The organism is Rhodococcus sp. H29-C3, assembly GCF_030063405.1.
GTDB lineage: Bacteria > Actinomycetota > Actinomycetes > Mycobacteriales > Mycobacteriaceae > Rhodococcoides.
The window spans coordinates 55,823-111,563 of sequence record NZ_JASITC010000009.1 but is presented as its reverse complement, the minus strand read 5'-3'; the positions used below and the strand labels follow the sequence as shown (position 1 = coordinate 111,563).

Below are 55,741 nucleotides of genomic sequence, written 5' to 3'. Positions count from 1 at the left end.
GTCCGCGTTGACCGACCTGACCTACATTTTCGACGAGCCATCCGTCGGACTGCATCCGCATGATGTCGAACGAGTACTCGATCACCTCGTCAAATTGCGCGACCAAGGCAACACCGTTCTGGTTGTCGAGCACGACTATCGGGTACTGGAGGTGGCCGACAAAGTCGTCGACATGGGTCCACAAGCAGGCTCACGAGGTGGTGAAATCGTCTACCACGGTTCGCCAGCAGGTCTTCGCAAGAGTAATGGACCGACGGCGGAGGCATTGGAAATGACTTCCAGTCTGCGCGAGCCGCGAGCCGCAACGGATTGGATCAAGGTCAATAACGCCTCTGACAACAACCTACGTAACATCTCAGTGCAGATCCCGTGCGGGGTAATGACGGCGATCACCGGGGTTGCGGGCGCGGGTAAGAGATCGCTCGCTCGTTCAGCTCTGCTCCGTGACGTTCCAGACGCTGTTGTTGTCGACCAAGACCTGCCACGGAGTAGCCGACGCAGTTTTCCCGCGAGTTGGGTCGGTATCATGGACCCCATCCGGAGGCTGTTCGCCGGCGCCACCGGAGAATCCGCGAGTTCGTTCTCCCCGAACTCGACGGGCGGGTGCGAGAACTGTAACGGTGTAGGTGTGCTTCAGATCGAGCTTGGTCGCGGCGATACCATCGAAACGGTTTGCGAGCAATGCCGCGGCACCCGGTTTCGTTCGGGAGTTCTGGAACATACGCTGCGCGACAGGAACATCTCGCAAGTGCTGGATATGTCCATCGACGACGCCCAGAGCTTTTTCGCCGATGACCGGACCATCTCGCCAATCCTGAGTCGGTTGGCCGGTGCTGGTTTGGGCTACATATCTTTAGGACAGCCACTTTCGACGCTCTCGGGCGGTGAGCGGCAACGACTCAAACTCGCCGTTGAACTCTCGCAGCCAGCAGCCGTGTACGTCATCGACGAACCCACCGCCGGATTGCACCGCCAGGACGTGGCTAGGTTGATCGGCCTTCTGGACAAACTAGTCGAAACAGGAAGCTCGGTAATCGTAATCGAGCACGACCTAGACGTCGTCGCCGCCTCGGACTGGGTTATCGATCTTGGTCCTGGAGCGGGAGCCGACGGCGGCACCGTCGTTTTCAGCGGATCGCCAAACGATCTGATTCGGTGCGAAGAGTCGTTGACCGGGCACCACCTCGCGTTGGCGATCTCCTGAGGTATCACCCACTAATCGACTTGGCGAAGCGCTAGTCTTTGGCTTGGACGCGACTACTTTTGCAAGTACGCGTCCGAAGCTTTCGTCTGGTTAATACTCGGTCTCGACGGCGTACCAGCGCTTTTGTGTTTCCAGCGCGAGCATATTCGACAACCCCGGAAGTGTCTCCGGGTGACGCTACAAGCCGATGTCGGTGACCGCATTCCCTACCAGGGGCGCACGTTGGCGGCGGTACACCTCGACGGAGTCGAGACTGGCGTGTCCGGTTTGGCGGGCGATGGCGGATCCATCAGCGCCGTTGCGGGTTCCCTGCGTTACGAACCCGGCCCGGAGAGAGTGCCCGCCCAGTTTGGTCAGGGCGGCGGGATCGAATCCCGCGTGGACAGCGCGGCGACGGATGGTCTGGTGGATCGCCGCTCCGGACAGTGCCGCGCTACCAAGGTTGCCGTTCTTCGCGATCGCCCTCAGCAACGGTGCGCGGGCGGCGGTGCGCGGTACTCCCCCACGGCACACGTGGGCGTCGAACGCTTCCTGTTTACGTAGTAGCCGGATCACCGAGGGCCGGCGACCGGCGTCGTAGGCGGCGACGACCTGCACCCAGCGGACGTAGGCGCACGGCGGACAGGTCTCGTGAGACTCGGTGTACGGCAGGGCTTTCACCGCTCCCCTGCCCTCCTGGTCGGTCTTCGACTTGCGAAGCCGGATGTGCAATCCGTCGTGTCTGTGTACGGTGACGTCGCCACAGACGAGTTCAGAGAGTTCGCTGCGTCGGAAAGCGCCGGCGAACCCGAGTAGCAGGATGGCCGAATCGCGGCGTTCGAGCACCTCGTCGGCCCAGCCTCGGCGTCGTTCGCGCGCGGTCGAGACGAGCAATTTGATGTCGTCAACTAGTAGCGGGTCGCGCGGGGTGCGGGGCCGGTCCCCCGCGGCGGCATACTCCCGCCGAATCCCCGACAAGGTCGCGGTGACCAGTTCGTGCGCGGACGGAGACAGGTGGCCGGTGGTGCGATGCTGGTGGTTGATCGCCGCAATCCACGTCCCGAAGGTGGCGACGGCGTAGGCCCGCTCCCCCGTTTCGGTGCGGGTGTCGGCGGCGTCGACGAGATAGGCGGCGACCGTGATCGGGTGCGCCGGCAGCGTCACGTGACCATTCGTCTCGCACCAACTGGTGAACCGTCTCCACGCGGCCGCGTAGGTCTTGCGTGTTCCCTCGGAGCGGGAGGATTGCACCGCGCCGGCAATCCTAGCGGCGACTGCTGGTGGAATTTCGGGCTCCACCGCCACCGACACGCGCCCTGGATTGCTTACCGCAGGTATTCGGGCTGGTGGGAAGTCCATACCGGCAGCGTAACGCAGGTCACCGACACTCTTGCGAAGCAAAACTGTGCTGAACTGGCGTTTCGTCTTAGATGGTGCGGAAAATACAATTTACATAGCTGAAGCCAGTGCCGAAAGTGTGAACTGAGGGCATTGAATTAACCTGTACTGCAAACGATTACGATTCTGGGACGAGATAGCATAGGACAATCTGTCGGGGTCGTCGTGAAGTTATTGCAGCGCAGAGTGTTTCAGTGAATGCTGCGGACTATTGCAAGGCAGCGACGCGCTGTTCGGGACGGCCATGGCGACTGGATGTGTGCAGGCGGTCGCGAATTATCTTCGCTGCTGCTCGTAACGCTATCGATGCCGGGTGCGGATCGCCCGCTGCGTGCACGATCGCAGTCCGTCGTCTGGCTGCGATGTCAGCTTCCGTAGTGGTAACGGCAGGCCGCGAGTCTGATTTCGTTCTCGTCGAGTTTGTACACGAGTCGGTGTTCGTCGGTGATCCGACGTGACCAGTAGCCGCGAAAACCGTGTTTGAGGGGTTCGGGCTTACCGATCCCCTCGTTGCCGTTACGGTCGATATCCTTGATCAACGCGTTGATTCGCTTGAGGACCTTACGATCCTGGGTTTGCCACCAGAGGTAGTCCTCCCACGCGCTTCCATCCCACACCAGCTTCATTCGAGCAACTCACGAGCACTCCCCGCACCGTGTTCGAGCCGATCGATCGAAGCCAGCAATCGACGGGCGTTCTCGGGGCTCCTGAGCAGGTAGGCCATCTCCTTCAACGACTCGTAGTCGTCGAGCGCCACCATCACCACAGGCTCGTGGCCGGCCCGGGTAATCACCACTTCCTCGCGGTCGTCGGTGACGGCATTCAAGGTTTCGGCATACCTCGCCCGCGACTCCGAGTACGTCATGGTCTTCACAATTTCACCCTCCCACATCTAAGTACAACAAATTGTACGTACCTAGATCGCATGGGCAAGGGCCGGCGCATTCAACAGACCGTGAGCGGGCACTGCTCGACCGAGTAGCGGCCGCTCGATGCGCACCTGGAACCATGGGCTCGAAAGTTCTCGGCCGCAGTCGAAGGTGAGATTCAATGCTGCGTCCTGACGGTTGCACCGAAGTCAGCGCGTTGCGCACAAGTGCTCGGAGGCACGGCAGCGACCGACTTTTTGACTTTCTGACTGGAAATGTACTCGAACTCGTTTGTTGCGCTAGAATTGTGTACATGACGACTCTTCCTGTTGCCGACGCGCGAGCGCAGCTGTCGCGTTTGGTCGACGAGGCCGAGCACACGCACGAGCGGTTCGAGATCACCCGCAACGGGCACCGCGCTGCTGTTCTGCTGGGCGCTGACGACTACGACGCGTTGCGGGAGACGATCGCAGTGTTGTCGGATACAGATCTGCTGACTGCGCATTTCGCCGGACAGTCTGAGATCAATGGTGGGGACGTCGTAGATGCAGCAGGCTTGGAACGGCTGATGCGTAACGCGCGGCCCTCTGACGAGTGAGCGAGCCTGCCGAACGGTACCGGTTGATCATGGCGCGCTCGGCCGCGCGGGCATTGTCGACGACGTTGCCCGAAAAGGTCGCGACAGCGGTGTACGAGTTCGTCACAGGCCCGCTTCTGGACAGTCCGCGTCGGGTGGGCAAACCGCTCGATCCCCCGCTGGCGCTGGCCTACAGTGCCCGCCGGGGCACGTACCGGGTGCTGTATCTGATCAACGATAAAAACCGCACGGTGGAAGTCACCGCGATCTCGCACCGCGCCGACGCTTTGCGGTTCGCGAGGCGAGGGATCCTACATTCTCGTAGGCAATTCGATTCCGAGAAGATCCAAGCCACGAGTGATGACAGCGAGCGTTACCTCGGCAAGCCGTACACGCGACCATCTGACTGCGCCCTCGGCGCTAAGAATGGGGGAAGTCTCGTAAAAACGAGAGAACTCCTGAGCCAAAATGAACAGATGTGCACAAAGGAGATGTGGTTTTGCGTCGGTACCAGCCTCGGCCACCACTGACCCGAAACCGAGAAGGCTCAAGACCAGGGCGCGCTCCGAATCGTTCGTGATTGCGAAAGTGTATCGCTGCCCTGATTCGTCTCCGGTACTTCGCAAGATGGATTGGATGCGCGTAGCTGCATACTGTAAGTAAGGGCCGGTGTTACCGGTTGTTGCGGTCATGCGCTTGACATCAAAAACATAATCTGTGTCGTGCGCGACCGATAGGTCCGCGTACTTGACCGCGCCGATTCCGACCTTCTCGGAGATCTCTTCGCGCTCCTGCACAGCGAGCTCCGGCCGGTCTTTCATACCGTCCGCCACGCGTGCTGTTGCTTCGTCCAGAAGAGCCCGGAGTCGAACCGATTCACCCGAGCGAGTCCGCAGAATCTTGTGGTCGGGCCCGAGAACGCTTCCGATCTGGATATGTTCTGCCTGGACCCTCTCGGGCAACCACCCAGCGAGCCGCGCAGTCTCCCACACCATCCGGAGATGAAGCTCCTGCGTCGCGCCCACCACATAGAGAAGACGGTCAGCAGCGAGCTGGTCAACACGCTTCCGCACGGTTGCGAGGTCAGTCGTGGCATAACCGTAGCCACCGTCGGACTTCCTGATGATTAGCGGGGACGGCTCTCCATCCCGGCCGCTGTACCCGTTCAGGAAGACACACAAAGCGCCGTTGCTGACGCGAGCGATGCCGGATGCCTCGAGTTCCTCGCAGACCGCAGCGAGATCATCATTATAAGTGGATTCACCCGCCAGGTCTGCGTCTTTCAGCGAGATGTTTAGGCGCGCGTAGATCTCGTTGAAATACTGCTTAGAGCGCTCGACCAAAGTCTGCCAGATTTCAAGCGACTCCGGTTCATGCGCCTGGAGCCTCACCACTCGAAAGCGCGATCGCTGTGCAAACGATGAGTCGGAATCGAATTTCGAGCGCGCTGATTGGTAGAAAGTGTTCGGGTCGGATTCGAGGAGGCGTGCCTCTGCCGACCCGGTTCCAACATCGATGAGGTGCTCGATCAGCATCCCGAACGGAGTGCCCCAATCGCCGATGTGGTTCTGCCTGATTACATGGTGTCCCAAAACTTCAAGGATCCTGGCCAGGCTGTCGCCGACGACAGTCGTTCGAAGGTGACCGACATGCATCTCCTTCGCCACGTTTGGCGCTGAGTAGTCGATAGGGATGACTTTGGCATTCTGCGTTGGCACACCGAGCCTTGGGTCGGACTCAAGCATGCTGAATTGCTCAGCTAACCATTCCGTGTGAAAAGTGAAGTTGAGGAAGCCTGGCCCGCTAAGCTCGACCTCGGCAATGCGCTGAATGTTGGACTCAGTCAGCCCGGCCAGCAGTTGTGATCCGGTCTCGCGGGGCGACTGTCCGAGGGACTTTGCTAGCGCGAGGGCCGCATTAGCCTGCGCGTCCGCGAACCTGCTGGGCCGGAGCGCGGCATCCACCTGACCGGGTGCCTGACCAAAAGTGGCTTGGATAGCATCGGACACGAGACGGTCAAGTTGGCTGAGCGGGGATAACACGTGTTCAGACTAACTCACGATTCCGTCGCCACCGGTTAGCCGATGTCATCACGAGTCTGCCGGGCATGGGATTTCGCCTCGGAGCGGAATTTCTTGCAGCGATCGACAACCCCGGCCGCCTGCAATCGGGTTGCCTGTCGGCGAGTCGCGGAGCGTTATGGACGGCTGGAGCATGACAACGCTCGAGGGTGTCGAGTACCGCGTGGCAATCGATGGTCTGTCCGGATACACCATCGAGTTCACGCGGTGATCCTGAGGTGACAGGGCCAGCTCGCGGAAACAATCATTACCGCGGCCGCCACATCCGCAGCCTCTGCTGATGTCCAGGCAGTCGACTTCTGAAACGGACGCACATGGTCAGTGCGCAGCGTTGAACGCCTCTTCGATCGCAGCGGGAATGCGGCCCCGATCACTGATCTCGTAACCATTGTCCGCCGCCCATTGCCTGATCGCTCTGGTCTGAGCCGGATCACGCGTGGCCCCGGTACCCGTGCGGGAAGTCGGCGATACTGTCGGGGTGGACGAGGTTTTACGCTTACGTCCGCCGACATGGGTGCCGTGCTCGATGTAGTAGCCGATCTTACGGTGAAACTCACTGGCGTTCTTAGCTTTCAGGTCAACGAGGTAGTCGACGCCGTTGACAGAGAATTCGATCGTCTCGCCCGATTCGTCGTCGATGACTGTGCCGTCGATATCGTCGACCAATTGGGTGAATACTTTTTTCGCCACGGTTCGATGCGGCCTTTCTTGGGTCCAGAACGTTGTTGTCGATCTCAGCGTAACCAGGCCGGATGTGCTCACCCTGCAACCTCTGGTGGAAAGTCCACGAGGGTTTCGATCAACCGGCCGCCGTAACGCCCGCCTTAATTGTCTAGTCCACTTGACTAGAAACCGTCTAGGTGACTAGACTAAAGTTATGGTTACCGAGCAGCCCACGCGGAAAGTGGTCAAGGCTCTTAAAGCCGCCGGATTCACCTCGGTCCGCACGGTCGGGTCACACAGCACGTGGGTCTCGGCCAACTGGACGGTTAAAGTGACTGTGCCAGAGGGGCACCGGACGATCTCACCCGGCGTCTACCGCAAGATCCTCGCAGCCATGAAGGAGGCTCAGCAGTGAGCAAGACCTACACGGTATCGGTCACCCGAGACGGCAAGTGGTGGATGATCGCCGTCCCCGAACTCGACGCCCTCACCCAGGCCCGTCGCATCGACGACATTCCCACCGCAGCCAAAGAACTGATCACCCTCGAAGCAGGTGTCGCTCTCGCCGACGTCGAGATCGAGCAGCACATCGAACTCGAACCCGGAGGAGAAGATCTCGCGGTCCGCATCGCCGAGATTGCGACACAGCGAGCACGTCTGGCCGAGGACGAAGCCCTCGTCAAAGCCAGCACCGAGGCCTTCGCGAAGAAACTCGCCACCGCCCAGGTGCCCGTCCGCGACATCGGAGCGCTTCTCGGAGTGACGTTTCAGCGAGCCAGTCAACTCGTCAACAGCTGACCGCCCGACCGTGCAGGCGCGGAAGGCGCGATACTGCTCCCATGACCAGCGACCGCTATCTCGGTGTCCACCATCCGGGGGGAGCCTCACCGGACCTGCACGATTCGGGACTGCGGTCATGTCCGGAAACGTATCTCCCAGCAGGTGCTGGAAGAGCAGCGTGGTCGAGGGATAGCGGTCGGAGAACGCCAACACCGTGCGCCAGCGTCTCCACAGCTCGCCGGGATCCACCTCAGGGGTTGATGGGATCAGGAGTTGATGGCGCCCGCCGATCCACAGGCTCGCGTCCCGAACTGCGATGTCGGCCCGGTCGAGGCCGGCGATCGCGGTGTACGACATACCTGCACCCGCTAGCAGCAACAGGGCTGCGTCGCGGCGCCCGAACAATGCCTCCGTCGACCCGATCTCCGGCAACGCGGTAGCCAGGGCCCCCGAACTGGGCAGAGAGTCGGCGAACTCGGGTGCTGCGGGCACAGTCGAGTGCGAGCCTGATCGCGGTGACGCGCCCGGGCTCAGGAAGACCAGCGCCGCGGTGGCGGTTGTTGATCGCCGAGGTCGGTAGTGGTTCGATATCGCTCGCGGCGCACCAATCGGCGAACAGCTGCCATTCGTAGCGATATCCGCGGAGTGCGGCTGGTGGTCTCGCAGACACGAACGTGACGCTACCTGCAGACACCGACCCTGAAGGCATCGGTCGTTTCATGCGCCGACACCGTGACACGTACGGCGGGATTGCAGGCCTGGATGAAGTAGCTATGCGGGCAATACCGGATGAGTCAACGATTCAGTTACCGCACCGTCAAGGCATCCTGACAGACATTTGTTCATCGGCGCGCGCAAGCTACGTGTTGGGGGTGTATCGATCCACCCTCTACCGGTATCTGAAGTAATGTCCGCTGAAAGCACGGACCCTGCGAACACGGGATACGGCAGAGAAAGGTGAGCGGGTGCTTCGCCCTTTGACTTGTCATTTGAGTGAATGACAAGCGATAGTTCAGCTGCACGTTCCATGAACAGTGAGCTAGCCTCCGCACAAGACCTTCTGGTCTCTATTCGGAGAGGCTTTCTGGAAGCAATGAACACATCCCGCTTTATTACCGGCTTTACCGCAGCAATTCTGACTGTCCTAGCACTCACCGCCGGATGCTCTTCCGACGATACGGCCGACACCCCAACTACCATGCCCTCCACCACCTCGGTCACCGCTACCACCACAACAGTGCGCCCCACAACGCCGACCGCCTCTACCAGCCCCTCGGCAATGCCGTTGCCACCAACGGTCACTTCGGAATCCACTTACATCGAGCCCGCCCCAGCTCCGGCACCTGCACCGGCCCCGGCACCTGCCCCCGCTCCGGCCCCGGTACCTGCTCCTGCCCCGGCACCGAGGGTCTCGTACGCGAACTGTTCGGCGGTTAAGGCAGCCGGAGCAGCTCCTATCTATAGGGGCGACCCTGGATACAGCACCGATCTCGACCGCGATCGCGATGGCGTCGCCTGCGAGAAATAGAAAGTCTGCGAGAATAGAAACCGAACGACCGCACTCGAAGGAGAACATCATGGCAGGCAAATTCGAGATTTACACCGATGCAGCCGGCAAGTATCGCTTCCGGCTCAAGGCCGGCAACGGTGAAATCATCGCCGCCGGTGAAGCCTACAATTCCAAGGCCGCGGCTCAGAACGGCATCGAGGCCGTGAAGAAGAACGCGCCGACCGCGTCAGTAGTGGACCTGACCTGACCCCACACGTAAGCATGCAGGTCGTCGTAGTCCACCGGGGCCGCTACCAGTGCAGAATCCTCACCCGCCGTTGTGGATCGGCGGCAATGGACCGGCTGCAGTCGCCCGCACGAACCGATTCGGGACGGTGTGGCATCCGTTGCACCCGTCACGGCAACTGTGTATCGATGGGTCGCAGTTACTCGACGACGGAAAAGAATTCGTTCCGCGCATATATTTCCTGCCGACCGATTCAACGGTTACGTCGCCGAATCGCCCACTCGGTCACGGAAGCATCGAGCAGATACAGTCCGACGTCGACTTCTTGAGCGAGTTGGGTGCGAACACGGTGGTGCTCGACACCGATCCTGGGGATCAGCGGATCCGGCAATCGACTTCTCATGATCTCGAACTTGTTCGTTTCGCCGCTACGAGTCTGAGCATGCGGCCGTGGGTAAGAGTATGACTGTGTCCGATGCAGTCCGAGAAACCATGACCGCTGGTGCGCTGCTGTTCGATATGGACGGCACCCTCGTCGACCCACAATCCTCGATCGAGTCAGTATGGTTCGAGTTCGCTGACCGTCACGGTATCGACCGCGCTGTGGTTGCGAATGCGCTACCGGGACGTGTTGCGTCAGACATCATCGAGCGAGTCCTCGGACCTGGGGCCGACATCGAGTCGGAAGTTCAGTGGATACGTCTGCAAGAGAACAGGAATGCGCAACCGGTCGAGGCGATGTCCGGTGCTGCTAGATTTGTGGCTTCGGTACCAGCTGATCGATGGGCAGTTGTCACCTCGGCGACTCGTCTGATGATGGTCCGCCGACTGAAGGGGCTCTTCGACTTTAACCGGGTAGCTCAGCATGAAGTCTGAATGTAGGCCCGCGCTGTGCGGGTCATATGAAACCGTATCCGACGAGCCGAGTTGTCGACGTTCCTGAAACCACATGCGGTTAACCGGCCCTCGGGCCTAGGTCAACCCGTGTGTCGGGTTTGAGGTTGTCGAGGTGCCGTTGGATGCTGGCGACGACGCGGGCGTGGCGGGCCCGGCTCGGCCAACATCTGCTCTGCCAAGGCGACGAATCGGCGATGCGCGGTCGGCCAGGACACACCATGACTGCCGGCGACTTCGGAGACCGATCGTGCGGCGTCGCCGATCGCCCATCCCATCGCTCGGCCGAGTCGGCCGGTCAGTCTCGCACGCGCGGTAGCTCGTCGATGCTCTCGGTGAACGATCCGCGTAGGCAGTAGCCTTCCCGGCATCGCCATCGGGTTCGTTCCACTGCAACGCAATTGATCTTTCGCCGTACGAGATACCCCTTGGCCTGGTGACCGCATAACCCTTCACTGATGTCGACACCACACCGCACCCCGGGCGCGCCGCGGCCCGTTCGTCGTCGGTGTAGAACTCGACCAGCCGCACTCCGACGTCGTCATTGGATACGCGGTCCACGCGGACTCCGGGCAGCGAAGAACAGCACTGTCGTACTCTGATCCATACCCTTGGTCTTCCTGTCGCCTGGTCTGTCGCAACATCCAGACTTCAGGGGCCACGGGCTTTCAGCTGGTAGACGCGCCGAACGAGCTCACGCCAGGGTTGCCCGCTCAAGTTCGAAGAGCCTGTTTTGTTGGTCACTGCCCGGGCATGGCTGCGTTTGATGGCCGCTGCAGGCTGCGGCTGGCCCGGCTGTTCGGATACGGGCCGCATCAGTAGGGCCCGCCCGGGAGGGAAGTCCTGCTCAGCGAGCCCCAACCTGGTCGCGGCGTGGGTGTAGGCCGGCCGGGTGCTGGAGTAGACAAGTGTGTATCCGAGACCCACGATCCCCCACGCCAGATCATGCCCACTGCCCAGGACTGTGGCATCTGGGATGTGAGCGAAGAACTCGCGCCAGCGCTGTATGACGGCGATATCGTCTCGCCTCAGTTCTGCTTCGAATGGGGTCAGATCGGCGAGGACTCCGTCGATGTCGATCATGACCAACCGGTCGTCGCCGGGACGATTTCGAGAATGCTTGCCTCGGGGCGTAGTTCGAGGCATTGTGGGTGCGCGTGACGGTGCCTTGGTGCTGTCCACACTCACGTTCATACCAGTCCGCGCTGGTTCTACTGTTTCGTTCGTGGGACCTCACTGTGGTCGCCAATGTCGACCTGATCGGCGACGATCGGCAATGAATGACCCTGCTCCGTCGATGTAGATGCGATTGCCGCCAGCGTCTTTGGCTGCATACATTGCGTGATCGGCGCGGCCGACAAGATGTACCAACGTCTCTGCAAGGCCCGCAGCATCTGCCTGAGCCACCCCAATGCTCAACGTCGCACCCACCCCCGACTGAGCCGCGAACCGAAGTCTCAACGCGCGAGCCTGCGCCATCGCTGCTTCCGAATCCGCAAGAGTGACGACGGCGAACTCTTCTCCCCCTGTGCGGGCGGTGATGGCCGGCGATACGAAACACTCGTCGATCGCCGTTGCGGTGTGACGAAGCACGAGATCACCGTGCGCATGACCGTACCTGTCGTTGACCGACTTGAAGTCATCGAGATCCACTACCAACACCGTGACCGTCCCCGATCGACGGTCCTGCTCGGTGATTGCCGCTTCCAGTCCGCGACGGTTGCGCAGCCCTGTCAGTGGGTCGAAGAAAGCGGTAGCAGCATCCCTGCGCAGCAGGAGCAAAAATATGTGAGTGAGCATAGGCGCGGAGAACAACACCAAGGTCAGCAACACCAAGTACGCGCAGGCGAGGACTACATTGGCGCCGGGTTCGTTGACGGCATGGACGAACAAGACACCGACGATCGCGGCCGCCCACGCTTGATGACCGACGATCATTTTTGGACCGTGGAACGCCGCGATGTAGCTTCCGTTCACCGCGAGTGCTGTCGCGAATGGCAGCGCAACGAAAGGGTCTGCGTGCGTGAGGAGAGATAGTGCACCGCCGATTTCGAGGTACACGACGAACAGTCGTGAGAGGTTCTCGGTCGGCCACGGACCTCGAACCCACAACACCCCGACGAGGAAGCCTGCGACTGCAAGGCCCACCGACAGGTATTGCCCGACTCCATCCGGAGCGGCGGCAGTTGGGTGGGTCGCGAGCACGCACAGCAAGGCTTGCAGCAAGCACCAGGTCGCCAGAGCGAGAGGTGCGTGTCGTAGGAGCGGATTGGAACGCTGGTAGGCGGCAGTCCACGCATAGTCCGCGGGGTGGGACCACCATCGGTGCAGCAGGCGCATGCTCGGGCTCATGACAGACGTAGGTCCCGTCGAACGTAGTCGACAGAGGCGATCTTCATGCGACTCGCGTGAAGCTGAGCTGTGGGGGGCGCGGGGCGTGGGGAACAGTGGCGGTCACAGATACCCCTCCCTCGTCGATGACTCGCTGTCCGCTGTTTCACTCCGTGGCCGCACTGCAGGTGCGAGTCTTTTGTAAAATAGGACAACAGATTCGGGTGACCGACGCGAGGGTTGCCGGCACCACCAAAGAGTGTCACCTGCGAGTATTGACTTTTGGTTATCTGTCAGCGTCTAAGGTGCTGCTCCGTTAATAGAGCCAGACGAAAGGTCACGCATGAACTCCGTCCGGCCCCCCAACCTGGGTGATTATGTTCGCGCATTGCGCACACGATCGACGCCGCCTCATCCAGATGGACTGACCCGGAACGAATTCGCGGCTAATATCTTTTGGAGCGTGAGCCATATCACGCAAATCGAACGGAACGAATCTACGAGTCCTTCGGTCGAATTTCTCGACGCCGCGGCCACCGAACTCGGCCTCGATCGCATCCAGCGACGGCACTTGTACAACCTTGCTCGACGCACGCAAACAGAACGTGAAACCTCAACTACCGCGTGGACAGTCGACGAGTACCGCGCGCTCGTCACACCCGAGATGCGTACAGTGATCGCTGCTCTCGACCCACACCTGGTCGCGTATCTCGACGAGCAGTGGAACGTCATCGAATGCAATGCGGCCTACGATCGTGCATTCCCCGGCCTCGTGGACGACGGAAACGTCTTGCGGTGGTTCTTCTCCACTCCGAAGTCAAAACAGGTAATGGTCCAGTGGGAAGCAGAGGCCACCTTGACCGTGAACTGGTTTCGGGCACTGATGGGCCGTTATTACAACCCGGAATGGGGAATCGAAACTCTGGATGAGCTGAGCCAGTTCCCCGCATTTCGGCAACTGTGGGAGAAGGAAGATGTTCGGTTCGGCCGACATCAACCGTATATGCATCTCCGCGACCCGAACAGCGACGAGGAATACCGCATACATGTGCAGATCCACACTGAAATGCAAGGCGACTACCCGATGCAGATGTACCTGGGCGTACGGATTCCAAGTACCGAATGACCGGCAGAGCCGCTAGATGTCACATCTCCTGAGTACAACGGCGACCAGCGAGGCGCACGATCCCGCATCGCGTGTGCACTGCACGGTGGCCGCCGCTCGGTGTCGCCCGGTGTCACATCCCTACGACGCGTCTTGGACCCACTCTTTTTCGATACTGGTCACGAAAGCGCCGATCGCCTCGTTCACCGGCTGGGGATGAGTCCAGTTAGCTGCATGACCTGCACCTGCGATGGTGAGAACCGGATGAGCGAGTGGTAGATGCTCGTACAATTGGCGTGCTTTGGCCGCGGTCGCGGTGGCGTCGTGCTGACCACGGATGATCAACGCCGGCACCTCAATGCTGCCCAACTGATCGACGACATCGTCGCGTTCGATCAAGCATTCTGTAGCTGGCCGAAGCGCCGACCGATCGCTGTTCTGCCACTTCTCGATCCACGGAACCCACGACTCTCGCGAATCGCCGCCGATCAATTGCGGTGCCAGAGCTTCGGCAAGCGGTGCGATGGGGGCGTCACTGCACCACTGATCGAACAGCGCCCTGTACCCGGCCTTCCCCTCATCGGTGCACGCAGATGCTTCGGTGTCGAGTAACACCAGAGCGTGGACCCGATCCGGGGCGAGCAGCGCCGTACGCAAGGCGATATACCCGCCTTGCGACATCCCACCGACGATTGCCTTCTCGACTCCGAGATCGTCGAGAACAGCCAGCGCATCACGCGCTAAATCCCAATACGTGAACGCATCGCCGCGATCAGACGTTCGTCCATGCCTGCGTGAATCCCACGTCACCACCCTCGCCCTGTCTACGAGGGCATCGACCTGCGGAGCGAACATCGACGAATCCATCAAGAAGCCGTGACCGAGCAGTAGAACTGGCCCTTCTCCCCCACCGTCGGTGTAATGAATATCGGCGTTGGGCGTTCTCACGTTCGGCACGCCCCGATCCTAAGGGTCATCTCGTGACCCACCTCGATGACTCTCCATCGACCCTTTCGCGATGACAGCCTCGGACCGTTTCAGCGACCAACCTAATGCGCTCAGGAACGATCGGCTGCCAGAACTCGCGCCCGGTTGGCGACCGCCCGCCGAACGTCCTCCGGCTCGAGTCATGGGCACTCCAATGGGCGACTTCTTGCGGCCAAGCGCGACAGCACCTCGCCGGAAGACGTCGGCACGACCGCACCCGATCGACGTCACGCCCCCGGGCTTCGGCGCTCAGAGCTCACGCATCGGGCCAACATCAGGGTCGAGTACCCGACCAGGATCGAGCAGGGGCGAGACTGCAACCCTTGATCACCGGTGCTTACCGCTCTCGCCGACGCCCTGCAGCTCAACGCGGGCGAGCGCACCCATCTGCGCTACCTGGCCAAGATCTCAGGCGGTGCCTGCGCCACACACAACCTGCTCGAGCCGCCCGACCGCACGGTCCGCCGCCCTCGTTGTGCTGCGTCGGCTCGAGAGCCAATCCCCGTAGTTGCTCAGTACAAACAGGACCGAAACCAGTGATCCATGCTGATCATGTCGATGTGGCGCACGGTAAGACCTAGATCGGTAGCACGCTTCAGCGCGTCGACGCGGGTGATGGAATTGCGAGGTAGATTCCAGCTTGTCTCCTGCGAATGGCGCCGGAGAATGTCGATGACTTTCATCGGGGCAGGTTCGTTGACGTGAAGAATAGTGCCGTACCGAAACTGCTGCTCCATCGAAAGGCGGCATATAGAGCGGGCGAATAAAGATACGTCGACTACTGACTGCAGCGCCTTTCCGCCATCGATGACTGCCCCCAGTCGAGTCACAATTTCTGTCAGTGTTGGCAGAAACCATCTGTCGCCGACCCCGTAGACGAGATGCGGTCGAATGACCAGACCGCCGCTGTCACGGACGCACTGCTCTGCGACGGCCCGCGTCCGACTAGCCACCGATTGCGGGCGGATGGGTGCACTATCGACCGGTAGATCTCGAAACGGCCCGGGTCCGTACACAGCTGCGGTGCTGACATAAAGCAGTCGTTGGACGCCGACCTTTGACGCGATCGACGCAACGTTGCGCATGCCTTGCTGGTTGACTTGGAAGCATCGCTGTTCGTCGTCGCCCACGTAGGAGATGCAGCTTATGACGGTAGAGGCCTCACTCATAGCGTCTTGTAGGGAAGCGATGTCGTTGATGTCGCCTATCGCAGTGTTCATTCCCTTATCGTTGAGTTCTCTGGCTGCACTGTCCGTGCGAACGAGTCCAATCGCAGCACTGTCTAACTGGGAAGCCATCCGTTTCATCACCGCAGACCCGATGAAGCCATTGGCCCCTAGCACTAGCGTCGTCACGGTGTCGCCGGGTTGAGGACGCTGGTTGGGTGGCTCTCGACGTATCGTTGAACTACATACCCCCAGCGAAGAGAGTTAGGTAGAACATGCAGGAGCGCGCTGTTCTTACGCGCCAGGCCGTCATCTTGGGGGCTGCCAAGAGCTTCGAAAAATTCGGCTACTCCGCCAGCCTGGCCACCATCCTGCAGCACGCGGCTGTGACCAAGGGCGCGATGTATTTCCACTTCGGGTCGAAAGAAGAGCTCGCCCACGCGGTCATCGAAGCGCAGCACGCGATGGCGATGGAAGGTACCCGGCTCGTGGCCTCCCAGTCCGATACCGCGGTCGAAACGTTGGTGCTGGTGTCCCAAGAGATGGCCAGGCAGCTCGTGACCGAGCCCATCGCGCGAGGCGGGATGCGCTTGACGATGGAAATCGGGAGTATCCAGGGTCCAATAGACAAACCGTACTTGGACTGGATCGAGGCCATCAGACAGGTTGCCTTGCGTGCTGCCGAGGATGGCGACATCGTCAAGAGCACCGACATCGATGCGTTGGCCCGGTTCATCGTCGGCTCGTTCACCGGAGTGCAGATTCTCTCGGAGATGCTGACCGGCAGAACCGATCTGTACGAGCGGTTGAACCAGATGTGGAACCTGGTGTTGCCGACGATCATTCACAAGAGCAAATTGGCTCACGTCATGCGACTGGCTGCGCTGCCACCCCGTAAACGAGAGCCCTTGGCCGTGTGACACGGTAAAGATGCGATTACGGATGCGTCGACGTAGGTTCACGGCCTCAGCACCGCGGTGAGTTCGAGTTCCGCGGTCAGTGCCTGATCTTGGGTGAACCGAATGCAGTACACGTTGGCGCGCCCCGGCGCAGCCAGGGGGGTTGTCGATACTTCGCACGGCGTCCGCCATTCGGTGAACCGGGGGAAGACCGCGGAGAGTTCGGCGACCTGTGCTGCTGGTTCCCCACTGCAGTACCGCAGTGCCTGCCGGGCAGCTTCGAAGAGGACCATGCCAGGGATGTGATCGACGGGGTGGTCGAAGAGGGCGAAGTTGTGCGGATCGGGAGTGCAGAACAGGGTCCGATGAGCATCATCAGCGCTGATGAGAGTGTCCCGATCGGAAGAACGTCCGACCCGCTCCGCGGTTACGACCGCCGTTCCGGGTGGAACAGTGCGCTGGTTCGGGTATTGGTCGTCGCGGCCTTGCCGGATGCGGCGATATCCTTCCGGGCTCACCCCTCGCGCGACGGCGCTGCATCGGGCGATGTCCCGTGCGCCGTCCGTGAGGATTCCCGACACGTCAACGCCTGAGACTGCTCCGTCGCGGCGGGTGACGTCGTTGACTGCTAAGCGGAACGTGAGCGGCGCTGCCCCCGACTGTGTTCGAAGCGTGTCGAGCACCTTCACGCTGAAACTTTCCATGAGAAACCGGTAATGCAGCGGCACGTCGAAGCTGGTGTGGCACAGAAGTACAACCGTTTGGCGAAACGCTTCTGCCACACCCAGCGGGTCATGCTCGCCGCCCGAAGCATCGAAAATCCGGTGTGACAACGGGAGTTGAACGGCGACTTCGTACGCGGGACCCGGCCCAGCGCTGTAGTCAGTCAAGAAGACCTCGGCGACGGCCTGTCTGTGGACAAGCTGGCGCGGCACAGTTCTTGTGTATTCCATCCTGCGTAGGACCTTTCGATAATGCAATCGCGGCTTCGGGAGCGAGCCGGATCCAATCCTCGGCGCCAAGCCGCGTCGTCGAATCGTCAACATTGACGGTTTTGTCGGACGCGGAGTCCGATTCCGTGCGTATCCACCGCAGTGGCCAGAGCCCCGATCACCGCAGCACTAGAAGCGGCCGATCCGAAGTTCCAGCTCACTCCGCCGAGCATCATGGCCTGAGCGCCGCAACAACGCGCAGGCCTCCAGCTGGGAATGCACCTGGAGCTTGTGCAAAATGCTTCGGATATGGGCGCGAACCGTCGTGGGCGCGATATGGGCTGTTCGAGCAACAGCGTCGACACTCCGGCCGCTGTAGAGCGATCCCAGAATCTCGAACTCCCGATCGGTGAGGCTCGCGATACGTACGGACTCCTCGGCGCGTATCCGGATGCGCTGCACGAGGGATGCTGTGTCGGATGAAGGTTGGGTGACATCGCCACCCAAAGCGGTGTGCACTTCATCGAGCAGGGATTGAAACGGTAGTTCAGAGTTGATCGCGACATGGGCGCCCGCGGCAAGTCCGCGGATCATCGATGGGCTGCAGCTGAGACCGCCGACCAGAATCGCTCCCTCGAGCGCGGAGAGCTCGAGGTCTTTCCAGTCGATGCCTGCGCGCGGCAGGAGAACCAATGCTCTGCCACGATCTCTGGTGTGGTGAGCGAGAAGGCGCATGTCGTCGGTTCGGGATCCGAAGTGGGTTTTTGCACTGATTCCGGCGACGATTGCATTGGCGAGTTCACGATCGCTGGTGGAGGTGAATACGGTGACGGGCATGAAGTGAGTCATGGCGACTATTGCGCAGGAATCATCTGCTCCGCTGAGGACTCAGCCCCTCCGAAACCAGATCGTCGGTTTGTCAGACGATGCATAACGACGACCCGATCGCTGCAGGGTCGCCAGTCACACCCTGGGCCTTCCGGTTGCCGCGACTCGAAGTTTGAACGCACAGATTGCGGAGTGGGGTCTGCACGCTGCGCGTGGACATGCAGCCTGAATGCCAAGCGTGCCGAAAGTTGCCCTGTCTGCGAAGATGTCGAGTAGGTGGAGTATTTCCGATCACGAGAGAACGAACGGGTACTGACTGATCGGTGTCAACGGTCCGACCTCGGCGCCACTCCACTGCCCGTGACGACGTCTATGTCGTGGGCCGTGCTACTCCGGTGCCCCGAAGGATTGTCCGCCACTGTTACAAACGTCGAAGGACATTAGTCGTCGGAGTTGTCATTCCCAGAGAGCTTTGGGAGGAACGCGTCAAGCGCAGCAACACACAACTGAGACCGGTTGTCTGCCTTTGTTTGTTCGACCAACTTGTCGATCGCCGCCCAGTTCTCCGGGCTCATCCGTACTGGCAGAGCAGAATGATTTTTGACTTCCTGTGGGGCTTTCCTGCGGAACAGCCCAACTGTGTACTCCTTAACCTTCAACGGTTCGACTAGTGCTGCGAGATCGTCAGACTTGTCGATCAACGCGTCGATCACCACGTCGGCGTTGGTCTTCTCCGGGTGTGCCCTCACATACGAGCGAGCCCTCTCCACGAGCCCAACAGGTAGCGATAATGAGCTGGGGTGCGTTGAGGACTCATTTACCTGCTCATATGATCGCGGACGGCGTGGTGTGCTGGTGCGTTTCGAACGAGCTGCGGGGACCGTGCTTTGGCGGGAGGCGGAGCCGGGGGGTGGTTCTGTCGTCGCGGCCGCCGACGGTGCCGTTGATGGGGTTGACTCGGTGCCCGCTTGGGGTGCGTGTCGACGGGGCGGCGGCCCGCCCACTCCTTTCGGACGTTCCAAGCCTGCGATGGCGCCGTCAGTCTTCTTCTGATCATCAGACATTTTTACTTTTCCACTCCCCCGTTGCCATTAGATACAAGTTCCTCTTCGCGTTCGCGTTCGTCGATTCGGGTCAGTATCTCCTGGCACAGCAGCAGGTAGTCCTCAGCCAGCGCCGGAGCGGTACCGGGGACGCGTTTAGGCTTACGACCTTCGCTGAGCGCCTTCCAGAATGGCTCGGCGGAGTCGATGGTCTCAGCAAGCTCGTGTGGCAACATTCCGCGTTCGCGAACACTGACGGAGGTCGCTGTGGTGTGACGAATAACTGAAGTGAATGTTGGGGCCGCTGCTCCAAGAGCCTGTTCGATTTTGGCTGAGGCATCGCGGCGGATGACTGTGGCGCCGGTTTCGATATCAAACAGAACCGATCCGAGGACCTCAAGGTAAGGATTGAGTGCGCGGGCCTTGATGAGCTCCTGGGCGAGATTGCTAAGCCCAGTTGTGCTTGACTTATCTGCTTTGGTGGGGATGACAACCCAACGACTGGCCACGAGGTCCAACTGCAAGGTCGTCGGCGCATAGGGCGGCGTATCGATGAAGATTATGTCGTACTCGGGCGCAATTGGGGCTAGAGCTTCTGCCAGGATCGCCGGCGACGCTGAGTTCTGCATGTACTTCACGACCAGCTTAAGGTCTACCTCCTTAAGTGCCGCTCCCCCGCAGACAACGTCCAAGTTTGGTCGAACATCACGGAGCACCGGGTGCAGAGCTGCCCCCTCTGTCAGGACCTCCATGAGGTGGCGTCCGTCGTCGGATTGGTCCTTGTATCCAAGATCGTCCGCGCAGCTGCCCTGCACATCGGAATCGATCAACAGGACCTTCCATCCTGAAGCCGCAGCCAGGCCCGCACAAGCCGTGGCGGTCGACGTTTTGCCGACGCCACCTTTGCCATTCGCGAAGGAAACTACGCGAAGCAGTTCAGCGAACATGAAACGCTCCTAAGTTGTACTGAGTCAGTTGCTGAGCGTTAGCGTACATCGCCAGTTGCAGCCAAACGTGTCTGACATGTCGCCAATTGGCGCCAACACTATCGCGACGCACCCTTTGTAGGGGGTGTTGACACGCGGGACAGATCAAAGTGTTCAAGGAACCGCTATCTACCTGTTGCATTCCGTCTGCAACAAGCCGTCTACCTCTTGGTCTCCATGGACGCTGGACGGATCGGCACGCTACACGCGCTACAAAGACGACCAGGTCATACTTCAGTAACTATTGAACCAAGCATTGAGGTATATCTGCGGTGCTTCGGTTCAGCAGTATTTATGTCAAGTGTTTCCACTTTGGGGCTAGTGAGCATCACCCACGTGAGTGGCACATGTTGGCTCACACATTGACATCAACCGAAGGCAACATTCGTTGTGACGTCTCCTTCAGATAATGATGCACATTGATGGCCCACTTACAGAAGGCAACTGATGGTCACGTACCTCGCGTTATCATGCGTTATGTTTAGCAGGCTGATTGTGTAGAGGCAAGGTGTGAACGCAGTGGATGTATGTATGCCACTGCATCATGCATTTTCACGTTGCGCAGGAAGGGCAACGATGACGTTCGTGAGTGCCCTCCCATTATGCACAATGGAGAACCCGTCCTCAGGTGCAACATCATGTTTGCCAGCAGTGTCATCTTTCGCCTAGCTACAATTCCTATCCTGTTGTCTAGTACAGAACAACGTATGTGTCTACGTTGATGTGGACAAACTTCTAATGCCACTGCGCTCAAATTATCCGTCGCTCTATAGTGCGCCATATGCTGCGCAATAAGACGGTACGAGCAGGCGTTTCTGGCATCTTCCGTTCGCTACCAACAGGTGGTCACGCGCCAAGCGTACCACCGCCGAACCGCTACGACAGGTCTGTTTCCGGAGGCCGTGGGGGACACGGTTTCGACTTGGCGTTAGTACCAAATTCATCAAGTGTGAACGCATTCAGTTCGATCCCGAGAGGAACCCCCTTCGCGACCGCAAGCCCGAGGTCGAGTTGATCGGTGTTGCTGCGACGCGCCCTATGCGAGTCGCAGGACTGATCCGCCCTCGCCAGCCCTCGATGCGGGGGTTGAGCTAACTGCAGAACAACGTCTTCGGTACTAGAGCATGTGAGACGCTAGGACGACATCAAAGCGGCTGATATCGAAGTTGCTGAGGTCGGCGAAACTTACCAGTCCCCCGGGTGATCGAGAGCCGCCGCCGCGTCGTCTCTGCCTCCCAAAAATTTGACACGGACTGAGGTCGCACCGCTTTGCGGATCCCAAGAGAACCGAACGCCGCCCCGATTGGTCTCTTCAAGGTGTGTCAGACCCCATTCATATAGGTTTTGCGACGCGGCCTCCGCACCATGACTTATACGTCGCCGGGCCCGTCCAGTTGAAGAGCGTGCGCACTCGCTGCCATAGCCGGGTTCGATCCGGCCAGTGGCTGTCGGTGCATAGAGATTGCGCGTTTAGCGGCGTGTGTCGGCGAGGTGTCTTACCGCGACGGTGTACAGCAAGCCGTGCACCCCGAAACGGTAGTGCGGTGGGGGAGCGGTTGGGATGAAGGTAGTTGGCGAAAGATGCCAGAGAACGGGCCGCGAACTCAACGCTGCGGTCTGGAAATGGATGCCCTGGGGGTTGCTGGGATATGGGGAAGTGCCTGTTAGGGCGCCAGCGGCGGTTTTAGGGCGTTTACGCAGGTCGGGGGACCGTTGACGAGAGCTCGCAGAGTCGGACGGTTGAGGATGTTCGCGTGCGATCCAGTTGCGGTCGCCGTGCGCCAGGATATGGGTCTGTGGGTCTGTGTCGAGGGGCCCGAGGGCAACAATCCAATTGGTGCAGAGGGGGAAGGGGCACCGCACTTTCGGCCCATCACCGTCGCGGTCCTGAATAACTGTTGCCGGATAGATCGGACACCCTTCCACGCACTTACAGCACCCTGAGGAAGATCCCCGTCGCCGCGCTCAGCGAGACCGCTGACGTGCTCCGACTCGACTCTGCTGACGGGGGCAGGCCCGTCGCAGTTCCCGCGTCGGCTCGGACGCTGCTGGTGGCTGCCCGTTCCATTCAGCTCCAACGTGGGGCGGCACCGCAGTCGGCACTGTTTCGCGGCGGATTGGGCGACGGCGGCCGATTGGTACGCGACAGCGCGGACACGTGCGGTGTGACTCCTCCCGCCCGTCATCGATGGAACCGGCAATGGCCAGCGACGATCGGCATCTCCACACTCGCAGCTACCCGTGAGAACGCGGTCGGGTAGCCGAAGCGCCCAGACCTGTTCGCGACCCGTTCGGGGCGTCGTCATCGAGCGATCTTCCTCGGATACGACGCCAACAGACCCTTCCCGCAGCTCCGGCTGCGTCTATCGCGGTATCCACTGACATTTACTGCGGTCTACCACTGACATCGATTGAGGTATGCCCAGGTCAGGCCACTGACATTCTCGTGCGGCCTGTGAAGTGCCATTGAAGTTGGCCAATCGAACCAGGTAGTTGTCCAACGAGTTCCTGCTGGAGTGCCGGGTCGGTGTGCCAATTATCCTGTCCAATGATCGAGATTCGTCGGTCTTCGCGCACGTTGTGCCATTGAAGTTGTCCAACGCGCAGGACTGGCCGGTCAGGTCTGCCTTCGGGTGCTGTACCTGGCGGTGCCACCGAGCGCTCCGCCCGTCGCTCGGGAGGCCGCCGACCGGGCATACGCGTGGTGGAGCCACGAGAAGGAGCGATCGATGGCCGAATCCGACACCGGCAGCGTTGAGGCGGTGGCACCCTATCTCGCGCAGCAGTGGCATCCGACGCTCAATCGTGGCCTGCTGGCGTCGCAGGTGCGGGTCTCACGCAGCCGTTTGGTGTGGTGGCTCGGGCCGTGTGGGCACTCGTGGCAGGAGTCGCCGTCGCGGAGGGTGCGCAGGGGTGCGGGTTGTCCGGTGTGCACGGGCGAGCGGACGCGGCCCGGGGTCAACGACGTGGCGACCACGCACCCGCAGGAGGCGGCGAGGTGGACGCGGGACGCCGCGCGATACCCACTATCTGCCCGCGACGTCAATACCCGGTTTCGGTGGGGTGATCGGCTATTCGAAGACGTCGAGGGTTCGGATCATGTTGTCGCGGAGGAAAAGTGACGTCGTAGTTTCTCATCCAGGTGCGGACGGAGCAGCATTCCGAGTTGTTGGAGCCGCGCACTTCGGGAACGAATCACCTCGATGGTGAGGGCTTCGATCAGCACCCACTGCGCACCGGTGACCCAGGCAAGTTCACCGCGCAGGTACGCACGGAGGTGTTCGGGGCTGCGGAACAGGGCGTCGATGGCCTCCCAGGTGCGGGGCCCCGACAGCAGGTGCAGCACCTGAGCGGTCTGCGGGTAGAGAGCGAGCTGGTCGTCGACCCCGTCTATGAACCCGGGCCGGGCTTCGGCGGCGCGGAGATGTCCAGTCCACGAGGGCGGCCCGAGGACCGTGGCCTGGTCGCGGACGATCCGCCAGGTGGCGTCCACGAGGTGCCGGGCGAGTAGACCGGTCGAGATCGCACGCCGATATCGGCGCTCCGCCCGCACCCACTCGCCGTGGCCGGGTACCTGCCGCTGGTACTCGTGACCGTGGTCGGGTGCGAGCCAGCGTCCGTGCTTGAGACAGATCGAGAACTGGTGGTGGTCGAACGTGGGCACCGAATGCCCTGCGGTGCAATAGGTGCAGGCATAGCGGATGCCGGTGCTGCGCTTGCGGTAGGTCTCGGTGAGGAGAGTGTCGGCGTCGCCCTGCGGCGTGCGGGTGGCGCGGAGATAGGAGCGGACGAAATGGGTGGCGTGCGGTCCGCCGAGTTCGTCGATCGCCAGCGCCAGGTGGTGACTTCGCCCAGTTTCGTTGCGGCGCTTGCGGATCAGCGAGTTCACCAAGGGGCGGTCAATCATGTTCACCGCGCACAGTCGGTCCAGGTAGGAATGCGGCGTCTCGAAGTGGTGCGGCCGCAAATACACCGGCTGGGGCTTGAAGGCGAGGGGAGTCACGCGACTGCGCTACCGCCCTTCTTCCTACCGCCCTTCTTCCTGCCGGCCTGTGGACGCACCGCGCCCGCGCCGGCCGCCCTGAAGATGTGCTCCTCGACGATCACCTCGGGTGCATCGGGGGTGGGCTTCTCGTCGATCGCCACTGACAGTGCGCGCGAGAGCACCCGGCGAAGGTTTCCGATCCGGCCCGCGGTCAGGGCGTGGAGTGGGTCGGCGAATTCCAGCAGCCGGTCCGGCTCGCCGTCTACGAGGTGCATCTCCTCGCTGAACCGCAGTAGCAGCGCGGCCCAGCGGTCACGGTCGGTATCGGAGGCGTAGGAGAACGGACGCAGGGGCAGGATTTCGCCGCGGGCCATGATGCTCGGCGGCGCGGGAGGCGAGTTTGCTGGTGAGGTCGATGCCGGACAGGACGGTGACGACGCCGGCGTTGTTGATGATCGACTTGAGTGTGTCCATCGCGTCGTCCCCGTGCGGTCCGTGGAGGCGGAGCATCTGCAGCTCGTCCACGATCAGCAGCCGGGTTCCTCGGGCGATCATGAGGTCGGTAGCGTTGCCTACCAGTTCCCGCTGGGTGCGGCGTTCTCCGACTGGGGTGCCGAAGAAGTCGAGGATCGCGGCAGCGATCATTTTCGGGGTCGATCGCGGGGTGGCCTCGATGTAGACCACCGGGACGACGCCGTGCCGGCGGTAGTCGGGGTTCATCCGGGCCTGGGCCATCTCGACCTCCCGGGCCAGCCGCAGCAGCATGGTGGTCTTCCCGACGTTCGCGGGACCATCCAGCACGATGTTGCGTTCGCCGACCGCGTACTCGTGGGTGGTGCGCAGGTAGCCCTTGACCGACCGGAGCAGGTCCATCGTGTCGGCGGTCTTCAACCAGAACCCGGCACCGAACCACTGCAGGCGGAGGCTGTCGTAGCTCCACCGATCGTCCTGGTCGAGCGCCTGATAGTCGGCGCGGTCCAGTCGATCGGGCTGGGTGAATCGGTGGTCTAGTCGCTGGCGCAGACCCGACAGGGTGCTCTTGGGGTCAGGTCGCATTCCACAACTCCTCGTCCGGGGACACCACCCGGAACTCGTCGGCCACCGTTGCTGTCCTGACGGGCTGGGGCGGTGCCGGGTCGGCGATCGGTGCCGGTCGCGGTTCGTTGTCCCGTGTCCGCTGCTCGGACACGGCCTTCTTCCTCGCGGCGCGCTTCGTCGACAACCCGGTCGGCTGGTTCGCCAGGGTCTGCTCAGCCCACTCGTCCTGCACGTCACCCTCGGCCGCGGCGGTGCTGCGGAGCCGGCGCAGCGCAGAGGCGAACGGGTACACCTCGAGCCGGTAGGAGTCCGAGACACACTCGATCCAGTGTCCGGTGTCGGGGTGGGCCACCCAGGCGCGGTCGGGGTCGTAGGGGTCGCAACGGACCTCCCACTTCCCGTCCTTCGTGCCGGGCCGCATCTTCATCAGCGGCTGCAGATCGCCGGACCGGTAGGTGAGGTTGTTGATCTTGAACCCGGATCCGGGCTGCAACACCCGGCGATGCACGGGCATCAGAGCGATGTAGGTGTGTTCGTCGATCGGCACCGGGATGCCCGCGCTGGCGTCGAACATGACGGCGTACATCTGGTTCGGCGTGAACTTCCGCGAGGGTACGTCCCGGTCCCGCAGCCCGTCGTGGGGGCGGTTCTGCCACACCCGTACCCACCACTGTTCGAACGAGTCCGCCAACTCCCGCAGCGTCAGCAGCCCGTCGTGGGAGACCTGACCCCGGTTGACCGTGCTGTTGCCGACGTAGCCGGGTTGCTTCTGCATCCACAGCGTGTCGATCGACCCGAGCAGTCTTTCGATGTGGGTCTTGTACGTCGGGGACTGCGGCGAAGCCTGCCGGACGCTGATCCCGAAGTGCCGGCAGGCCGAGACGAACGTCGGCCCCAGGTAGTCCGCGCCCCGATCCGTGGTGATCGACTCCGGCACGATGTACGGCACCGCCAAGGCACCCCGCTGACGTTCGTCGAGCGCGGTCATCTGCTCGTGCGGCAGCACCTCCGAGGCGTCCAGGCGCATCCACGCAGGCGCGTCGGGGCGGCACTGCCGGGGCCGCAGGATACGGGCCAACAGGTCGGCGTGCTCCACTCCGGAGGCGCCGGTGGGCACCATCGAGAACCCGAGGATGCCGCGGGTCGCCACATCCGTCGACACCGTCAAATCCGGTCTGCCGACCTTGCCGTCCGGCATCAAGCACAGCACGTTCACCGGGGTCGAGTCGATCTCCACCACCTCACCGGGAGCCGTGGCCGAGATGGGCGCCGGACTCCGGTCCGGGCGATTGCCCGCAGAACGGCGAGTCGTGGCCTTCCCACGGGCCAGGCCACGGGCGTCGTAACGATCGATCAGGCGACGCAACGTGCTCTTGCTCGGTAGTGGCACGTCCTTGTCCCGATACCGCGTGGTCACGTAAGCACGTACTTTATTGATGAGCGTCGCCGTGGAGACGGTGCTCTCGGAGGCCGTGTCCTCCAATACCGCGAGCACCGCTTCGACTACTCGCGGGTCCACTTCCGGTGGGCGACCGTTGCTGTATCGCTGGTCGAGCAGACCCCGCAGCCCGCGCTCAAGGTAGACGGATTCCTTGCGGGCCAGCGTTCGGACCGAAGCATGCACCCCAGCGCCCCTGAGTTCCTGCACCTTCAACTCACGACGCTTCACCTTGCTCGGTTGGTCGTAACCAGCCCTCGGCGTCTGGTCCGGCTCGTGTGGGTTCGGGACGCCGTGAATCACCTCGTTGATCTGGGCCTCCCACCACAACGCCTGCTCGGACTCTTCTTTCGTCATCGGCTCGACCGGTGTGTCGGCCCCGCCGGGGCCGACCAGCTGCACCTTCGGGTGAAGCGACAGGTCTCCGGACCCTGCAAGGGCGGCCAGATCCACCCAGACCCGTGCACCGTCCGCGAGCCGGTACAGCAGCGTCGCGGCGCCGGTGGAGGCAGCCACGGTGTACTCGCGGTCCTCCCACTCGATCAGCTCACCCAGGTTCAGCCGCAGCACGTTTCACCCTCCGAAGTCGTGGTGACGGTGGTATCTAGGTCGAGAGGCCGGTCGAGATCCACGCTCAGATGTCGGTGCCAGATCAGGTGCTTGAGGTATGGCATCGCCAACGCCGGGTGCCGCCGGTTCAGCATCGCCGCTCCCTCCCCGAGGAATCGTCCGGCCTCGAAGATGTCGAGCAGCCGCCCGAAACACCTCCGAGGACGGGTGGCAACGCGGCAGTCGGGTAGCCCTGAGAAACGTCAGGTTGGTTGTCCTCGTCGGACAGGTCTCCGACACCACCTCGTGACGCCAACCAACCTGCTCGCAGACGCGGACGGTCTCGGCAAATTGGGCTTGCGCATCGGGAACACGATGTGCCGGCTTCACGTCGTAGAGCACCTGGTCACCGTTCGCGTGGACGGCGAAGAAATCCGGGTCGTGGTAGATCGCCTGGGCTCCGCGCCGGAACAGCAGCCGGAACGGTTGAGCCGCAATCTGTGCCGCCTCGCCCTGGTAATCTAGTTGGACCAGACAGGCCAGTTCGAGGGCCGACTCGTACCAGACGTGCCGCCCGGTCCGCGGCCAATAGTAGAGGCCGTGCTGGTTGAGCCGGTTCTGGTACTGCACACCCCGGCGGATCTGTTCGGTCTCCCACAGCCGTTCATGCAGCAGCTCCGGCGAGGGTCGCGCCGTGCGGACAGTGTCGTCGTGGCATCGCCACTGGACGGTGTCGAGCCCATCCGGGCTCCGGACGAAGAGACGCGGACCTGCGCAGTCGGCGGTGCGCACCACATTGGGTGCGGTGGTTGTCTGGGTCATGCGGTGGCTCCGAATCAGGCGGGCAGTGCCTCTATGGTGCATGCCGCTACCGGCAGACCCAGCTGGGGCGCGCCGTCAGATGCCAACTTCAATGACCCAGATTGGCCACGATCGATGGAAAATATGCCGGAATTTATGGAAATCGACAGGGAACTCTCAGCATGAACTGCAAAATGCAGGGTCGAAGGACGACAGTCATGGTCGCTCGGCACTTTGTGGATGTTGGCCACGTTAATTGCATTTTCCGCACCGTCTGCGGCAAAACGCCAGTTCAGCACAGTTTCGCTCTGCAGAGAATTCGGTGACCTGCGTTAGGCTTCACATATGGACTTGCGACCAGGCCGAACACCTGCGGTGAGCGCATCGGTGGGCTCTGCCTTGCTCGCGTCTGCGGCCGTGGAGCCCGAGATCCCTCCGGCCGTTGCCAGGCGGATCGCGAAGGCGGTCGAGTCCTCCCGGTCGGCGGGGACTCGGCGCACCTACGCCACGGGATGGCGACGCTTCGCCGGCTGGTGCGAGCGGGAAGGCCACGTCGCCTTGCCTGCGCACCCGGTCACCGTCGCCGCGTATCTGGTCGATGCTGCCGACACCCGCAACGAGACGGGGGAGCGGGCCTACGCCGTCGCCACCTTCGGTACCTGGCTTGCGGCGATCAACCACCAGCACCGCACCACCGGTCACCTGTCGCCGTCGGCGCACGAACTCGTGACCGCGACCATGTCCGGGATCCGGCGCGAGTACGCCGCAGCGGGGGATCGGCCCCGCACCCCGCGAGACCCACTCCTGGTGGACGACATCAAGATCCTCGTCGAGACCGCCCGGAAGCGGTGCCGCGGCTGGTCCGATGAGGTCCTCGAACGACGAGATTCGGCAATCCTGCTGCTCGGGTTCTCCGGCGCATTCCGCCGCAGCGAACTCTCCGAGCTCGTGTGCGGGGACGTCACGCTGCATCGGCACGACGGACTGCACGTGCGGCTGCGGAAGTCGAAGACCGACCAGGAGGGCAGGGGAGCGGTGAAGGCTCTGCCGTACACAGAGTCTCACGAAACCTGCCCGCCCTGTGCCTACGTCCGGTGGGCACAGGTCGTTGCCGCGTTCGACGTCGGTGGCCGACCGTCGGTCATCCGGCTACTACGGAAACGAGAACCGTTCGTCGGGCATGTGTGCCGTGGGGGAGTACTTCCCCGGACCGCTGCCCGCGCACCCTTACTCCGCTCGGTCGTAAAGAATGGCAACCTCGGCGCTACGTCACTCTCCGGGGCAGCGATTCATCAGACCATCCGCCGCCGCGCCGAACACGCCGGATACGACCCGACCGTGCTCGCCAAGCTCGGTGGGCACTCGCTTCGCGCTGGGTTCGTTACGCAGGGCACCCGCAACGGCGCCGACGGCTCAGCCATCGCCCGCCAAACCGGACACGCCAGCCTCGACTCCGTCGAGGTCTACCGCCGCGAACATGCGCCTCTCGTGGGCAATGCCGTGACCGACATCGGGTTGTAGACCTCGCCGCGCCTTACATCCACCTCCGAACCTACCCGGCTTTCTAGACCACTAGTCTGGCTACGGTGCGGATCTATGTGACCAAGAAGCGCTCCGGATATCCTGACGGCGCGAGGTTCCCTTGCGTTGTACTACGCCCAGACAACTGGGACGACTTTGGATACAAGACGATGTACGACGCCGAACTCTTCGAAACCGCGAGTGCCGCATCGTCCCTCGGCTCAGTGAAGATCATGCGGCTCGGAATGAACACCGACGGTGCCAGATCTACCGATCTCCCCGTTGGTCTACTGCAGCTTGGTGATGAGTACTGCTCTCTCGGACAGGCAGCGTCCTATTACGAGACTTTGTCATCCCGACTCTCTGACACAGATCTCGACCTGTATCTACGGGACATCCGAGATGTTGTTGCCGATGAGCCACGCCGCCAACGATTTTCTCGCGAAGATGCCTTTGATACTTCGTTGCTACGTGAGGGGGGCGCGCGTCGAGCACTTGCAGACGCCGGGGATCTATTAAACGGCGTCCAGATGGCACGGGATCTGAACTTTCAATTCGAAACGAGCGTCGGGGGGAGTACTTTCCGAACCGAATTCCGGTTCGGCGATCTGGATGACATCCCATCCAGGATAAACGCAGTTATCGGATATAACGGTGTCGGAAAAACCAGCCTCATGGCAAACTTATCTCATGTCGCCTGGCGGGATGTTGCGCAGCGCGAAGAGATCGCAACTAAGTATGGACAAATTCTTCCGTCCGATCTCCCGTTCGGCAGAGTGGTCGCCATCTCATACTCGGCATTCGATACGTTCGAAATCCCAAGGCAAACCGATCAGTATGTCTATCGTGGTTTACGAGACGTTGCCGTAAACAGTGATGTCAATAGGTTGCGCACCGCGGATGAGATCGCCGACGAGTTAGAGGAGTCGTTGGAGCGCCTCCGGACGGACGACCGATGGTTGTCCTTGAACAATGCGCTGGCACCTATGCTTCGTGAACCATCGTTTCAAACTTCAGCCCTGACACTAGACTTCCGTGCATCCCGTGAGGACTGGCGACCCGTCTTCGATAACTTGAGCACTGGCCACAAGATCAGCTTGAACATAGTAGTTCAGCTCGTTTCGCAACTGGAGAACAAGTCGCTGGTACTTATAGACGAGCCGGAGAGTCATCTCCATCCTCCTCTCCTTGCAGCCCTTATGAAGGGAATATCGGAGGCGCTCCACGAAACTAACTCATTCGCGATCATAGCTACTCACTCGCCTGTCGTGTTACAAGAAGTTGCAACCAAATATGTCCAAGTACTCCGCCGGTACGGTGATCGGACGCAGATCGAGCGCCCCGCAAGTGAGACATTCGGCGAAAACGTCGGCATACTTACCCGAACAGTATTCAATCTGGACAACGCTGAGTCCGATTACGAAGGAATTCTACGAAAGCTAGCCGTGACACACGGATCTGACGGTTTGAGCGAAATTTTTCCGATGGGCCTTTCCTCTCAAGCTCTAGCCATTGTCATGGACGCAGAAACGCAATTGAACAATGATGCGGATATGTTCTGATGTACAACCTCATCAGTCCGCTAACTCCTCCACTTGAGGACTACGACAACGTGTCGAGCCATCGGCAGACCGCCTCGAAAAAGCGATTGTCAGAACTTCGGTCGGACGTTGCTATCGCCTACGAATCCTATATCGCTAATGCAAGAACAATGAAGTCACTCAAACCAGCCCCATTCACTGATCTCGACCGCAAGCTCCTTCGCAGTAACTTCGATTCACTCGACAAGGGAGCCGCATGCGCCAATATTAGAGATGACATACTAGCCTCCACTAGGCAAGGCCGATGCCCGTACTGCCGTCTTGAAGAGGCAACGACGCTGGATCACATCCTTGAGAAAAATACACACCCAGAATTTTCTATATTGCGTCAAAACCTTGCGCCGGTCTGCCTGCGATGCAATTCCACCAAACAGCATAATTCAAAACTTGCTGCCGGGCGAGAATTATTCCACGTGTATCTACAAGGTTACCCACCCGCTGACTTTTTGGTGTCGACCCCTGAACTAACCCCATTCGGTGTTGTCTTCAAATTTAAACTACAGTCACCACTAAATGTAGACCTGCGCTGGTGGGATGCCCTGAGTGTTCACTTCGAGCGGGTTAACCTTGCTGCACGATTACAATCACGTGCGCAGACCGAAATGCAAGATCGGCGCGAGGAAATGCTACGCGTGCAAAGTTCCGGTGGAACACAAGCAGTAGAGAAATATCTAAGGTCACTGGCTATGTCTGTAAGCGCGAACTGGTCGAAACAAGATTGGCTTTGCGTGCTTTTGACTGGAGCAGCAGACAGTAGACGGTTCTGCGACGAGGGCGTTCGCCTGCTCTGATGTTTTCAAAGTAGTTTTACCATCGCGGCACGCTCGATCCGAGGCCGATCACAACTTATAGAATTACGTTCTCGCAGCTGTACCAGTGCGGGAATGACATGTTGCTCACGGTATACGGTGGAGAACAAACTGAATTCGCGGAGTGTCTCGACCCGGACACTCTCTCTACTGGATAATCGCTCTACAAGCATCCGCTCTAAGGGGGCAAGCTGCGGATCGTCAAGATCGAAAAGCGCTTCACCGAACTCGTCCTTCGGGTCACGAAAACCAATTCCGTACTGTGCGTCAACCTCCCAAACCGACTGTTTCATCTTTTCTAGACCTCGCCGATGATTGGTTCCGAAAATTAGATACAGACTTTCTCCCTTCTTGGTCACAAGCTCAAAGTCCAATAAAAACTGGAAGCCCGCCTCTTTGAGCATTTTTCTGTACTTCCCCAGCAAGAAACCCTTTTTCTTACTCCCATCTTGAATGTCCGCAACTTCCCTCCAGCTCGAATCATGGCCGAACACTGCATCTACCTCGCCGCCTAAGGTGCTTACGAAACGAGTGAAGTGCTGGGGCATGAACGTCACAACTACTTCTGAGCTGGGGTTTTGCGCCAGACGCCGTATCAACCGGTAGGGCACCGGTGCGTTCCCCCAGGAGTCAAAAACCGCAAGAATGGGTTGATGCCATGCGCCCACAGCTTCTAAGGCTGGTTCGAAGGCTTCCGCACACGTTCCCTCCACAACAGATACTGGCATAAGGTCCAGTGGTCGAGGACGGACTGGGAAGTTGGCGCGCAGTTGTTCGCCTAGAATTTTCACACACCGCGGATCGTTGTCTACGAACACGAAACGTGTTGTCTTCTTTGTGTTCGCCAGTTCGGGCGTACCAAGGAGGGCCTGGATCGCGATGACCGGCGAGCCTGGGCTTCCGTCTTTGTATACCCCCGGGCCGGCAAACCCTTCGGCGTAAGTAACCGATGGGTAGCCGTTCTCGGACAGCAATATTGGATACCATCTCGCCAAGTACGCCCGGAAGATCTTGTGCTTCGCCTCGGTGTGTGGCGCCTTAGACCACGGAACCTCGCCGTCTACAGGCAAAGCGGCTCCTCCTGGCTCTCTGGAAAATCAGTAGGATATTGACTCCAGGTTCTTCCATTCAAGAGTCGCCCATTTTGCTTAGGCGTTCGGCCACCCCACTGCTTAAAGAAAAACGGAACATTCTGATCAATCAGCTGATCCCGGATGTCGATTACCCACTGTTCCTCGATCGGTCGCGAGTTTGGCCCAGACTCACCTCCAACGATGACCCAACCGATGCCCTCCAAGTTCATTCTTGGAAGGGCCTCCAGTAGCGGCTCACAAGATAGGAAACGAATGGTTGCGGGCACTTCGCGAAGTTCGTCGATTCTATTTAAGCTTGCTGCGTCCTCTACCGAAGTGCCCATCCAAACGTTGTTCGGCCAATCAAGCCGATCCGATACACGAGCCATACGATGCGCTCGTTTGGTAAGGATTTGGTATGTGTGCTGTGGCGTTTCCCGAATCACGTCGAAGATGTCCCGCACGAACGAGATGGGAACCTTCGGGTGGAACAGATCCGACATTGAGTTTACAAACACCATCCGCGGCTTCTTCCACTTCAGAGGCACAGAGAGTGCGGAAGGGTGGATGGTCACGCCGAAGCCAGGTCCCGAAGTAACAGGGTTACCATCCGCTTGATACTTCTCGACGCCCATTGCTTTCAGCCGACGAGCCAGTGCGAGTGCGTAGCAGTTGTCGCAACCGGCGGCTACGCGATCGCAACCCGTCACCGGGTTCCAGGTGACGTCGGTCCACTCAATCTGGGTAGCCATCTCACTCCTCTATTCCTGGAAGCCTAACGGGTAGGGGCACCCCGTCTGCGCCAACGTCCACCTGGCCTTGCACGTCGAGGGGAAACGTCGTCGGGAGACGCTTGGACTACGGGCCGCGTCGTCCTTGTCTCAGACGGCGTCAGGAGCTCGCGCCAGCGCAAGAGGGAAGGTATGCGCGAGCGATGACCCCGGGTTTTGACAAGATGTCTTGACGGTGCGGTAATGCGCCAACGATCGTCGATGCGGAATGAATGGAGCGCATCCGCTGCTTTGTCAGGCAATCGGAGAGCGCGGGTTTACGGGGGAGGCAGGTGTCCAGCGCCCTCCCGTGGACTCGAAGCTGCGGAAACTAGCAGCGCACGCGTTGATGTATTACCGAGTCCGCGCACTGAATGGGCGTTCAGTGACGGGAAGTGCAGGGCGTCTCCGGATTCGAGTAAGACCTGCTCATTCCCGATGGTCACCTCCACCGATCCGTGCAGAATGTAGAGCCATTCTTCTCCGGAATGGTGGGCAATGGGGGCATCCGAGGACGGTGGAATAGTCAACAGGACGGCATCGATACCCGGGTAGTTGCCCGACAGAGGCGTCATCGCACCGTTGGCAGATTCGTGGGGCGCGCATTCTCCGGCGCGCACCAGATGAAACGAGTAAGTCGGCTCCTCTGCAACGAGCTCACTCAACGTCACCTCGAATACGCGCGCCAGCTCGATCAACGTCCCCACCGACGACTGTCGACCACCTGACTCGATACGTGATAACTGCGTGGTGGACAAGCCGACTCGTTGACCGACGACGGCAAGGGTCCAACCTCGTTCGCGGCGAAGACTCGCAATCCTGCGTCCGATCCAGTTCTCGTCACTCGGGTGGGCAGACATAGCAGGCATCTTATCAATGCACACAAACTGAAAATTGCCTATCGGGTCACAATTATTGCCAGAGGGGTTGATTTGTCGAGAGCTGGCTGCGATGGTCGATTGCGAACAGGCTATTCGGTTCGCTATGAACGATACGCGCCGTCACCGACCAGAAGTCGGCTTCGACGGCATCTAGGGACGGAGTGCCAGTGACCGATATCGAGGCGCGACGGCCATCCGGTGACACCCCGGCCGTCCCCGCCCGAACCCCTTTGTCCGTGGTGGGCGTGGGTGCAGCTGTGGTGGCGATCGTGCTGCTGGGCCTCAATCTGCGTTTGGTGTTCGGGAGCGCGTCGGCGATGCTAAACGAAATTCGCCAGGCCTACGGCCTCGGCGCTGGTTCTGCCGCGTTGCTGACCACGGGTCCGGTCCTGTGCCTCGGTGTGTTCGCCGCCATTGCGACTCAGGCGGTCCGGCGGTGGACCGTACCTGCGGTGCTGACCGGTTGCCTGATTCTGGTTCTCATCGGGACGGCGCTACGGGGCACATCGTGGTGGCCGGTGCTCGTGTTCGGTACCCTGCTCGCCGGGATCGGTATCGCAGTCGCGAACGTCCTCGGCCCAATCCTGATCCGCCTGCTCTTTCCACACCGAATCGGATTGATGACAGGCTTGTTCACCGCACTGGTCAGTGCAAGCGCGGGCATCGCCTCCGGAGTCACGATCCCGCTCGATACGTCCGTGTTCCACAACTGGCGCACGACACTCCTGGCATGGGCGATACCGTCCGCACTCGCAGTAGCGGCCATGGCACTTCTCGCGTGGCGGCATCACCGCTTCGACCGCACGACGACCTCGGTAACCCGATCCACTCAGCCTCTGTGGCAGGCCGGCGTCCTGCGATCACAAGTCGCCTGGGCTATCACCGGATTCATGGGACTGCAATCTTTGTTGGCCTATTCGATGATCGCCTGGCTCCCCACGATCTACCGAGACCGCGGTCTCACCGCGGAAAGTGCGGGGCTTCTACTGACCGCACTGTCGATCTCGAGCATCGCAACGGCACTGACCGTCCCCGTGGTCGCCGCCCGTGTCCGTCGACAGAGCGTGCTCGCGGTCGCTGTTGTTGCATTGTCCGTCGCCGGCCTGATCGGCGTTCTCGTCGGCGGCGTCGGCGCCGCGGTGGTGTGGGCGATCCTGCTCGGACTCGGCCAGGGTGGCCAACTTTCGCTCGCCCTGACACTGATTAACCTTCGAGCCCCGAACACATCCATCGCTACCAGCCTTTCGACCATGACCCAATCGATCGGATACCTCATTGCCGCACTCGGACCGATCACTGCGGGAGCTATACACGGTGCAACCGGCACGTGGACCACACCACTCGTCGTACTTCTCACGGCAATGATTCCGCTGACGTTATGCGGGTGGATGGCCGGGCGAGATGCCCCAGCGGCGTGGCGCGCCTAAAGAGCATCAACCATCGAGCGATCGACAAGGGGGGAAAATGGGATCACTGGCCATCGTCGGGTGCGGTGCAGCCGGGACCGCGCTAGTAGTGCACCTGGCGCATCGCGAGTGGGAAGGTATCGACCGGGTCCTGATTATCGATCCGCGACTGCCCGCTTCCGGCACAGCGTTCGACAGGGATGAAGAATACTTGTTGTGCAACACCAGTGTTGGCGTCAACTCCGTGAATCCTCACGATCCCGGCCACTTCCTCGACTGGTTGAGACGGAACCCCACCCGCACTACACGGTGGGGAGTGGCCTCGGCCCAGATCACCGAACACTCCTATTTGCCTCGCGGATTGTTTCTCGCCTACCTCGCTGCGCAGTTCAATTCGGCTGTCACGCAAGCGCAGTCACACGGGGTGTTCGTTGACCACGTTCCGGCATCGGCACACACGATCGAATCGACCGCATCCGGAGTCACGGTCGTCACCGACAGCGGCGAAACCTTTCCAGTCGACGAGGCAGTTGTCTGCACCGGGCTGCACCCCTCCGCGCACACACTTCAACGTCGGGACATGTCCAACAGCCGGCTGTGGGGCGCCTACGACACTCCTCGCCACGTGGCCGAACTCAAGCAAGCCCGACAGGTGCTCGTTCTCGGGATGCGTCAGAGCGCCATCGATGCTGCGCAGATGGTGCACGAGTTCAACCCGGACGCCGAGGTCATCATGGCCTCACGCACCGGAAGGTTGCCCGCAGTACGAACAGAAATGAGGGAGTCTGCCTCCTCTGTCGTTACTCCGACCGCGGTAATCGACTTACCCGGCTACGGAGCACCAGGAGGGGTCTCGCGGTGGCGCCACCTCATCATGAAGGAATTGCGCCAGCACGAACCAGTCGGAACACTCCTCCCCGAACGACGAACGACAGCATCCGATCAATTGCGTAGCGACCTCGAACACGCCCGTTCCGCGAGTCCCGCCTGGCAACACATCGATCGCAACGCCGTCACCGTGGCAAATACAGTGTGGCCTCGAACCCCACCGGACCGGCGACGAGAGCTCGCAAAGTGGTTCGACCGATTCATTCTTCGATACGTATCAGCCATACCCGACTCGGTCGCCGATCGACTGATCATCAGCGAACAACAACATCAGTTGAAGTTCGTCCGGGCAGTCGAGGAACCGACGTTCAGTCACTCTCTAATCCAGCTTGCCTCAGAGGAAGGTTCGAACACATTCGATGTCGCCATAGATGCAACCGGACTGAGCGCAGAGTCCGAGACTCTACGGACTGTCGACACGAGTCACTCGGACGCCCGAGTGCACCGACTCGGACCTGCCGCAGTAGGTCAGATCGCAATACCGAACTACTTCAATGCCTCTGCGCGACAGGCATCCCGACTCGCCGACAAGTTGACCAGACAACCGATAACTACCGGTACAGGACAATGACATGACACCACGCATCGCCATCGTCGATGGGTATTCGACCGGCCGCCTCCTCGCCCCCGCCATACATGCGTTAGGCGGAGAGACCGTCCATATCGTCAGCAGCCCCTCACCCCCTGCAATCCTGAAACGCAGCAGTGGCCACGGAGCCCAGTGCGCTCTGCCCCACGCAGCGCCACAGGTAATCGCACGCCAACTCCAAGAGCGTGGCATAGACGCTGTACTCGCCGGAGCAGAATCCGGCGTCCTCTTCGCCGACGAACTCTGCCACCACCTGGGTTTGACCTGGAACGTGCACCGCCTGAGTGCAGCACGACGAGACAAGTACATGATGATCGAGGAACTTCGTGCCGCTGGACTTCTGGTGGTCCAACAAATCCGCTCGGCAGATCCAACTGAGATACACCGCTGGGCAAAAGGTCAGCACGAATGGCCGATCGTCATCAAACCCGTGATGTCGACCAGCTCGGAAGACATATTCTTCTGCCACAATCTTGAACAGATCACACTCGCCACCGACACCATAATCGGAAAACTCAACTACCTCGACGTGTTGAACACCGATGTTCTCGCCCAAACCTATCTCGATGGACCGATCTACGTCGTCAACAGTGTCAGCCACCACGGACGCCACACCACCAGCGACATCTGGCAATTCGACTTCGAGCGGACTCCAGGCAAAGGCATACGAATGGTGCAGCATACTCTGCTGACTCCCACATTCGACAAACTGAACGAACTAGTCGACTACAACAACCGCGCATTGACTGCGCTCGGCATCCACAACGGACCATCACACACCGAACTCAAGCTGACACCCCATGGCCCGAGCATGATCGAAACCGGAGCGCGGTTGATGGGGGCGACGATCGAAGAGATACCCTTCCGCCGCTCGATGAAATCCACCCAAGTGGACCTGACGGCGCAAGCACTTTGCACACCAACGGTATTCGCCGCACGCGAACAAGTGCAGCACCCCGACCTTCCGATGGCCATCGTCTGGGTCCACTTCGACACCGACGGCCGCGTCACCGGGACCGACGGACTCCGGCAACTCGACGACATCGCCTCCGTCGTCGGACTGTATGGGCTGCCAGTTCAAGGCGACCTCGTCTTGCCGTCCAGCGACACCACCGGCCAACACGGTTTCATCTACTTGCAGTCCGACAACGAGCTTCACCTTCACCGCGACTGCCGTCGAGTTCGGCGCCTCATTCGCGACAGTGCACTGTTCGATCTCGACACTCGAAAGGTCGGCTGATGCCAACCACCGCCCCGGAGATGACCATGTCCACAGAGCTGGTCACCGTTCCTCTGATAACCACATATCAGTACTCGCGCGCCTCCGATGACAGTTGCACTCTGGTTCGGGTTACTTTCCGCGACGGCCAACATTACGGTCGGGGAGAGGGTTCGCCGTTCGAGAGCTTCTTCCAAACTGACACAACCGACGCCAGAGAGGCCCTGGATTCGGCTGCAACCCTTCTCGAAACCGGTGAATCACCGGCCGACATCATCGACCGTTCGCGCAACATGCCCGTCAAGAACGCGATCGAGGCTGCGTGGGTCGACTTCACAGCCAAACGCACGAACACAACTGCCGCTGAGCAACTCGACGTCCAAGTTCCAGACCAGCAGGTCGTCATGACGACGATCTCGATGGGTGATCAACGCACCATCGAAGCGGAACTCGAACGTACCGCGGCGCATCCGCTGTTGAAACTCAAACTCGGTTCAGGCAATGACACCGAGCGAATTCGTATTACTCGACGTCACCGTCCAGATGCACGCCTGGTCGTCGACGTCAATGGAGACTGGGACGCCGCGGCGCTGGACCGCATGCTTCCCGTGCTCCTCGACGCGGACGTCGAAATGATCGAACAACCACTACCACCCACAACCGACTCCAGTCTCGCTCGATTCGATTCTCCTATTCCCATCTTTGCTGACGAATCCTTCTCGACAGCAACGGATCTCGACAGACTTGTCGGACTCTACGACGGAGTGAACGTCAAGCTCGACAAATGCGGCGGCGTAACTTCCGCTCTCGCCTGTATCGAGTCGGCCCGGGCCCGCGGACTACGCATCATGGTCGGCTGCCTACCCGCGTCCTCGCTCTCCACCGCAGTCGGTATGCATGCAGTCGCCGATGCCGAGTGGGTTGATCTGGACAACCACCTCTGGCTGCGATACGACGTCGACCCATCCATCGGATACAGCAATGGGCTCGTGTACGCCCCCGATAGCGAATTGTGGGGATAGCGCAATGATGACAACGTCGAACAGCCCTAGTAGCGAACAGCTGCGGCTGCATCCATCGTCATTCGAATTCGTAGACACTCACAACGACCTGCTCATGTTGGTAGTCAAACGCCCACGTGAACGGTGGGGGAGGTACTTCCGCGACAACTGGCTTCCACAGCTGAAGGCAGGCGGAGTCGGTATCCAGGTCCTAGCTGTCTACGTCGACCACACACTGTTCGGTGAAGCCTCACTTCGTGAAATATTCAGGATGATCGAGGCGGCCCATGTGATCGCTGCGGAAAACGCAGACACCGTGCGGTTATGCACCGGCCGCGCTGAGATCGACCGAGCACGTGCCGGCGATCGTATTGCACTGGTACTGGCAATCGAAGGATGTGGTGCGTTTGCCCCCAATTTGGAGTTGTTCGGCCAAGTTCATCGGCTGGGGGTTCGGATGATTTCGCTCGTCCACATGGGACGCAATGCATTTGCCGACGCCAGTGATCAGGACGCGGCGCACGGCGGTCTCACCAGCCTGGGAAGAGACGCCCTAGGCATCATCGAATCGCTGGGGATGATTTTCGACATCTCGCATCTCGGCGCGTTCGGTGTCGATGACGTCCTCGGCCTCGCTGAACAACCGATGATTGCCAGTCATTCATCCGCCCGCGCCCTACGCGACCACCACCGCAACCTCACCGACCGGCAACTCCGCTCGGTCGCCGAACGTAACGGTGTCGTCTGCGTGAACTTCATGGCCTCGTTCCTCGCCACATCGGGTGCAACGGTCCAGCACCTGGCAGACCATGTCGAGCACATACGCGCAGTAGCCGGGCCTGCCCACGTCGGGATAGGACCTGATTTCGTCGCCGAAGTCTTCGCCGAAGTAGCCCCCGCAACAGTCGGACCAGGTTTCGCCGATTTCGATCCCATAGAAACCATCGATGGCCTCGAGGGCCCCTCAGGGCTTCCACTTCTGACCGAAGAATTGCAGCGTAGGGGCTGGCCCGACCACGACATCGACACACTTCACCGAACAAACGTCCTAGACCTACTCGGCTCGATCTGCCCGTGACTGAACGGTGAACACCGCTGTTTCGACTCGCCCGAGGGACTGCCCCGAGTTCAGTTGACTGTCGGGGTTGAGTGATTCAGGCCGCGTGTGCGGTCTGGTTAATTGTCTCAAACTCGACTGGCGTGAGTTTGCCGAGGCGTCGTTGGCGTCGCTTTCGGTGGTAGGTCCGCTCGATCCAGGTCACTATTGCCAGCCGTAGTTGTTCGCGGGTCGACCAGCGTTGCCGATCGAGAACGTTCTTCTGAAGTAGGGCGAAAAACGACTCCATTGCAGCATTGTCTCCGCATGCCCCGACCCGCCCCATTGATCCGTGTAAGTTGTTGTGTGACAGTTCATGTACGAATTTGCGCGACCGGAATTGGCTGCCCCGATCCGAGTGGACGATGGTCCCGGCCGGATCTCGTTGCTCGACTGCGTTTCGTAGCGCGGCCACTGCGAGGGACGCTTTCATGCGGGAGTCGATCGAGTAGCCGACGATCTTGTTCGAGTACAAGTCCTTGATGGCACAGAGGTAGAGCTTGCCCTCGTCGGTGCGGTGTTCGGTGATGTCGGTCAGCCATATCTGGTTTCGCTCCTCTGCCGTGAACTGGCGGTCGACGAGGTCATCGTGGACGGGCGGGCCGGCTTTTCTGTTCAGACCGCGCTTCTTGGAGAACACGGACCAGAGTCGTTCTTGTGAGCACAGTCGTGCGACTCTGTTCTCGCAGGCAAGGATGCCGCGTTCGGGCAGTTCGTCTGCGATGAAGCGGTAGCCGAAGGCTGGATCGTCGGCGTGGATTTCTCGGGCGACGTTGATCAGATGCGCATCGTCCCAATCGCGTTGTGTTACTGGGTGTTTCCTCCATTTATAGAATGCTTGAGTAGAGAATCCGAGAACCCGGCAGGTCACTGTGACGGGCACTCCGTCGGCAGCAAGGTCGAGGACCAGCGGGTAGATCATTTTGGGTTGACGTCCCGGGAGAGGTAGGCGACAGCCCGGCGCATGACCTCAGCTTCTTGCTCAAGGAGTTTGATGCGCTTTCGGGCTTCTCGCAGCTCCGCGGACTCGTCCAAGCCGGCTGAGGTGGTCTTGGTGGCGATACCGTCGTCGCGGTTGGCGATCTTGAGCCAGCGGTGCAGGCAGCCTTCGGAGACGCCGAAGTCCTTTGCAATCTGGCGCAGCGGTGCCTCGCCTTTGCGTGCGACAGCGATGACGTCGCGGCGGAACTCCTCGGGAAATGCTTTCGGCATGGGGAACATCCTTCCACCGTGAGGAGCAATCCTCACAGATCAGATGTCAACACTAATAATGGTTGAAGCGTCGAGCAGCGTCGTCTGACTCGAATGTCAACTGACTGAACCATGTCCTCGTTTGGATTTGTCGGCGGCCGTTGCTCGACGCTCCCGCCTCGACACCGCTGCCGAAGTGGGGCGTCGCCGAGTCTCGGTTGTGTGACCTCATAGGAGCCTTGACCTCATCGTTAGTGTTTTGTCCGCTAACCGCGCCCGGCGGCGACACGACAGGACGACAAGTCGTCCACCGAGTACGGGATGGGGTAGAAATTGTCCGAAAATTCAGTCGCCGACGCTGTCTACGCGGGAATCGACACGCACAAGGATTTTCACGTCGCCGCGGTCGTCGACCATCTGGGTCGACTGCTAGACACATTCACAGCCGCGACGACGGTCGCCGGGTATCGAACTCTGCTGCAGTGGATTACGTCATTCGGCGACGTGGACCGGATCGGAGTCGAAGGCACAGGCTCCTACGGAGTCGCCATCACCCGACTGCTTCGCGACCGAGAACTCGAGGTCGTCGAAGTGAACCGGCCAAACCGGCAGATGCGGAGACTGCGCGGCAAAACCGATGCGGCCGATGCCGAAGCTGCGGCGCGGGCCGCTCTCGCCGGCGCCGCAGCGGCCGTCCCGAAGTCGCACGACGGAGCTATCGAGTCGATCCGACTTCTCCGTGTGACACTGACTGGTCTGCGCAAATGCTCTACAGCGCTGACGAATTCGCTGCGCAACATCATCGTCGGTGCTCCACCGGAATTACGCGATCAACTCGAACCGATGACCATCGGCACCTTGTTGCATCATTGCTCCAGCTTCCGTGTCCCGGCCGGCGCGCCTACCGACGCTCGGGTAGCCGTCAGGTCGACGCTTCGTTCACTCTCACGGCAGATCCTCTTCCAGCAACACGAGATGGATCGGCTCCGAAGCGAGTTGACCGAGCTGGTGCGCCGAGTCAACCCCGCGTTGCTCGCAGCACCGGGCATTGGGGTTGACAGCGCTTCAACCCTGCTCGTCACCGCAGGAGATAATCCCGAACGACTCCACAGCGAGGCATCTTTCGCTGCTCTGTGCGGCGTGTCGCCGATCGAAGCGTCGTCGGGCAAGCACACCCGGCACAGGCTCAATCGCGGTGGAGATCGCCAAGCGAACAACGCCCTGTGGCGTATCGCGCTGATCCGATCCTCCAGCGATGAACGCACCCGCACTTACGTGGCGCGGAGGACCGCCGAGGGGAAATCGCCGCGGGAAATCAGGCGTTGCCTCAAACGGCACATCGCCCGTGAGGTCTACACCCTTCTCGTCCACCCGCAGTCCGTCCCCGGCACCGATGACCTTCGGCCACTACGCCACCGAGTCGGTCTGTCGATGCAGTCCTGCGCCGACCACTTCGCGGTCTCCCTCACGACGATCTCGCGCACAGAACGGGCTATCAAACCGAACCACCAATTCGCCTCTCGCTACCGCGAATGGTTGACGGGACAACTTTCCGATTCCGCTTGACACCAATAGGAGCATCCAAAGCCGGGGCAGTCCCCATCCACGGATTGAATACCCCGGCGTGTCCGGATGGCAGGTCCCCGATATCGGACCACCGCTTTCTAGAGTCACGGTGTGCGATTGATTCAGTCGATCTCGCAGCCGTCCACCGGTTGGTGCTGGTGGGTGCATTGGGCAGCGTACTCGGGACGGCGTCCGGTAACCGAGCGACGAGTGCCGGCGTTGGCGGTTGTGGAAGATCTCGAGGTGCTCGAACATGGCGTTGGCCAATTCGATCCTCGTTTTCCATCGTTTCTGGTCATAAGCTCGGTTGCATTCGGCCCCAGAAGGATTCGATCACGGCGTTGTCATAGCATTGACCGGCTAATAATGGCTGGTGCTCCGCCGTTTTGTGGCTGAATGGTTCATCAGGTCAGGTTGCCAAGGCGGCGGAGTCGTTCTTCGTGTTTGGTGACGGTAGCGGCGAGTGTTTCGACGACGCTGCGCAGGTGTGCGACTTCGGTGGCCAAGCCGGTGAGGGTCCGTGCGTCGGTTTGTCTGGCGCGGTGTTCGTCGATCACGGCGCGTAGGTCCTTGTTTCGGTAGAGCGATCCTCGAGCGATTTGCGCCGCTTCCGCGACGGCGGTGAAAGTGACTCGATGTCCCGTGGTGGTGAGGTCAAAGCAGACTTGTTCGACCCGCAGGAGTGGATTGTCGATCATGCGGAGTCCGATTGGGCGATGAGGGTGTCGAGCCGGGTAACGAGTGCATGGTGTCTGGTTGCTTCGGCAATCCATCCGCGCTTTTCGGCGTCTGCTGCGAGGTCGGCGGCATCGACACGTTGAGCAGACAGTACTCCGAGATGTGTTGTGTCGGTGTGAAAGCTGGGGCAATGCTCGCAGATGTTGGCGTATGGACATGAGCCTTGGGCGGGTGCGCGCAGGCAGTAACCGCCGGCGAGGCGCGACTTGATCGTGGGGGTGTCTTTCCAACCGCCGCTGACGTCGGTCAGTGGCAATTGTGGTCTATTGGTGGGCATGGGTCCGATGTGGCTTTTCGCGAGGTTGAGGGCTCGTTCGTATTCGGTGCGTACTGTGCTGTCGAACAGATGGGCGTATCGCAGGCTCATTTGCGTGGAGACGTGACCGAGTAGTGCCATTAACCTCGGGCTTTCACGCCGGTAGGTGGGCGTGGCGTGTCAGAACAGAAGAATGGTGCTCTGACCTGGGAGAATTCGACTTACCACAGTTGAAGTCCGACCAGTTCGAGGAGCACCATTCTGGTGAGCAAGTCTACGTCGCCGTACCCCACCCTGTCCGTCGATGCCACCGGAACCGGTGTCGTGTCGCACGCTGGAGCGGTGACGCTGCTCCGAACCGCCGAGGTCACCGGACTCACCGCAGCCCTCTCACAAAGCCTCTCGCCGTGGCGTAAACCGTTGGCGCACTTCGACCCAGGGAAGATCGTCACCGACCTCGCCGTGTCGCTGACGCTCGGCGGAGACTGCCTCGCCGACATCGCCACCCTGCGCGAACACACCACCGTGTTCGGAAGAGTGCCCTCCGATCCGACCGTTTCCCGTCTGATCGCCGCACTGTCCGCCGATGCACCCGCCGCGCTCACCGCAATCGACACAGCGCGAGTATCTGCCCGCGCTGCGGCGTGGGGACATGCCGGCAAGAACGCGCCCGATCACGACATCACCGCCCAGAACCCGATCGTGATCGACCTCGACGCCACCCTCGTTACCGCCCATTCGGAGAAAGAGAACGCGGCACCGACCTACAAACGCGGCTTCGGATTCCACCCCCTGCTGGCGTTCGTCGACCACGGCACCGGCGGCACCGGTGAACCCGTCGCAGCACTGTTACGGCCGGGCAACGCCGGATCCAACACTGCCGACGACCACATCTCGGTCACACGAAAAGCATTGGCACAGTTACCGAACGTGCACACTGCCCGGCCCGGTAAGAAGGTCCTCGTCCGCACCGACGGCGCCGGAGCCAGCCACAAATACCTCACCTGGCTACACAACAGAGGAGTGTCGTATTCCATCGGGTTCGGGCTCACCGACGCGATGGTCACCGCCCTCGCCGACGCCCCCGAGAGCGCGTGGTCTGTCGCCGTCGACCATGCGGAGCAGGTTCGACGGCGGCGCCTGGGTCATCGACGCCACCGGTCTTCTCGACCTCACTACGTGGCCGACCGGGATGCGTGTGATCATCAGGAAGGAACGCCCGCACCCCGGTGCACAGCTGAGGTTCACCGATTCCGACGGTCTTCGATTGACCGCGTTCGCCACCAATACCGTCAGCGGTCAGGTGCAGGATCTCGAACTGCGGCACCGCCGCCGCGCCCGCTGCGAAGACCGGATCCGAAACTCGAAAGACACTGGGCTCGGGAACTTTCCGCTGTACGGCTTCGACCAGAACCGCATCTGGTTGGCAATCGTCGAGCTCGCCCTGGACTTGATGGCGTGGACTCAGATGCTCGGCTTCACCGACCACGAAGCGCGCAGGTGGGAGCCGAAACGTGTTCGTCTGCGGGTGTTCTCGATCGCAGGACGCATTTCGAGCCATGCGCGACGTATCCACCTGAAACTGTCGAAGAACGCGACATGGTCGACCCTCATCGTCACCGCACTGACCCGGCTGGCGGCGCTACCCGCGCCCACCTGACCGCAATCCACCCGACCCGACAACCCCGAAAGAACCCCAACCTCAGGCCGTGGATCCGAGCGCCGCCGATCGACATCGGCCGCGCCATCGTGCGCCGACCAGGCTCGAAACACAATCTCGACCCGCTCAGGCCAGCACATCACCGGGGAGAAAGATCGAGGTTAACGCTTGCAACGACACCCCGGCGCGGAATAAATCAAGTCAAGTGAGACACTGGGCGTTCAGGTGATCTGTTTTTCGAATGCGGGTTCGTTGATGTAAGCGACGTGCGGGATTTTCGGTGGAGCGGGCCGAGCCGAAAAACGTGCAGGGTTGGCGTGAAATGCTGCGGTCAGGGTGATCTGGCGGGCTTCGTCGATCGCGTCGGCGGTACCGAAGTGCACCGATGCCGGCGTATGCCATCCGATACCGGAATGGTGATGAATGTGGTTGTACTCGTTGAAGAACCCTTTCAGGAATGTGCGGGCATCATCAAGGCTGGCAAACGATTTCGGGAAATCGTGAAGATACTTCAGAGTTTTGAACTGCGCCTCCGAATTATCCCGAATTCGGGATAACTCCGATTATGCCGGGTCTGTGATTATGCCGAACACGAGCCGTCGTCAGCAGTTTTGTGCTGGTCGCGGGGCTAGCTGCGGGTGAGAAGTTCGGCATAATCACGTAGTCGGTTGATGCTTGCTCTGTGCAGATTTTTTCGTTCAGAGGAGGCAGAGATGAAGAAGCGACGGACGGCAAGTGGTACTGGTCCACTTTCGCGGTATGCAGTGGACTTTGGGCAGCATCTCGAAGGTAGGGGTTACGCACCGGACTCGGTTCGCTGGAGGCTACGCCAGCTCGCAACACTGGATCGGTGGTTACGCGAGCATCGCTTGTCCGCCGGCGATCTCGATGCTGCGTGCGTGAATCGGTTGGTCACCGCCCGACGGGCTGCTGGGAGAGCAACATTGGTGTCAGTGGCAAACTTTTCGGTTCCGATTGCATACTTGCGTGTGATCGCAGTTGTGCCGCCGCAGGCCGCATCGCAACCGGACCCGGTCACACAGGTACTCGAGCAGTACCGCAGATATTTGGTAAGTGAACGTGGTCTCGTCGAGAGTTCCATACGGGTCAACCTTCTTGTCGCCGAGAGCTTCTGCCGCACCCGAGATCGCGGGTTGGAGGAGTTGTCGGCAGCCGAGGTTACCGCCTATGTTGTGGAAATCTCGGCACGCTCGAGCATCGGGTGGTCGAAGAAGACGGTTACTGGGTTGGCGTCGTTTCTTCGGTTTCTCCACATCGTAGGTGTCACCGACCGTCCGCTCGCCGCGGCGCTGCCGAAGGTCGCCGGACACCGTCGCACCGTGCCCTGTGAACTAGACGAATCCGATTTTGAACGTCTACTCGGGGGCTGCGATTGCAGCCGCGACGTCGGAATACGTGACTGTGCAATCTTGACGGTTCTATGGCGGCTGGGCCTGCGCCGTGCTGAAGTTGCCGGATTGAGGGTCGATGACATCGACTGGCGGCGTGGCGAAATCACCATCCGAGGAAAGGGAAACTGTCACGAACTTCTCCCGATGCCCATCGACGTCGGTGCCGCGATCGTGCGATACCTCCAGGACGGTCATCGCCGGGTCCCGCCTGGTTGCCGTACGTTGTTCGTTCAGGTCAGAGCCCCAGAAGGAGCGATGACCCCCGGCGGAGTCGGTGACGTGGTGACCAAAGTGTCCGTCCGCGTGGGCCTACCCGCGATAAGTGCGCATCGACTCCGGCACGGAACCGCGACGCAGTTGATACTCAACGGCGCGTCGTGGCCGGAGATCGCACAGCTCATGCGGCACCGCACCATCGCGGTCACGGCGTCCTATGCCACCGTCGCCCCTGCGCTCACCAGCGAGTTGGCGCGACCCTGGCCAGGTGCGTTATGACCGATCTTGACGCCGCGGCCCAGTCGTATCTCGCCATGCGCCGTGGCCTGGGCTTCGCACTCGTCGACGCCGGATCGTTGTTGCCGGACTTCGTCGACTACCTCCGCCGCAACGACGCCGAACACATCAGTACTGAACTCGCCGTCGCATGGGCAACCCAGCCCGTGAACGTCGGGCCGATCTGGTGGCGCCAACGTTTAGGGATTGTGCGCGGATTCGCTGTATACCTGCGAAACCTCGATCCCTGCAACGAAGTACCGCCATGTGGGTTGTTGCCGGCACGCCAGCAGCGGGTTGCACCGTACTTGTACTCCGCCGCCGACATCGCGGCGCTGATGGCCGCTGCCCGGTCCCTGAACCCGCCGCTGCGCGCGATCACCTACAACAGGTTTATCGGGTTGCTGTCGGTCACCGGGTTACGACTCGGAGAAGCTCTCGCTCTCGACCGCGACGACCTCGACAGAAAGCGACTACTACTTGTTGTCCGGCACGGCAAGCGAGGAGGGCGGAAGGTGCCCCTGCACGAGAGCACCTTCCAGGCGCTCGAGCACTACTTCGAGTGCGTCGACCTTCTCTTCCCGGAACCGGTGTCACCGTCGATGTTCGTCTCCATGCGGGGAACCCGGTTGAACAAGAACTCTGTACATGCGACGTTCCCTGCCCTGATTGACAGAGCCGGACTGACCGGACGGGGGCAACGACCCCGACCCCGGGTTCACGACCTTCGCCACACCTTTGCAGTTCGTCAACTGCTCGACTGGCATCAACAACGTGTCGATGTCGATACCCGGATACCGTTGCTGTCCGCGGTTCTCGGACACAGTGATCCCGTATCCACATACTGGTATCTCCAAGCCGCACCCGAACTGTTCGCAATCGTCGGAAGGCGCCTCGACGAGTTCCTCGGAGAACTGCCATGAGCCCCCTCGCGCCCACTTTACAAAGGTTTTTTACCGACCGACTCCTCACCCAACGGCAGGTCAGCCCCGCCACAATTGCTGCCTACCGCGACACGTTCCGGTTGCTTCTCGGATTCATCGCAGACAGAAGCGCTCTCGCTCCGTCGAGGTTCGACTTCACCAACCTCGACGCCCCGACGATCGGCGCGTTCCTCACCCACCTGGAAAACGAGCGCGGAAACAGTGTTCGAACCCGAAACGCTCGCCTCGCCGCGATCCATTCACTGTTCCGGTTCGCCGCGCTCGAACACCCAGAACACGCCGATCTGATCTCGCGTGTCCTCTCGATCCCACAAAACGGTTCGATCGCACGATCGTTGAATTCCTCACCAAAACAGAGGTCGAGGCGATCCTGAGCGTTCCAGATCGAGAAACCTGGATCGGTCGACGCGACCACGCGCTACTCACCGTCGCAGTCCAAACCGGTTTACGTGTCGCCGAGCTCACCGGTTTACGCCGAGAGGATGTAGTACTGACCACCGGACCTCACGTTCGTTGTCGTGGCAAAGGTCGAAAAAAACGGTCCACTCCCTTGACCGCTGGCTCCGTCACTACGTTGCGTGAGTGGTTGAAAAGCCATGATGGACAACCGAACTCTCCACTCTTTCCGAGTCGACATGGGACACCGCTGAGTACTGACGCCGTTGAATGGTTGGTGCGCAAATACTCCACCGTCGCGGCGTCTCGGTGCCCATCGCTGGCGACCAGACGAATCACCCCTCACGTTCTTCGTCACAGCGCAGCTATGTTCTTACGTCAAGCAGGCGTAGATATTTCGGTGATCGCGCTGTGGCTCGGCCATGAAAGTATCGCCTCGACGCAGATATATATGCACGCCGACCTCGCCCTCAAACAACGCGCACTGGACAGGACCACACAACCGGAAGCCACCCCGAACCGCTACCGACCGCCTGACTCGCTGCTCGCCTACCTCGATGCACTCTGAAATTATGCCGAACTTCTCACCCGCAGCTAGCCCCGCGACCAGCACAAACCTGCGGACGACGGTCCGCGTTCGGCATAATCACAGACCCGGCATAATCCGAATTATCCCGAATTCGGGATAACTCGGAGTCGTTGTTCAAAACTCTCAAATACGGTCCCGGATTCCCCGAAAGGTTCGGATCACTCAATGAGGCAGGAGAATTCATGGATGCCTTCAGCGCGTGGTACAACCACGAACATCGTCACACCGGTATCGGACTGCACACTCCCGCCGATGTTCACTACGGCTTGGCTGCCCGCAAAGCAGCCGAACGCCGTGTCGTCCTCGATGCTGCCCGCGCTGCACATCCGCATCGCTTCAGCAGCACAACTGACACACCGAAAATCCTCGACCTCCCGGACACCGCTTGGATCAACAAACCCAACGAGACAACCGACACCGATCAAGAGCACGATTCGGTAGCGGCGTAACACCCACTGGACTCACCCGCCTTGACAAATTCCGGAACGGCAAGGGATTCTTGCAGGTCTTATGAGGGTCGTTCAACCTGTCCGATTGTTCGGTATTTCACCGGCTAGTAGCGCAAGTTTCAACACGTACGTGCACTGCGCGTTGTGTTGCTGTGCCCAGGGCCGTGAAATCTTGCCACGCTACCGGTTCGAGTCCCTACTGATTCCGAAAGGTCACAGACGGTGATCAGTCTTTTTCGGATCCTTCCGCGCCCCTCGGCGGCTGTCACCAGCTGGATCTGATGTCGGACTCCGGCGGGCCGCGGGATCACCACTCAGGCCTACGCCCACAGCGAGAAGCAGAACAACCTCCGCTGGGGCCCCGACCACGGACTGCTCATCTATCGCAACACTCTGTTGATCCTGGTGCATCTGCAAGCGGTGTGGGACGGTAAGAACACCCGTGCGGCGGTGATCGACTCGCAGGAAGTCTTCGACGGCATCGTTGCCGAAGGGCGGCTGCGGCGCCGCGACATCGGTTTGTGGACAATCGAACTCAAAGTTTGGGCTGCGAATTGTATGTCTCTATATCGCGGGTGGGGTGATGGCGGCTAGCACAGCTGTTGCCAGGGATTCGTTGAAAGCGATAAGTGTCTCGGGTGCGCCATCGGCGCGAGTGGGATTGATCTCTCCGATTGTCAGCACCCGCCACCGCTGGTCCGCCAGAATGGTCTCCAGCGCTGAGGTGAGCTGGCAGAGGGTGGGTCCGCGGTTGCGGCCGCTGGTGTTTTCCGCCAATGGGGCATCGGTGAAGTCGAGGACATCGACATCGATATGGACCGCAAAGGGTGCTTTTGGGAGCGCATCGAGTGCTGCTTGCGCGGCTCGACGAGGGTCATCGATAAGTTCTTGCTGTGTGGTCACATCGAGAGCGAGTCGGAAGACGTTTTCACGTTCGAAGTCGTTGCCCTGGCTTGGGTCAACTCCGAGAAAGGCAACCTGGCCGGCGCGGGTCAGAGGACCATCACCGAACGCAGACGTCCATTCCGGCAGAGATCCCGGTAGGCCGAAGGCATGGCCGAGGCCCATCCAGTCGAGCGCGCCCTCGCGCGTGGTGTCCGGGGTGTTCATGTCGAAATGTCGGTCGATGTAGAGAAGTCCGCATGGCTGGGTGGCGTGGTGTTGAAGTCCTGCAAGGGCACCGGTGGCGATTGTGCAATTTCCTCCGATGACGAGGACGCGGCGGCCGTGCGCCAGTTCGGTCCGTACTCGCTCCGCCAGCTCTATCAGGGACTCTACGACAGCCGCGGCGTTCTGTGCTCGAGGCGATTGCCTGTCCGGCGCCCAGATATGTTTGGGGAGGTCCCCGGCGTCGATCACTTGCGCACCGGTGCCGATGAGTGCTTCGATTAACCCCGCCTCACGGAGAACCCGGGGAGTTCGTTCCTGGCCGGGAGCATAACTACCAGCGCTGTTGGGAACACCGATCAGGCTCAGGGAAAGTGGCGAACGGCCCGAATTCGTCGTCGTCATGGCCTCAGTCGACCACATCGTGCACTGGTTTGTGTACCAGAGCCACCGGCCGTGGCGGGAAACCTTAGCGCGCGCAATTGATTAACTGTGGTTAGTGCGTGCCGTGTGGCGTTGCCTCGCCCTGTGGGGTCCGCCCTGCTTGTTCGCGTAACCGGTCTCGGTAGGCGGTGATGAGTGGCTGTTCGGCGCTGCCGGCGCGAACGCACGTGAAAACGCGCCGGACGGGGGCGTTGGTGCCAGTGAGCGGAATTCGACGCACGCCAGGGATATCGATGGGGGCCATGCGGGGATACAAGCACACGCCCATGTCGGCGCGGACGAGCGCGAGGACGGAGTTCCAGTCGTCGGCTTGATGTTCGAAGCGTGGTACGAAACCATCCATGGTGCACGCGGCTTCTATGAGTGCTCGCTGATCGCGATGCGGTTCGATCCAGGCTTCACGTCCCAAGTCTGCAAGCCTGCACATACCGAATTCGGCGAACGCGGTCTGTGCACCGACCACCAGATCCTGAGGATCGTCGATGAGTGGATGTTGTTCGAATCGAGGATCGTCGAATTCCGGGTTCGCCGGCGCCGCGATGACAGCGAGGTCGGCCGCGCGCTGAAGCAACAGTGTCAGGCTGTCAGCAGTGCCGGCTTCGCGTATGGCGACCGTTGCCGCACCGGCAGCAGCCGTGATCATCGCTGTAGCTGCCGGTGCCACCAGCGCTGGTATCGCGGTAGCGAAGCTGCAGACTGCCAGGCGGCCTGCGAGGTGCTCGCCGCCGTCGACCGCGTGCAGCTCTGCCAGCATCTCCTCCCACGAGCGTGCCGCTCGGTGGGCGTAACCGAGCAGGACGTTCGCTGCGGAGGTCAGACGAGTCGATCGACCATCACGTTCGAGTAGTTCCACACCGACATCGATTACCAACTGACGGACTTGCTGTGACACCGCAGACGGAGTCAGATGCATCACCCGGGCTGCCTCGGATACCGAGCCGTGGTGCTGGATCGAACGCAGCACCTGCAACCGGGCAAAATCGATCATGTAGGTCATTCTTCACTGTCGACGTAGAAAAGACTCGCTTGACCTGCAACGGGCGCCGTGAGGGACTGGAGCGCATGCGCGCCCCGACTTTCTCCACCGCTTCGAGGCCGTCCGGCGTGCACTCAGTGGCGGACAGACTACGACGCACTCCCGCGGTGGTTTTAGTGCTGGGCAGCGTATCGAGCGTGCAATTCGGTCAGGCGATGGGCAAGAGTTTGTTCGACATCGTGAGCCCCGCCGGGGTCGTCACGCTTCGCCTCGTCATCTCTGCCCTTCTGGTCGGGGTGGTGGTAAGACCGGCGTTGCCTCGTACGCGTCGGGAATTAGGTTTGACGGTCACGTTCGGAACGGTGATCGCCGGAATGAATATCGTCTATCTGGCTCTCGAACACCTACCGGTGGGAGTCGCTGCGACCATTCAGTTGCTCGGCCCTCTGACCATCGCGATTGCGATGACCCGCAACCCACTGGATATCGTCTGGTCTGCATTGGCGCTCGTAGGGTTGGTCTTGTTCGCGGTCCCCACCGCTCACGGCGGGGACTCGCTGTCCGTGCCGGGAATGCTGCTCGCCGGTCTCTCGGCGGTATCGATGGGCGCATACGTCCTGGTGAGCAAACGCGCCGGGGCAGCTGCCGCAGATGCCCGTTACCTATCCTGGGCTCTGGTCTGGGCGTCGATACTGTGGGCTCCGTTCGGTGTCGCCACTGACGGATCAAAGCTGCTCGATCCCGGCATTCTCGCGATCGGTTTTTTGGTTGCAATCTTGTCTGCAGCGGTGCCGTACTCACTCGAATTGGTGGCGCTTCGCAAGTTGAGTCCGCGGGTGGTCGGTACCTTGCAGAGCCTCGAACCTGCTGTCGGAGCAGTGGCGGGACTGGTCGTACTCGGTGAAATTTTGACCATGTCGCAGATCGCGGCCGTGACCTGCGTCTCTGTGGCATCGGTTGCTGCAGTGTCCTGTTCGCGCCGTCGTGATGAATCGACCCCACAAGCGCCGAGGCGGCGCCGAATCCGGCTGTTCCGGCGATCCTCGGGACCTAGGGCGCCGAACGCAACGGCCGCTGCATCGTCGGCGTCCGATCCTTCAACCCACGTTCTTTACGACGAAAGGCAGCATCGCGCATGATCGACGGCGCATTTTGGTCCCAGCTCACCGCTGTATTACGCGAGGTGGATACGACATGACGAACGCCACTCGGCTCGGGGCTCGTACCGGTCGCTGGGGTGGATCGTGAAGTATCGCTCGCAGGCTATCGGCCATCTCGTCGTGGGAGTTGCCTACCACAGCGGTGCGCAGAGCGTGGTGGGTGCGCCGGACGGCGGCGGTGTAACAGATGTCGGCCAACGGTAGGTCGGCGCCCGTTCCGCCGGTGCCGAAGTAGGCAAGATGAAAGCGAATGGTGTCTCGCAGGGCCTCCTCGGTCGGCGCTGACAGTGTCAATAGGTGGGTGAGTCCGCTTTCGCTGCGGGCGGCGTCGACGTGAGGCTGTGGATGAGGCGGTGCCGGTGGGGCGCCGGTGAGAACAATGTGAACATTGGTGCCGGACACCCCGAACGCGTTGACGCCGATCACAGCGTCGTCGGGGAGTTCAGTGGTGTGGGTGGGAATCCGGATCGCCATTGCGTCCCAGTCGATGTCGGGATTCGGCCGGTGCAGATTGAGGTTGGCAGGGATGAGCCGGTGTTTGCTTATCAGGACGGCTTTGATCATGCCCAGGATGCCGGCCGCGGCCTCGGCGTGACCGATGTTGGTTTTCACCGAACCGACAAACAGTGGGTTGGTCGCCGCCCGGTCACGACCGAGTACGTCGTGAAGTGCGCCGATCTCGACCGGGTCACCAGCTTGGGTTCCGGTTCCGTGGGCCTCAACGTAGGAGACGGTGCGGGGGTCGATCCCAGCGTCAGCGTAGGCACGCTCAAGCATCAGTCGCTGCCCCGATCGTGCCGGTGCCATGAACAGCTCACTGCCCGACCCGTCGTTGCTGCTACCGCCACCGGCGATGACCGCATGGATCGGGTCACCGTCGGCGACGGCATCCGCAAGGGGGCGTAGCAGCAGAACGCCCACCCCTTCACTGCGCACAAATCCGTCCGCGGACGCGTCGCCGAATTTGCAGCGGTTGTCGGGTGAGAGCATGCCGGCGCGTGCAAACACGAGGGTGAAAACGCGGTCCCAATGCCGCTGCAGCCCGACTGGGTCGAAGGCGTCAGTATCGGACATCGTGAACTTATGGACGGTGCCCGGGTAAATCTCGGAGGAATAGACAAACTGCGCGGCATCCAGTGCTCCGTTCAGCTCGTTCAGAGCCTCGGCAGTCAGGTCGCTTGCTGCATGGCCGAAATGACCCTGTGCGGTGATTTTCGCGAGTGCTTCGGTTCGTCCGC

The 55,741-nt window shown here is 60.8% G+C and carries 59 protein-coding genes and 3 pseudogenes (2 of these 62 cut by a window edge); 30 read left to right on the top strand and 32 right to left on the bottom strand.

Annotation, left to right across the window (positions count from 1 at the left end):
• Positions 1-1,204 carry the 3' portion of an ATP-binding cassette domain-containing protein gene (locus QMK32_RS18915; RefSeq protein WP_349307578.1) on the top strand. The gene continues 986 nt to the left of window position 1, outside the view, so only the last 1,204 of its 2,190 coding nucleotides appear in the window; the start codon falls outside the window, past its left edge; it ends in the stop codon at positions 1,202-1,204.
• Between the two features lie 177 nt (positions 1,205-1,381).
• Here the strand turns inward: QMK32_RS18915 and QMK32_RS18910 are convergent, their stop codons facing one another.
• The 3 genes from QMK32_RS18910 to QMK32_RS18900 form a co-directional block, all read right to left on the bottom strand.
• Positions 1,382-2,542 carry a site-specific integrase gene (locus QMK32_RS18910; RefSeq protein WP_283476720.1) on the bottom strand — a complete coding sequence of 387 codons (1,161 nt, stop codon included), beginning with the start codon at positions 2,540-2,542 and terminating at the stop codon, positions 1,382-1,384.
• A 404-nt stretch (positions 2,543-2,946) separates the two neighbouring features.
• Positions 2,947-3,207 (bottom strand): Txe/YoeB family addiction module toxin, encoded by a 261-nt coding sequence (locus QMK32_RS18905; protein ID WP_283476719.1) that lies wholly within the window; start codon positions 3,205-3,207, stop codon positions 2,947-2,949.
• Positions 3,204-3,455: a type II toxin-antitoxin system Phd/YefM family antitoxin gene (locus tag QMK32_RS18900; RefSeq protein ID WP_283476718.1), complete on the bottom strand. Its 252-nt coding sequence runs from the start codon at positions 3,453-3,455 to the stop codon at positions 3,204-3,206. Before QMK32_RS18900 ends, QMK32_RS18905 begins: the two co-directional genes overlap by 4 nt.
• Before the next feature lie 302 nt (positions 3,456-3,757).
• On the opposite strand from QMK32_RS18900, the gene QMK32_RS18895 reads away from it, so the two are divergent.
• Positions 3,758-4,048 (top strand): type II toxin-antitoxin system Phd/YefM family antitoxin, encoded by a 291-nt coding sequence (locus tag QMK32_RS18895; protein WP_283476717.1) that lies wholly within the window; start codon positions 3,758-3,760, stop codon positions 4,046-4,048.
• 290 nt (positions 4,049-4,338) lie between these two features.
• Here QMK32_RS18895 and argS read toward each other — a convergent pair whose 3' ends face one another.
• Positions 4,339-6,069, bottom strand: coding sequence for an arginine--tRNA ligase (gene argS / locus QMK32_RS18885; protein WP_283476716.1), 1,731 nt, complete (start codon positions 6,067-6,069; stop codon positions 4,339-4,341).
• 357 nt (positions 6,070-6,426) lie between these two features.
• Positions 6,427-6,798, bottom strand: a complete 372-nt coding sequence (locus QMK32_RS18880) for a histone-like nucleoid-structuring protein Lsr2 (protein WP_283476715.1) — start codon at positions 6,796-6,798, stop codon at positions 6,427-6,429.
• A gap of 187 nt (positions 6,799-6,985) precedes the next feature.
• On the opposite strand from QMK32_RS18880, the gene QMK32_RS18875 reads away from it, so the two are divergent.
• On the top strand, positions 6,986-7,186 hold the full coding sequence (locus tag QMK32_RS18875; protein WP_283476714.1) for a type II toxin-antitoxin system HicA family toxin: 201 nt from the start codon (positions 6,986-6,988) through the stop codon (positions 7,184-7,186).
• Positions 7,183-7,569, top strand: a complete 387-nt coding sequence (locus tag QMK32_RS18870; RefSeq protein ID WP_283476713.1) for a HicB family toxin-antitoxin system — start codon at positions 7,183-7,185, stop codon at positions 7,567-7,569. The genes QMK32_RS18875 and QMK32_RS18870 overlap by 4 nt, the downstream gene beginning before the upstream one ends.
• A gap of 232 nt (positions 7,570-7,801) precedes the next feature.
• On the opposite strand, the gene QMK32_RS18865 is transcribed toward QMK32_RS18870, so the two are convergent.
• Complete coding sequence (locus QMK32_RS18865; protein ID WP_283476711.1) at positions 7,802-8,221, bottom strand: hypothetical protein; 420 nt, start codon at positions 8,219-8,221, stop codon at positions 7,802-7,804.
• A gap of 491 nt (positions 8,222-8,712) precedes the next feature.
• On the opposite strand from QMK32_RS18865, the gene QMK32_RS18860 reads away from it, so the two are divergent.
• The 3 genes from QMK32_RS18860 to QMK32_RS18850 are packed head-to-tail and all read left to right on the top strand — an operon-like array spanning position 8,713 to position 9,308.
• A complete protein-coding gene (locus QMK32_RS18860) occupies positions 8,713-8,988 on the top strand; it encodes a hypothetical protein (protein WP_283476762.1) in 276 nt (91 codons plus the stop codon).
• 19 nt (positions 8,989-9,007) lie between these two features.
• Positions 9,008-9,079, top strand: a complete 72-nt coding sequence (locus tag QMK32_RS25415) for an excalibur calcium-binding domain-containing protein (RefSeq protein ID WP_283476758.1) — start codon at positions 9,008-9,010, stop codon at positions 9,077-9,079.
• Positions 9,080-9,128: 49 nt separating this feature from the next.
• Positions 9,129-9,308 carry a YegP family protein gene (locus QMK32_RS18850; protein WP_283476710.1) on the top strand — a complete coding sequence of 60 codons (180 nt, stop codon included), beginning with the start codon at positions 9,129-9,131 and terminating at the stop codon, positions 9,306-9,308.
• Positions 9,309-9,540: 232 nt separating this feature from the next.
• Here the strand turns inward: QMK32_RS18850 and QMK32_RS18845 are convergent, their stop codons facing one another.
• Positions 9,541-9,690 (bottom strand): hypothetical protein, encoded by a 150-nt coding sequence (locus QMK32_RS18845; protein ID WP_283476709.1) that lies wholly within the window; start codon positions 9,688-9,690, stop codon positions 9,541-9,543.
• Positions 9,691-9,749: 59 nt separating this feature from the next.
• Between QMK32_RS18845 and QMK32_RS18840 the strand changes: the two genes are divergently transcribed.
• Together QMK32_RS18840 and QMK32_RS18835 are read left to right on the top strand one after the other, a co-directional pair.
• Positions 9,750-10,163, top strand: coding sequence for an HAD family hydrolase (locus tag QMK32_RS18840; protein WP_283476708.1), 414 nt, complete (start codon positions 9,750-9,752; stop codon positions 10,161-10,163).
• A gap of 143 nt (positions 10,164-10,306) precedes the next feature.
• The gene (locus QMK32_RS18835; RefSeq protein ID WP_283476707.1) at positions 10,307-10,540 is read left to right on the top strand and encodes a hypothetical protein; all 234 of its coding nucleotides are present in this window, start codon (positions 10,307-10,309) and stop codon (positions 10,538-10,540) included.
• Between the two features lie 292 nt (positions 10,541-10,832).
• On the opposite strand, the gene QMK32_RS18830 is transcribed toward QMK32_RS18835, so the two are convergent.
• Together QMK32_RS18830 and QMK32_RS18825 are read right to left on the bottom strand one after the other, a co-directional pair.
• Positions 10,833-11,375: a hypothetical protein gene (locus tag QMK32_RS18830; RefSeq protein ID WP_283476706.1), complete on the bottom strand. Its 543-nt coding sequence runs from the start codon at positions 11,373-11,375 to the stop codon at positions 10,833-10,835.
• 39 nt (positions 11,376-11,414) lie between these two features.
• The gene (locus tag QMK32_RS18825) at positions 11,415-12,533 is read right to left on the bottom strand and encodes a GGDEF domain-containing protein (protein WP_283476705.1); all 1,119 of its coding nucleotides are present in this window, start codon (positions 12,531-12,533) and stop codon (positions 11,415-11,417) included.
• A gap of 322 nt (positions 12,534-12,855) precedes the next feature.
• On the opposite strand from QMK32_RS18825, the gene QMK32_RS18820 reads away from it, so the two are divergent.
• Positions 12,856-13,638, top strand: coding sequence for a helix-turn-helix domain-containing protein (locus tag QMK32_RS18820; protein ID WP_283476704.1), 783 nt, complete (start codon positions 12,856-12,858; stop codon positions 13,636-13,638).
• 120 nt (positions 13,639-13,758) lie between these two features.
• Here the strand turns inward: QMK32_RS18820 and QMK32_RS18815 are convergent, their stop codons facing one another.
• The gene (locus QMK32_RS18815) at positions 13,759-14,574 is read right to left on the bottom strand and encodes an alpha/beta fold hydrolase (RefSeq protein ID WP_283476703.1); all 816 of its coding nucleotides are present in this window, start codon (positions 14,572-14,574) and stop codon (positions 13,759-13,761) included.
• 542 nt (positions 14,575-15,116) lie between these two features.
• Positions 15,117-15,947: an NAD-dependent epimerase/dehydratase family protein gene (locus QMK32_RS18810; protein WP_283476757.1), complete on the bottom strand. Its 831-nt coding sequence runs from the start codon at positions 15,945-15,947 to the stop codon at positions 15,117-15,119.
• Positions 15,948-16,045: 98 nt separating this feature from the next.
• On the opposite strand from QMK32_RS18810, the gene QMK32_RS18805 reads away from it, so the two are divergent.
• Positions 16,046-16,690: a ScbR family autoregulator-binding transcription factor gene (locus QMK32_RS18805; RefSeq protein WP_283476702.1), complete on the top strand. Its 645-nt coding sequence runs from the start codon at positions 16,046-16,048 to the stop codon at positions 16,688-16,690.
• Positions 16,691-16,728: 38 nt separating this feature from the next.
• On the opposite strand, the gene QMK32_RS18800 is transcribed toward QMK32_RS18805, so the two are convergent.
• The 4 genes from QMK32_RS18800 to QMK32_RS18785 form a co-directional block, all read right to left on the bottom strand.
• Positions 16,729-17,604 (bottom strand): ScbA/BarX family gamma-butyrolactone biosynthesis protein, encoded by an 876-nt coding sequence (locus QMK32_RS18800; protein WP_283476701.1) that lies wholly within the window; start codon positions 17,602-17,604, stop codon positions 16,729-16,731.
• A gap of 186 nt (positions 17,605-17,790) precedes the next feature.
• Positions 17,791-18,438 (bottom strand): helix-turn-helix transcriptional regulator, encoded by a 648-nt coding sequence (locus QMK32_RS18795; RefSeq protein WP_283476700.1) that lies wholly within the window; start codon positions 18,436-18,438, stop codon positions 17,791-17,793.
• 431 nt (positions 18,439-18,869) lie between these two features.
• Positions 18,870-19,199: a hypothetical protein gene (locus QMK32_RS18790; protein WP_283476699.1), complete on the bottom strand. Its 330-nt coding sequence runs from the start codon at positions 19,197-19,199 to the stop codon at positions 18,870-18,872.
• Positions 19,200-19,495: 296 nt separating this feature from the next.
• The gene (locus tag QMK32_RS18785; protein ID WP_283476698.1) at positions 19,496-20,419 is read right to left on the bottom strand and encodes a ParA family protein; all 924 of its coding nucleotides are present in this window, start codon (positions 20,417-20,419) and stop codon (positions 19,496-19,498) included.
• Positions 20,420-22,356: 1,937 nt separating this feature from the next.
• Here QMK32_RS18785 and QMK32_RS18780 point away from each other — a divergent pair.
• Both QMK32_RS18780 and QMK32_RS18775 read left to right on the top strand, forming a co-directional pair.
• A complete protein-coding gene (locus QMK32_RS18780; protein ID WP_283476697.1) occupies positions 22,357-22,719 on the top strand; it encodes a hypothetical protein in 363 nt (120 codons plus the stop codon).
• A gap of 468 nt (positions 22,720-23,187) precedes the next feature.
• On the top strand, positions 23,188-23,580 hold the full coding sequence (locus tag QMK32_RS18775; protein WP_283476696.1) for a zinc-ribbon domain-containing protein: 393 nt from the start codon (positions 23,188-23,190) through the stop codon (positions 23,578-23,580).
• Here the strand turns inward: QMK32_RS18775 and QMK32_RS18770 are convergent.
• The 5 genes from QMK32_RS18770 to QMK32_RS18750 are packed head-to-tail and all read right to left on the bottom strand — an operon-like array spanning position 23,556 to position 28,290.
• A complete protein-coding gene (locus QMK32_RS18770; protein ID WP_283476695.1) occupies positions 23,556-24,461 on the bottom strand; it encodes a hypothetical protein in 906 nt (301 codons plus the stop codon). The genes QMK32_RS18775 and QMK32_RS18770 overlap by 25 nt on opposite strands.
• Positions 24,458-24,817 carry a hypothetical protein gene (locus tag QMK32_RS18765; RefSeq protein ID WP_283476694.1) on the bottom strand — a complete coding sequence of 120 codons (360 nt, stop codon included), beginning with the start codon at positions 24,815-24,817 and terminating at the stop codon, positions 24,458-24,460. Before QMK32_RS18765 ends, QMK32_RS18770 begins: the two co-directional genes overlap by 4 nt.
• The gene (locus QMK32_RS18760; protein ID WP_283476691.1) at positions 24,756-25,499 is read right to left on the bottom strand and encodes an ATP-binding protein; all 744 of its coding nucleotides are present in this window, start codon (positions 25,497-25,499) and stop codon (positions 24,756-24,758) included. Before QMK32_RS18760 ends, QMK32_RS18765 begins: the two co-directional genes overlap by 62 nt.
• The gene (locus QMK32_RS18755; protein WP_283476689.1) at positions 25,489-27,489 is read right to left on the bottom strand and encodes a Mu transposase C-terminal domain-containing protein; all 2,001 of its coding nucleotides are present in this window, start codon (positions 27,487-27,489) and stop codon (positions 25,489-25,491) included. Before QMK32_RS18755 ends, QMK32_RS18760 begins: the two co-directional genes overlap by 11 nt.
• Positions 27,490-27,492: 3 nt before the next feature.
• Positions 27,493-28,290 (bottom strand): TnsA-like heteromeric transposase endonuclease subunit, encoded by a 798-nt coding sequence (locus QMK32_RS18750; protein WP_283476688.1) that lies wholly within the window; start codon positions 28,288-28,290, stop codon positions 27,493-27,495.
• A 324-nt stretch (positions 28,291-28,614) separates the two neighbouring features.
• Here QMK32_RS18750 and QMK32_RS18745 point away from each other — a divergent pair, with 324 nt between their 5' ends.
• The 3 genes from QMK32_RS18745 to QMK32_RS18735 all read left to right on the top strand — a co-directional run bounded on the left by QMK32_RS18745 (position 28,615) and on the right by QMK32_RS18735 (position 32,182).
• Positions 28,615-29,790: a site-specific integrase gene (locus QMK32_RS18745; RefSeq protein ID WP_283476687.1), complete on the top strand. Its 1,176-nt coding sequence runs from the start codon at positions 28,615-28,617 to the stop codon at positions 29,788-29,790.
• Positions 29,791-29,867: 77 nt separating this feature from the next.
• The gene (locus tag QMK32_RS18740; RefSeq protein ID WP_283476685.1) at positions 29,868-31,352 is read left to right on the top strand and encodes an ATP-dependent nuclease; all 1,485 of its coding nucleotides are present in this window, start codon (positions 29,868-29,870) and stop codon (positions 31,350-31,352) included.
• Positions 31,352-32,182: an HNH endonuclease signature motif containing protein gene (locus tag QMK32_RS18735; RefSeq protein WP_283476684.1), complete on the top strand. Its 831-nt coding sequence runs from the start codon at positions 31,352-31,354 to the stop codon at positions 32,180-32,182. The genes QMK32_RS18740 and QMK32_RS18735 overlap by 1 nt, the downstream gene beginning before the upstream one ends.
• Before the next feature lie 5 nt (positions 32,183-32,187).
• Here QMK32_RS18735 and QMK32_RS18730 read toward each other — a convergent pair whose 3' ends face one another.
• The 3 genes from QMK32_RS18730 to QMK32_RS18720 all read right to left on the bottom strand — a co-directional run bounded on the left by QMK32_RS18730 (position 32,188) and on the right by QMK32_RS18720 (position 34,903).
• Positions 32,188-33,270 (bottom strand): three-Cys-motif partner protein TcmP, encoded by a 1,083-nt coding sequence (locus QMK32_RS18730; protein WP_283476683.1) that lies wholly within the window; start codon positions 33,268-33,270, stop codon positions 32,188-32,190.
• Positions 33,261-34,025 carry a DUF5131 family protein gene (locus tag QMK32_RS18725; RefSeq protein ID WP_283476682.1) on the bottom strand — a complete coding sequence of 255 codons (765 nt, stop codon included), beginning with the start codon at positions 34,023-34,025 and terminating at the stop codon, positions 33,261-33,263. The genes QMK32_RS18730 and QMK32_RS18725 overlap by 10 nt, the downstream gene beginning before the upstream one ends.
• A gap of 296 nt (positions 34,026-34,321) precedes the next feature.
• Entirely contained in the window at positions 34,322-34,903 is a 582-nt protein-coding gene (locus QMK32_RS18720) for a helix-turn-helix domain-containing protein (RefSeq protein ID WP_283476681.1), read from the bottom strand.
• A gap of 188 nt (positions 34,904-35,091) precedes the next feature.
• Between QMK32_RS18720 and QMK32_RS18715 the strand changes: the two genes are divergently transcribed.
• From QMK32_RS18715 to QMK32_RS18695, 5 genes are read left to right on the top strand one after another with little or no spacing between them, the layout of a single operon-like run.
• Positions 35,092-36,351 carry an MFS transporter gene (locus tag QMK32_RS18715; RefSeq protein ID WP_283476680.1) on the top strand — a complete coding sequence of 420 codons (1,260 nt, stop codon included), beginning with the start codon at positions 35,092-35,094 and terminating at the stop codon, positions 36,349-36,351.
• 37 nt (positions 36,352-36,388) lie between these two features.
• Positions 36,389-37,789 (top strand): FAD/NAD(P)-binding protein, encoded by a 1,401-nt coding sequence (locus QMK32_RS18710; protein ID WP_283476679.1) that lies wholly within the window; start codon positions 36,389-36,391, stop codon positions 37,787-37,789.
• A gap of 1 nt (position 37,790) precedes the next feature.
• Entirely contained in the window at positions 37,791-39,047 is a 1,257-nt protein-coding gene (locus QMK32_RS18705; protein WP_283476677.1) for an ATP-grasp domain-containing protein, read from the top strand.
• The gene (locus QMK32_RS18700) at positions 39,047-40,048 is read left to right on the top strand and encodes an enolase C-terminal domain-like protein (RefSeq protein ID WP_283476675.1); all 1,002 of its coding nucleotides are present in this window, start codon (positions 39,047-39,049) and stop codon (positions 40,046-40,048) included. Before QMK32_RS18705 ends, QMK32_RS18700 begins: the two co-directional genes overlap by 1 nt.
• Entirely contained in the window at positions 39,936-41,105 is a 1,170-nt protein-coding gene (locus tag QMK32_RS18695) for a dipeptidase (RefSeq protein ID WP_349307577.1), read from the top strand. The genes QMK32_RS18700 and QMK32_RS18695 overlap by 113 nt, the downstream gene beginning before the upstream one ends.
• A 76-nt stretch (positions 41,106-41,181) precedes the next feature.
• Here QMK32_RS18695 and QMK32_RS18690 read toward each other — a convergent pair.
• A protein-coding gene (locus tag QMK32_RS18690; RefSeq protein WP_283476674.1) for an IS3 family transposase occupies positions 41,182-42,335 on the bottom strand; the annotation gives its coding sequence in 2 pieces (ribosomal slippage) (positions 41,182-42,047 and positions 42,047-42,335; 1,155 coding nt in all).
• A 312-nt stretch (positions 42,336-42,647) separates the two neighbouring features.
• On the opposite strand from QMK32_RS18690, the gene QMK32_RS18685 reads away from it, so the two are divergent.
• Positions 42,648-43,880: an IS110 family RNA-guided transposase gene (locus QMK32_RS18685; RefSeq protein ID WP_283476672.1), complete on the top strand. Its 1,233-nt coding sequence runs from the start codon at positions 42,648-42,650 to the stop codon at positions 43,878-43,880.
• A 186-nt stretch (positions 43,881-44,066) separates the two neighbouring features.
• Here the strand turns inward: QMK32_RS18685 and QMK32_RS18680 are convergent.
• The 3 genes and pseudogenes from QMK32_RS18680 to QMK32_RS18670 all read right to left on the bottom strand — a co-directional run.
• Positions 44,067-44,238, bottom strand: a pseudogene (locus QMK32_RS18680) (integrase core domain-containing protein); the annotation flags it as partial.
• 46 nt (positions 44,239-44,284) lie between these two features.
• Positions 44,285-44,578, bottom strand: coding sequence for a hypothetical protein (locus QMK32_RS18675; RefSeq protein ID WP_283476671.1), 294 nt, complete (start codon positions 44,576-44,578; stop codon positions 44,285-44,287).
• Positions 44,575-44,985, bottom strand: a complete 411-nt coding sequence (locus tag QMK32_RS18670) for a hypothetical protein (protein WP_283476670.1) — start codon at positions 44,983-44,985, stop codon at positions 44,575-44,577. The genes QMK32_RS18675 and QMK32_RS18670 overlap by 4 nt, the downstream gene beginning before the upstream one ends.
• Before the next feature lie 153 nt (positions 44,986-45,138).
• On the opposite strand from QMK32_RS18670, the pseudogene QMK32_RS18665 reads away from it, so the two are divergent.
• Positions 45,139-46,029: pseudogene (locus QMK32_RS18665) on the top strand (IS1380 family transposase); the annotation flags it as partial.
• Positions 45,989-46,534 carry a transposase gene (locus QMK32_RS18660; RefSeq protein WP_349307579.1) on the top strand — a complete coding sequence of 182 codons (546 nt, stop codon included), beginning with the start codon at positions 45,989-45,991 and terminating at the stop codon, positions 46,532-46,534. The pseudogene QMK32_RS18665 and the gene QMK32_RS18660, both read left to right, overlap by 41 nt.
• 221 nt (positions 46,535-46,755) lie before the next feature.
• Here QMK32_RS18660 and QMK32_RS25410 read toward each other — a convergent pair whose 3' ends face one another.
• Entirely contained in the window at positions 46,756-47,082 is a 327-nt protein-coding gene (locus QMK32_RS25410; protein WP_502943700.1) for an integrase core domain-containing protein, read from the bottom strand.
• A gap of 165 nt (positions 47,083-47,247) precedes the next feature.
• On the opposite strand from QMK32_RS25410, the gene QMK32_RS18650 reads away from it, so the two are divergent.
• The 5 genes and pseudogenes from QMK32_RS18650 to QMK32_RS18630 form a co-directional block, all read left to right on the top strand.
• The gene (locus QMK32_RS18650) at positions 47,248-48,441 is read left to right on the top strand and encodes a tyrosine-type recombinase/integrase (protein ID WP_283476667.1); all 1,194 of its coding nucleotides are present in this window, start codon (positions 47,248-47,250) and stop codon (positions 48,439-48,441) included.
• Complete coding sequence (locus QMK32_RS18645; protein ID WP_283476666.1) at positions 48,438-49,361, top strand: tyrosine-type recombinase/integrase; 924 nt, start codon at positions 48,438-48,440, stop codon at positions 49,359-49,361. The genes QMK32_RS18650 and QMK32_RS18645 overlap by 4 nt, the downstream gene beginning before the upstream one ends.
• Complete coding sequence (locus QMK32_RS18640; protein ID WP_283476665.1) at positions 49,358-49,756, top strand: site-specific integrase; 399 nt, start codon at positions 49,358-49,360, stop codon at positions 49,754-49,756. Before QMK32_RS18645 ends, QMK32_RS18640 begins: the two co-directional genes overlap by 4 nt.
• The gene (locus tag QMK32_RS18635; protein WP_283476753.1) at positions 49,714-50,346 is read left to right on the top strand and encodes a tyrosine-type recombinase/integrase; all 633 of its coding nucleotides are present in this window, start codon (positions 49,714-49,716) and stop codon (positions 50,344-50,346) included. Before QMK32_RS18640 ends, QMK32_RS18635 begins: the two co-directional genes overlap by 43 nt.
• A 122-nt stretch (positions 50,347-50,468) precedes the next feature.
• Positions 50,469-50,816 (top strand): annotated as a pseudogene (locus QMK32_RS18630) (integrase core domain-containing protein); the annotation flags it as partial.
• Between the two features lie 564 nt (positions 50,817-51,380).
• Here QMK32_RS18630 and QMK32_RS18625 read toward each other — a convergent pair.
• Together QMK32_RS18625 and QMK32_RS18620 are read right to left on the bottom strand one after the other, a co-directional pair.
• On the bottom strand, positions 51,381-52,328 hold the full coding sequence (locus tag QMK32_RS18625) for an arginase family protein (protein ID WP_283476664.1): 948 nt from the start codon (positions 52,326-52,328) through the stop codon (positions 51,381-51,383).
• A gap of 91 nt (positions 52,329-52,419) precedes the next feature.
• Positions 52,420-53,355, bottom strand: a complete 936-nt coding sequence (locus QMK32_RS18620; protein ID WP_283476663.1) for a LysR family transcriptional regulator — start codon at positions 53,353-53,355, stop codon at positions 52,420-52,422.
• A 185-nt stretch (positions 53,356-53,540) separates the two neighbouring features.
• Here QMK32_RS18620 and QMK32_RS18615 point away from each other — a divergent pair, with 185 nt between their 5' ends.
• Entirely contained in the window at positions 53,541-54,482 is a 942-nt protein-coding gene (locus tag QMK32_RS18615) for an EamA family transporter (protein WP_283476662.1), read from the top strand.
• A gap of 24 nt (positions 54,483-54,506) precedes the next feature.
• On the opposite strand, the gene QMK32_RS18610 is transcribed toward QMK32_RS18615, so the two are convergent.
• Positions 54,507-55,577 (bottom strand): ketoacyl-synthetase C-terminal extension domain-containing protein, encoded by a 1,071-nt coding sequence (locus QMK32_RS18610; RefSeq protein WP_349307576.1) that lies wholly within the window; start codon positions 55,575-55,577, stop codon positions 54,507-54,509.
• Positions 55,578-55,672: 95 nt separating this feature from the next.
• Positions 55,673-55,741 carry the 3' portion of a dienelactone hydrolase family protein gene (locus QMK32_RS25405; protein WP_502943691.1) on the bottom strand. Its footprint extends 255 nt past the window's final position, so 69 of the gene's 324 nt are visible here — the last part of the coding sequence; the start codon falls outside the window, past its right edge; it ends in the stop codon at positions 55,673-55,675.

Bases quoted from the DNA above. Each gene is read 5' to 3' on its own strand.
- QMK32_RS18695 (WP_349307577.1), top strand. From the start codon at position 39,936: ATGCCGAGTGGGTTGATCTGGACAACCACCTCTGGCTGCGATACGACG.
- QMK32_RS18640 (WP_283476665.1), top strand. From the start codon at position 49,358: ATGAGCCCCCTCGCGCCCACTTTACAAAGGTTTTTTACCGACCGACTC.
- QMK32_RS18860 (WP_283476762.1), top strand. From the start codon at position 8,713: ATGCTCTTCCGACGATACGGCCGACACCCCAACTACCATGCCCTCCAC.
- QMK32_RS18820 (WP_283476704.1), top strand. From the start codon at position 12,856: ATGAACTCCGTCCGGCCCCCCAACCTGGGTGATTATGTTCGCGCATTG.
- QMK32_RS18700 (WP_283476675.1), top strand. From the start codon at position 39,047: ATGCCAACCACCGCCCCGGAGATGACCATGTCCACAGAGCTGGTCACC.
- QMK32_RS18745 (WP_283476687.1), top strand. From the start codon at position 28,615: ATGGACTTGCGACCAGGCCGAACACCTGCGGTGAGCGCATCGGTGGGC.
- QMK32_RS18675 (WP_283476671.1), bottom strand. From the start codon at position 44,578: ATGATCGACAATCCACTCCTGCGGGTCGAACAAGTCTGCTTTGACCTC.
- QMK32_RS18725 (WP_283476682.1), bottom strand. From the start codon at position 34,025: ATGGCTACCCAGATTGAGTGGACCGACGTCACCTGGAACCCGGTGACG.
- QMK32_RS18620 (WP_283476663.1), bottom strand. From the start codon at position 53,355: ATGATCGATTTTGCCCGGTTGCAGGTGCTGCGTTCGATCCAGCACCAC.
- QMK32_RS18835 (WP_283476707.1), top strand. From the start codon at position 10,307: ATGCTGGCGACGACGCGGGCGTGGCGGGCCCGGCTCGGCCAACATCTG.
- QMK32_RS18760 (WP_283476691.1), bottom strand. From the start codon at position 25,499: ATGCGACCTGACCCCAAGAGCACCCTGTCGGGTCTGCGCCAGCGACTA.
- QMK32_RS18795 (WP_283476700.1), bottom strand. From the start codon at position 18,438: ATGCCCGTCACCGTATTCACCTCCACCAGCGATCGTGAACTCGCCAAT.
- QMK32_RS18765 (WP_283476694.1), bottom strand. From the start codon at position 24,817: ATGGCCCGCGGCGAAATCCTGCCCCTGCGTCCGTTCTCCTACGCCTCC.
- QMK32_RS18610 (WP_349307576.1), bottom strand. From the start codon at position 55,577: ATGTCCGATACTGACGCCTTCGACCCAGTCGGGCTGCAGCGGCATTGG.
- QMK32_RS18735 (WP_283476684.1), top strand. From the start codon at position 31,352: ATGTACAACCTCATCAGTCCGCTAACTCCTCCACTTGAGGACTACGAC.
- QMK32_RS18785 (WP_283476698.1), bottom strand. From the start codon at position 20,419: ATGTTCGCTGAACTGCTTCGCGTAGTTTCCTTCGCGAATGGCAAAGGT.
- QMK32_RS18720 (WP_283476681.1), bottom strand. From the start codon at position 34,903: ATGTCTGCCCACCCGAGTGACGAGAACTGGATCGGACGCAGGATTGCG.
- QMK32_RS18840 (WP_283476708.1), top strand. From the start codon at position 9,750: ATGACTGTGTCCGATGCAGTCCGAGAAACCATGACCGCTGGTGCGCTG.
- QMK32_RS18850 (WP_283476710.1), top strand. From the start codon at position 9,129: ATGGCAGGCAAATTCGAGATTTACACCGATGCAGCCGGCAAGTATCGC.
- QMK32_RS18830 (WP_283476706.1), bottom strand. From the start codon at position 11,375: ATGAACGTGAGTGTGGACAGCACCAAGGCACCGTCACGCGCACCCACA.
- QMK32_RS18775 (WP_283476696.1), top strand. From the start codon at position 23,188: ATGGCCGAATCCGACACCGGCAGCGTTGAGGCGGTGGCACCCTATCTC.
- QMK32_RS18710 (WP_283476679.1), top strand. From the start codon at position 36,389: ATGGGATCACTGGCCATCGTCGGGTGCGGTGCAGCCGGGACCGCGCTA.
- QMK32_RS18750 (WP_283476688.1), bottom strand. From the start codon at position 28,290: ATGACCCAGACAACCACCGCACCCAATGTGGTGCGCACCGCCGACTGC.
- QMK32_RS18625 (WP_283476664.1), bottom strand. From the start codon at position 52,328: ATGACGACGACGAATTCGGGCCGTTCGCCACTTTCCCTGAGCCTGATC.
- QMK32_RS18905 (WP_283476719.1), bottom strand. From the start codon at position 3,207: ATGAAGCTGGTGTGGGATGGAAGCGCGTGGGAGGACTACCTCTGGTGG.
- QMK32_RS18825 (WP_283476705.1), bottom strand. From the start codon at position 12,533: ATGAGCCCGAGCATGCGCCTGCTGCACCGATGGTGGTCCCACCCCGCG.
- QMK32_RS18660 (WP_349307579.1), top strand. From the start codon at position 45,989: ATGCGGAGCAGGTTCGACGGCGGCGCCTGGGTCATCGACGCCACCGGT.
- QMK32_RS18650 (WP_283476667.1), top strand. From the start codon at position 47,248: ATGAAGAAGCGACGGACGGCAAGTGGTACTGGTCCACTTTCGCGGTAT.
- QMK32_RS18805 (WP_283476702.1), top strand. From the start codon at position 16,046: ATGCAGGAGCGCGCTGTTCTTACGCGCCAGGCCGTCATCTTGGGGGCT.
- QMK32_RS18705 (WP_283476677.1), top strand. From the start codon at position 37,791: ATGACACCACGCATCGCCATCGTCGATGGGTATTCGACCGGCCGCCTC.
- QMK32_RS18670 (WP_283476670.1), bottom strand. From the start codon at position 44,985: ATGAGCCTGCGATACGCCCATCTGTTCGACAGCACAGTACGCACCGAA.
- QMK32_RS18910 (WP_283476720.1), bottom strand. From the start codon at position 2,542: ATGGACTTCCCACCAGCCCGAATACCTGCGGTAAGCAATCCAGGGCGC.
- QMK32_RS18845 (WP_283476709.1), bottom strand. From the start codon at position 9,690: ATGAGAAGTCGATTGCCGGATCCGCTGATCCCCAGGATCGGTGTCGAG.
- QMK32_RS18875 (WP_283476714.1), top strand. From the start codon at position 6,986: ATGGTTACCGAGCAGCCCACGCGGAAAGTGGTCAAGGCTCTTAAAGCC.
- QMK32_RS18645 (WP_283476666.1), top strand. From the start codon at position 48,438: ATGACCGATCTTGACGCCGCGGCCCAGTCGTATCTCGCCATGCGCCGT.